The organism is Pseudoclavibacter sp. Z016 (assembly GCF_002931215.1).
GTDB lineage: Bacteria > Actinomycetota > Actinomycetes > Actinomycetales > Microbacteriaceae > Pseudoclavibacter.
The window spans coordinates 1-55140 of the sequence record NZ_PSTU01000006.1; the positions used below are offsets into that span (position 1 = coordinate 1).

At 68.6% G+C, this 55140-nt stretch carries 46 protein-coding genes and 1 tRNA gene; 30 read left to right on the forward strand and 17 right to left on the reverse strand.

The features are described from left to right. Window positions 1-208: 208 nt before the first annotated feature. Genes C5B99_RS03375 through C5B99_RS03395 form a run of 5 tightly spaced genes read right to left on the reverse strand, consistent with a single transcriptional unit; the run spans window position 209 to window position 5815 of the window. Window positions 209-1516 (reverse strand): DUF58 domain-containing protein, encoded by a 1308-nt coding sequence (locus C5B99_RS03375; protein WP_104240387.1) that lies wholly within the window; start codon window positions 1514-1516, stop codon window positions 209-211. 58 nt (window positions 1517-1574) lie between these two features. After that, a complete protein-coding gene (locus tag C5B99_RS03380; RefSeq protein ID WP_104240388.1) occupies window positions 1575-2528 on the reverse strand; it encodes a MoxR family ATPase in 954 nt (317 codons plus the stop codon). Then, window positions 2518-3816, reverse strand: coding sequence for a DUF4350 domain-containing protein (locus C5B99_RS03385; RefSeq protein ID WP_104240389.1), 1299 nt, complete (start codon window positions 3814-3816; stop codon window positions 2518-2520). The genes C5B99_RS03380 and C5B99_RS03385 overlap by 11 nt, the downstream gene beginning before the upstream one ends. Next, window positions 3813-4490 carry a DUF4129 domain-containing protein gene (locus C5B99_RS03390; protein ID WP_104240390.1) on the reverse strand — a complete coding sequence of 226 codons (678 nt, stop codon included), beginning with the start codon at window positions 4488-4490 and terminating at the stop codon, window positions 3813-3815. The genes C5B99_RS03385 and C5B99_RS03390 overlap by 4 nt, the downstream gene beginning before the upstream one ends. After that, the gene (locus C5B99_RS03395; RefSeq protein WP_146081181.1) at window positions 4490-5815 is read right to left on the reverse strand and encodes a hypothetical protein; all 1326 of its coding nucleotides are present in this window, start codon (window positions 5813-5815) and stop codon (window positions 4490-4492) included. The genes C5B99_RS03390 and C5B99_RS03395 overlap by 1 nt, the downstream gene beginning before the upstream one ends. Before the next feature lie 118 nt (window positions 5816-5933). On the opposite strand from C5B99_RS03395, the gene mtrA reads away from it, so the two are divergent. The 6 genes from mtrA (at window position 5934) to secA (ending at window position 15221) form a co-directional block, all read left to right on the forward strand. Next, entirely contained in the window at window positions 5934-6623 is a 690-nt protein-coding gene (gene mtrA / locus C5B99_RS03400; protein WP_104240392.1) for an MtrAB system response regulator MtrA, read from the forward strand. Window position 6624: 1 nt separating this feature from the next. Next, complete coding sequence (gene mtrB / locus C5B99_RS03405) at window positions 6625-8763, forward strand: MtrAB system histidine kinase MtrB (RefSeq protein WP_258063025.1); 2139 nt, start codon at window positions 6625-6627, stop codon at window positions 8761-8763. Next, window positions 8760-10478 carry an LpqB family beta-propeller domain-containing protein gene (locus C5B99_RS03410; protein ID WP_104240393.1) on the forward strand — a complete coding sequence of 573 codons (1719 nt, stop codon included), beginning with the start codon at window positions 8760-8762 and terminating at the stop codon, window positions 10476-10478. The genes mtrB and C5B99_RS03410 overlap by 4 nt, the downstream gene beginning before the upstream one ends. Before the next feature lie 77 nt (window positions 10479-10555). Further along, on the forward strand, window positions 10556-11344 hold the full coding sequence (locus tag C5B99_RS03415) for a ComF family protein (protein WP_104240394.1): 789 nt from the start codon (window positions 10556-10558) through the stop codon (window positions 11342-11344). A 111-nt stretch (window positions 11345-11455) separates the two neighbouring features. Beyond that, the gene (gene hpf / locus C5B99_RS03420; RefSeq protein ID WP_104240395.1) at window positions 11456-12124 is read left to right on the forward strand and encodes a ribosome hibernation-promoting factor, HPF/YfiA family; all 669 of its coding nucleotides are present in this window, start codon (window positions 11456-11458) and stop codon (window positions 12122-12124) included. Between the two features lie 142 nt (window positions 12125-12266). Beyond that, entirely contained in the window at window positions 12267-15221 is a 2955-nt protein-coding gene (gene secA / locus C5B99_RS03425; RefSeq protein WP_104240396.1) for a preprotein translocase subunit SecA, read from the forward strand. Between the two features lie 89 nt (window positions 15222-15310). Here secA and C5B99_RS03430 read toward each other — a convergent pair whose 3' ends face one another. After that, on the reverse strand, window positions 15311-15778 hold the full coding sequence (locus tag C5B99_RS03430) for an Rv3235 family protein (RefSeq protein ID WP_146081182.1): 468 nt from the start codon (window positions 15776-15778) through the stop codon (window positions 15311-15313). 138 nt (window positions 15779-15916) lie between these two features. Between C5B99_RS03430 and C5B99_RS03435 the strand changes: the two genes are divergently transcribed. Continuing rightward, on the forward strand, window positions 15917-16513 hold the full coding sequence (locus C5B99_RS03435) for a hypothetical protein (RefSeq protein WP_104342758.1): 597 nt from the start codon (window positions 15917-15919) through the stop codon (window positions 16511-16513). Window positions 16514-16604: 91 nt separating this feature from the next. Here C5B99_RS03435 and C5B99_RS19760 read toward each other — a convergent pair whose 3' ends face one another. Continuing rightward, entirely contained in the window at window positions 16605-16916 is a 312-nt protein-coding gene (locus C5B99_RS19760) for a helix-turn-helix domain-containing protein (RefSeq protein WP_104240399.1), read from the reverse strand. Between the two features lie 125 nt (window positions 16917-17041). Here C5B99_RS19760 and C5B99_RS03445 point away from each other — a divergent pair, with 125 nt between their 5' ends. From C5B99_RS03445 to C5B99_RS03455, 3 genes are read left to right on the forward strand one after another with little or no spacing between them, the layout of a single operon-like run. Beyond that, window positions 17042-17668: a hypothetical protein gene (locus tag C5B99_RS03445; RefSeq protein WP_104240400.1), complete on the forward strand. Its 627-nt coding sequence runs from the start codon at window positions 17042-17044 to the stop codon at window positions 17666-17668. A 1-nt stretch (window position 17669) separates the two neighbouring features. After that, the gene (locus C5B99_RS03450; RefSeq protein WP_104240401.1) at window positions 17670-19181 is read left to right on the forward strand and encodes a P-loop NTPase; all 1512 of its coding nucleotides are present in this window, start codon (window positions 17670-17672) and stop codon (window positions 19179-19181) included. Window positions 19182-19190: 9 nt separating this feature from the next. Further along, window positions 19191-20693, forward strand: a complete 1503-nt coding sequence (locus tag C5B99_RS03455) for a sensor histidine kinase (protein ID WP_104240402.1) — start codon at window positions 19191-19193, stop codon at window positions 20691-20693. A 48-nt stretch (window positions 20694-20741) separates the two neighbouring features. Here C5B99_RS03455 and C5B99_RS03460 read toward each other — a convergent pair whose 3' ends face one another. Then, on the reverse strand, window positions 20742-20990 hold the full coding sequence (locus C5B99_RS03460) for a WhiB family transcriptional regulator (RefSeq protein ID WP_068476994.1): 249 nt from the start codon (window positions 20988-20990) through the stop codon (window positions 20742-20744). 179 nt (window positions 20991-21169) lie between these two features. On the opposite strand from C5B99_RS03460, the gene C5B99_RS03465 reads away from it, so the two are divergent. Continuing rightward, window positions 21170-21586 (forward strand): hypothetical protein, encoded by a 417-nt coding sequence (locus C5B99_RS03465; RefSeq protein ID WP_104240403.1) that lies wholly within the window; start codon window positions 21170-21172, stop codon window positions 21584-21586. On the opposite strand, the gene bcp is transcribed toward C5B99_RS03465, so the two are convergent. After that, window positions 21583-22062, reverse strand: a complete 480-nt coding sequence (bcp, locus tag C5B99_RS03470) for a thioredoxin-dependent thiol peroxidase (RefSeq protein WP_104240404.1) — start codon at window positions 22060-22062, stop codon at window positions 21583-21585. The two genes, C5B99_RS03465 and bcp, sit on opposite strands and share 4 nt — an antisense overlap. Before the next feature lie 89 nt (window positions 22063-22151). On the opposite strand from bcp, the gene C5B99_RS03475 reads away from it, so the two are divergent. Continuing rightward, window positions 22152-22224 (forward strand) — tRNA-Lys (locus C5B99_RS03475). A gap of 162 nt (window positions 22225-22386) precedes the next feature. Beyond that, entirely contained in the window at window positions 22387-23742 is a 1356-nt protein-coding gene (locus tag C5B99_RS03480) for a D-arabinono-1,4-lactone oxidase (RefSeq protein WP_181064927.1), read from the forward strand. A gap of 36 nt (window positions 23743-23778) precedes the next feature. On the opposite strand, the gene C5B99_RS03485 is transcribed toward C5B99_RS03480, so the two are convergent. After that, on the reverse strand, window positions 23779-25041 hold the full coding sequence (locus C5B99_RS03485) for an MFS transporter (RefSeq protein ID WP_104240406.1): 1263 nt from the start codon (window positions 25039-25041) through the stop codon (window positions 23779-23781). Between the two features lie 135 nt (window positions 25042-25176). On the opposite strand from C5B99_RS03485, the gene C5B99_RS03490 reads away from it, so the two are divergent. Together C5B99_RS03490 and C5B99_RS03495 are read left to right on the forward strand one after the other, a co-directional pair. After that, window positions 25177-25968, forward strand: a complete 792-nt coding sequence (locus C5B99_RS03490) for a thioredoxin domain-containing protein (protein ID WP_104240407.1) — start codon at window positions 25177-25179, stop codon at window positions 25966-25968. Window positions 25969-25980: 12 nt separating this feature from the next. Continuing rightward, window positions 25981-26628: a vitamin K epoxide reductase family protein gene (locus C5B99_RS03495; protein ID WP_104240408.1), complete on the forward strand. Its 648-nt coding sequence runs from the start codon at window positions 25981-25983 to the stop codon at window positions 26626-26628. Window positions 26629-26729: 101 nt separating this feature from the next. On the opposite strand, the gene C5B99_RS03500 is transcribed toward C5B99_RS03495, so the two are convergent. Beyond that, window positions 26730-27239 (reverse strand): hypothetical protein, encoded by a 510-nt coding sequence (locus tag C5B99_RS03500; RefSeq protein ID WP_104330602.1) that lies wholly within the window; start codon window positions 27237-27239, stop codon window positions 26730-26732. Window positions 27240-27492: 253 nt separating this feature from the next. Next, window positions 27493-27684, reverse strand: coding sequence for a hypothetical protein (locus tag C5B99_RS03505; protein ID WP_104240410.1), 192 nt, complete (start codon window positions 27682-27684; stop codon window positions 27493-27495). Window positions 27685-27862: 178 nt separating this feature from the next. On the opposite strand from C5B99_RS03505, the gene C5B99_RS03510 reads away from it, so the two are divergent. Genes C5B99_RS03510 through C5B99_RS03520 form a run of 3 tightly spaced genes read left to right on the forward strand, consistent with a single transcriptional unit; the run spans window position 27863 to window position 33668 of the window. Continuing rightward, window positions 27863-28459: a TetR/AcrR family transcriptional regulator gene (locus C5B99_RS03510; protein WP_104240411.1), complete on the forward strand. Its 597-nt coding sequence runs from the start codon at window positions 27863-27865 to the stop codon at window positions 28457-28459. A gap of 29 nt (window positions 28460-28488) precedes the next feature. Further along, on the forward strand, window positions 28489-31449 hold the full coding sequence (locus C5B99_RS03515; protein WP_104240412.1) for an MMPL family transporter: 2961 nt from the start codon (window positions 28489-28491) through the stop codon (window positions 31447-31449). Further along, entirely contained in the window at window positions 31446-33668 is a 2223-nt protein-coding gene (locus C5B99_RS03520; RefSeq protein ID WP_181064928.1) for a YhgE/Pip domain-containing protein, read from the forward strand. Before C5B99_RS03515 ends, C5B99_RS03520 begins: the two co-directional genes overlap by 4 nt. A gap of 132 nt (window positions 33669-33800) precedes the next feature. Here the strand turns inward: C5B99_RS03520 and C5B99_RS03525 are convergent, their stop codons facing one another. From C5B99_RS03525 to C5B99_RS03535, 3 genes are read right to left on the reverse strand one after another with little or no spacing between them, the layout of a single operon-like run. Continuing rightward, window positions 33801-34616 carry a sugar phosphate isomerase/epimerase gene (locus C5B99_RS03525; protein ID WP_104240414.1) on the reverse strand — a complete coding sequence of 272 codons (816 nt, stop codon included), beginning with the start codon at window positions 34614-34616 and terminating at the stop codon, window positions 33801-33803. 54 nt (window positions 34617-34670) lie between these two features. Then, entirely contained in the window at window positions 34671-35393 is a 723-nt protein-coding gene (locus C5B99_RS03530; protein WP_104240415.1) for a response regulator, read from the reverse strand. Further along, entirely contained in the window at window positions 35383-37080 is a 1698-nt protein-coding gene (locus C5B99_RS03535; protein WP_181064929.1) for a sensor histidine kinase, read from the reverse strand. Before C5B99_RS03535 ends, C5B99_RS03530 begins: the two co-directional genes overlap by 11 nt. A gap of 161 nt (window positions 37081-37241) precedes the next feature. Between C5B99_RS03535 and C5B99_RS03540 the strand changes: the two genes are divergently transcribed. Further along, on the forward strand, window positions 37242-38621 hold the full coding sequence (locus C5B99_RS03540; protein WP_104240417.1) for a cation:dicarboxylate symporter family transporter: 1380 nt from the start codon (window positions 37242-37244) through the stop codon (window positions 38619-38621). Window positions 38622-38733: 112 nt separating this feature from the next. Here C5B99_RS03540 and C5B99_RS03545 read toward each other — a convergent pair whose 3' ends face one another. Both C5B99_RS03545 and C5B99_RS03550 read right to left on the reverse strand, forming a co-directional pair. Next, entirely contained in the window at window positions 38734-39699 is a 966-nt protein-coding gene (locus tag C5B99_RS03545) for a magnesium transporter CorA family protein (protein ID WP_181064930.1), read from the reverse strand. Between the two features lie 28 nt (window positions 39700-39727). After that, window positions 39728-40954 (reverse strand): DUF418 domain-containing protein, encoded by a 1227-nt coding sequence (locus tag C5B99_RS03550; protein ID WP_104240419.1) that lies wholly within the window; start codon window positions 40952-40954, stop codon window positions 39728-39730. 97 nt (window positions 40955-41051) lie between these two features. Here C5B99_RS03550 and C5B99_RS03555 point away from each other — a divergent pair, with 97 nt between their 5' ends. From C5B99_RS03555 to serA, 11 genes are all read left to right on the forward strand, one after another. Further along, window positions 41052-44129, forward strand: coding sequence for a Na+/H+ antiporter subunit A (locus C5B99_RS03555; RefSeq protein ID WP_104240420.1), 3078 nt, complete (start codon window positions 41052-41054; stop codon window positions 44127-44129). Beyond that, on the forward strand, window positions 44126-44812 hold the full coding sequence (locus C5B99_RS03560; protein ID WP_104240421.1) for a Na(+)/H(+) antiporter subunit C: 687 nt from the start codon (window positions 44126-44128) through the stop codon (window positions 44810-44812). Before C5B99_RS03555 ends, C5B99_RS03560 begins: the two co-directional genes overlap by 4 nt. After that, window positions 44809-46374, forward strand: a complete 1566-nt coding sequence (locus C5B99_RS03565) for a Na+/H+ antiporter subunit D (protein ID WP_104240422.1) — start codon at window positions 44809-44811, stop codon at window positions 46372-46374. The genes C5B99_RS03560 and C5B99_RS03565 overlap by 4 nt, the downstream gene beginning before the upstream one ends. After that, window positions 46371-47078, forward strand: coding sequence for a Na+/H+ antiporter subunit E (locus tag C5B99_RS03570; RefSeq protein ID WP_104240423.1), 708 nt, complete (start codon window positions 46371-46373; stop codon window positions 47076-47078). Before C5B99_RS03565 ends, C5B99_RS03570 begins: the two co-directional genes overlap by 4 nt. Further along, entirely contained in the window at window positions 47078-47362 is a 285-nt protein-coding gene (locus C5B99_RS03575; protein WP_104240424.1) for a monovalent cation/H+ antiporter complex subunit F, read from the forward strand. The genes C5B99_RS03570 and C5B99_RS03575 overlap by 1 nt, the downstream gene beginning before the upstream one ends. Continuing rightward, window positions 47349-47846 carry a monovalent cation/H(+) antiporter subunit G gene (mnhG, locus tag C5B99_RS03580; protein WP_104240425.1) on the forward strand — a complete coding sequence of 166 codons (498 nt, stop codon included), beginning with the start codon at window positions 47349-47351 and terminating at the stop codon, window positions 47844-47846. The genes C5B99_RS03575 and mnhG overlap by 14 nt, the downstream gene beginning before the upstream one ends. A gap of 50 nt (window positions 47847-47896) precedes the next feature. After that, the gene (ilvD, locus tag C5B99_RS03585; protein ID WP_104240426.1) at window positions 47897-49597 is read left to right on the forward strand and encodes a dihydroxy-acid dehydratase; all 1701 of its coding nucleotides are present in this window, start codon (window positions 47897-47899) and stop codon (window positions 49595-49597) included. Window positions 49598-49659: 62 nt separating this feature from the next. Beyond that, window positions 49660-51465 (forward strand): acetolactate synthase large subunit, encoded by a 1806-nt coding sequence (locus C5B99_RS03590; RefSeq protein ID WP_104240427.1) that lies wholly within the window; start codon window positions 49660-49662, stop codon window positions 51463-51465. Between the two features lie 3 nt (window positions 51466-51468). Beyond that, complete coding sequence (ilvN, locus tag C5B99_RS03595) at window positions 51469-51975, forward strand: acetolactate synthase small subunit (RefSeq protein WP_104240428.1); 507 nt, start codon at window positions 51469-51471, stop codon at window positions 51973-51975. Window positions 51976-52044: 69 nt separating this feature from the next. Beyond that, window positions 52045-53070: a ketol-acid reductoisomerase gene (gene ilvC / locus C5B99_RS03600; RefSeq protein WP_104240429.1), complete on the forward strand. Its 1026-nt coding sequence runs from the start codon at window positions 52045-52047 to the stop codon at window positions 53068-53070. A 184-nt stretch (window positions 53071-53254) separates the two neighbouring features. Then, entirely contained in the window at window positions 53255-54847 is a 1593-nt protein-coding gene (gene serA, locus C5B99_RS03605; RefSeq protein ID WP_104240430.1) for a phosphoglycerate dehydrogenase, read from the forward strand. Window positions 54848-55140 lie beyond the last annotated feature (293 nt).

Consider the following 55140-nt stretch of genomic DNA (forward strand, 5'->3'; position numbering starts at 1 on the left):
GTACTGCAGGGGGGACCCTGTGGGAGAGTAGGTCACCGCCGGACTTCTTCATAAGCCGGGGTTGGTTGTTGAGTGAGCAGAGATGCTCCTCGATGACCAGCCCCGGCTTTTTTGTTGCCCGAAAACAACAGCATTGCAGGCGGAGCGGCGGATGTGCGCCAAGGCCTGCTGAGATGAGCCCCCGCAGCCCTGGCGCACGCTGAGACGCCTAGAGGCGGCCCGTGGCCTTCAGCTCGATGTAGTGGTCGGCGATCGCTGGCGGCAGCGCCGATGGCGTCCCTGTCACCGTGTCTCCGCCGAGGCGGAGAACCGTCTGACGCACGCGCTCCTGGTCCAGGAGCGCGCGCTCCGCGGCCGACGCAGCATACGTCTGCTCACGCGTCTCACGACGCACGGCGACCTCGTGCACATCCGGGTTCAGCACCGACCCCAACACGACGACGTGCTTGCTCGCCAGCTGCGGCAGCGCAGCGATGACGGGCTCGAGGGTGCCACCGGTCTCCAGTGTCGAGAGAATGACCACAAGAGAACGGTGTGTCGTCACTCCACGCACCAGCCCTGGGATGGCCCGCCAATCCGTCGCGATGAGTTCGGGCTCGACATCCGCGAGCGACTCGACCATGCGGCTCAGCAGCTCAGCCCCCGAGACGCCTTGGATGCGCGCCCGCACTCGACGATCCCAGGCGACGACATCGACGCGGTCACCCGCACGCGTCGCCAGCGCCGCGAGCAGCAGCGCCGACTCGATGGCAGTATCGAGGCGCGTCTCGTCCGCGACGCGAGCCGCCGACGTTCGCCCGGTGTCGATCACGATCACCACGCGGCGGTCACGCTCGGGCCGCCAGGTCCGTACGACCAGGTCCTGACGACGAGCGGTGGCTCGCCAATCGATCGAGCGGACGTCGTCGCCCCGCACGTACTCGCGCAGCGAATCGAACTCCGTGCCCTGCCCACGAACCATGAGGCGCGTGGCGCCGTCCAGCTCGCGGAGGCGCGCCAGACGTGAGGGGAGATGCTTCCTCGAGTTGAAGGGAGGGAGCACCCGCAGGACTCCGCGGTCAGCGAGGCTCACCTGTCGGGCCGCCAGCCCCATCGGACCCCAGCTGCGGAGCGTGACGAGCTCGGCCCGACGGTCGCCGCGGCGCGACGGGAGCAGCGGGAACTCGGCCACGCGGCGCTCGCCGACTGGCACATCCAGCTTCGGTCGGTGCTGCGTGCCGCCGGCCGTCGGCTCCCAGCCGTCGCGCACCTGCAGCCGCAGCGTGCGTGAGCCGCGGTTCGTGATGGCGACGCGGCTGACGGCCGCCTCGCCGAGGCGGACCCGCGAAGGCAGACTCCGCTCGATCTCGACCTGACGCGGTGCCCCCGCCAGGAGGACATCCGCGATGGACGTGAGCAGCACGAAGAGCAGCCAGATCGCCAATGTCACATACGCCGATTCGGCGGTCTGCCCGAAGAGCACCACGGGTACCGCCCCGACGGCGGTCAGGAGGACGAGGCGTCCACTCACGACCATGTGCTCACGCTTCCCTTCCAGCTCTCGACTTCAACGGTGATTGCGCAGCCTGCACGGCTCAGATCGGAACCTGCACCTGCGCGAGCACGGAGCGGAGGATCGCATCGGCGCCGACCCCCTCCAGCTCGGCTTCGGGCCGGAGCTGGAGGCGGTGGCGGAGGACGGGAAGCGCCATCGCCTGCACGTGATCCGGAGTCACCGCCTGGTAGCCGCTCAGATATGCGAACGCCTTGCTGGCCGACATGAGGGCCGTCGCCCCGCGGGGAGAGACCCCCATCCGCACGGACGGAGACTGCCTGGTCGCGCGGGCGATGTCGACGATGTACGCCAGCACATCCGCTCGCACCTCGACGGCAGCCGCCTCAGCCTGCGCTCGGCGCAGCTCCTCGGCAGAGAGGGCGCTCCGTACCCCGGCAGCCCGCAGGTCACGCGGCGAGAAGCCGGCGGCATGCCGCCGGAGCACTTCGAACTCCGCGTCCCGGGATGGGAGCTCGAGGACGAGCTTCAGCAGGAAGCGGTCGAGCTGCGCCTCGGGCAACGTGTACGTGCCCTCGTACTCGATGGGGTTCATCGTCGCCGCCACGAGGAAGGGAGCCGGGAGGGCGCGGGTCACGCCGTCGGCGGACACCTGTCGCTCCTCCATCGCCTCGAGCAGGGCCGACTGCGTCTTCGGCGGCGTGCGGTTGATCTCGTCGGCGAGGAGGATGTTCGTGAAGACGGGGCCCTCGCGGAACTCGAATTCGCCGGCTGCGGAGTCGTAGACCAGCGACCCGGTGATGTCGCCCGGCATGAGGTCCGGGGTGAACTGGACCCGTTTCGTGTCGAGCGACAGGGTCTCGCTCAGCGTGCGCACGAGCAGCGTCTTGCCCACGCCGGGTACACCCTCGAGCAGTGCATGCCCTCCTGCCAGGAGGGCCACGAGGAGGCCGTCGACGGCGCGCTCCTGTCCGACGACGGCCTTGGCGACCTCGCCGCGGACTCGCTGCAGTGCTTCACGGACATCAGTGCTCATAGGTGCCTCCGTTGTTCTCGGCGGTGCTGCTTGGGTCGGTGGTCGTGGGGCGGGCCTGGCGAGGGCGGGCGCTGCTCGGATCGACGGCTGCTGCGACTTCCCGTTCAAGGGTCAGCAGCGCTTGGCTCAGATCGAGGAGCTCGGCCTCGCTGCCGGGAACGGCGTCGAGCAGCGTCCACGCGACTGCGGCTCGGTTCGCCCCGAGGGCCGCAGCGCTCGATGTGATGATGTCCTGGACGTGGCTCGCGCGGGCTAGCCCGAGCGACCTCGCGAGACGAGTCGTCGTGCCGATGCGGAGATTGTCGATGGCGCGAAGCCGGGCCCGCTGCTGCGCGTAGAGCCTGCCGCGGCCCTGCATCGTCTCGGAAGCCTCGACGACGACTGGCAGCCGCTCCTCGACGAGGGGCCCGAAGCGGCGTCCTCGCCACACCATCACTCCGAGCAGCGAAGCGAGCGCGATGAGGATGGTCGGCGTGAGCCACGGCGGGACGTAGGTGCCGAGCGACGGCTGCGCTCCGAAGACCGCCTCGGCGTCGGCGACGCCCGGCACGTACCAGACCAGCGACTCCGTCTCGCCGAGGACCGCGAGACCCATGGCCGCGTTCGCGGCGCTGAGCACTTCGCCGTTGCTGAGGTTGTCGGTCGCGCCCAGCGCGGCGAGCTCCGTTCCGGAGGCGAGCTCCGTCTCGACGTAGGCGAAGCGCCCGGACTCGGCGTAGCAGGCGCTCCCTCCAGAGGCCTCGTCACTCAGCTGGTACAGCCGCGCACCCCGCTGGGAGATGTCGGGGGCGAGATCTCCGAGCGGTGAAGCGCATTCCTCGCCGGCGGCGACCGTGTCTGCATCTTCACCGTCGGCACCGACGCCGCCCACGACGATCGCCCCGTCGAACGCCTCGAGGAGGTCCCGGCTCGGCGCGAGCAGCAACACCCGCTCCGCGTCCAGCTCCGCGATCTGCGCGGCGAGGTCATCGACAGCCAGGCCGTCACGGTCGTGGACGACCAGCGTCGTATCGCCCTCAGCATCCCGCAGCTGCGACCGAGCCTCCTCGAGGCTCGTCGCCGCGCTCGTGGACACGCCCTGGTCGCCGAGCACGGTGAAGACGGCCTTCGCTCCGTTGGGCTGTGCGGAGTCCACGCCGAGATACGGCGAGGTCGCGCTTGCTATCCCCCCGGCGAGGAGCGCGCTCGTCACGGCGATGACGACCGCGCCCGCGGCGATGAGCAGCCACGGACGCGCGCGTCTGAGCCGCTCCGAAACGGTCGGCGTCGCGGCCCGCGTGATGCTCACGAGGCCCGCCCGGAGAACGAGGCCAGCTTGACCGGTGCTGCCGAGTCGAGCGCGAGGTCGAGATCGCGCAGCTGGTGCCAGTCGGCCTCGGAGGCTCCGAGGCCGAGGTATCTGGCAGCGTCGAAGGACTTCGCGGCGACGTGCAGCGCTGGAGCGTGACCGGGGAACGAGACGCCCGTCGCCTCCGCGACCGCCGTCGCCGTCATCCCAGGACTGAGAGAGAGAACCGTGCGGTCGTGCACTGCCCGAGCGAGCGCCCGGAACTGCTCTACGACGGCCGTCTCGAAATCGCCTCGCGATGCCGCCGCCGCAGCGGAACCGCGCAGGTCGCGAGCAGAGCGCTCATCGCCGTCGAAGAGATCCGCGGGCATTCCGGTCCGTCGCCTCGCTCGTTGCGCGAGGATCGGCCGGCCGATGAGCAGCGCGAGGACGCCGAGGACGACAACTCCGCCCAGGATGAGCGCGATCGGCGAGAAGCCCCCTGGCACCCCCTCGATGGGCTGGAGCAGGTCATTCACCCAGTTCCAGAAATCGTCGATCCAGAGATCGAGCCAGGTGGGGGAGGCCTGCGTGTACTCGGCCTTCGCGAGCTCACCCTGCAGAAGATCGCGCGCCGGATCCTCGTCGATCTCGAGCGGCGGCTCCATCGAGCCGACCCACGGGCCGAGCCGCATCAGCGCACGTACCCCGGAGCCCCCGTCGCGGAGACCGGCCGCTGCACCTGCACGTCGAAGTCAGCATCGGCGATGTCGGCACCGGCCGCGGACTGCTCCGCATATCGCTGCAGGGTGACGCCGAGCGCCTCTTTGCGCATCCGCAGGTCGAAGTACAGGATCGTCGCGTTCCCGCTCGTCAGGACGAGGACGATCGCCCCGAGGAGCACCTGCAGCGCGGAGGTGATGAGCAGGATCAGCGCGAACGCGACGATCGTGCCAGCGTCAGGTTCGGACGACTCGCCACTTCCGAGGGGCAGGATGATGACCTGACCAAGGCTGACGGCCAGCTGCGCGACCGTCGAGACGGCGCCGGTGGCGACGTTCAGGATCACCTGGATGACGACGACGACCCCGAGCACTCGCCAGAAGTTGCCATGGGAGAGGTTCCAGCTGCGGCGGATGGCGGCGATGGGGCCGAGGCCCTCGAGGACGATGGCGCTCGGGGCGAACATGATCTTGATGCCGAGCCACACCATGAGCACGACCGTCGCCCCGCCGAGGAGCAGCGTGAAGATGACGCCGAGCCCGATCGAGCCGGCGATCGTCGCCTCATCTCCGCCTGACCCCGAGAGGACGGCGAACATGATGAGCGGGATGAGGAGCCAGCCGACGGCGATGAGCACCACCGCGCCGACTCCGACGAGCAGCGCGTACCCGATCAGTCGCCAGATGCCGCGCCACCCCGCGCGCCAGGCCTCCTTGAAGCCGAGCTTCTCGCCGATCGCGCCACGGGCGACGACGCGCACGAGGATGCCCTGCAGGAGCGCTGAGCCGACCCCCGCGACGGCGAGGCCGAGGATCGCGGCAAGCGATGTCAGCGTGATGGAGGAGACCAGCATCGGCGCGATGTCCTCTTGGCTTCCCCCAAAGGGGATGCGCGTGAACATGAGCATTCCGACGACGACGGGAAGCAGGCTCGCGAAGAGCGTCGTTGCTCCCATGACGATGACGGCGCTCCCGAGCGTTGTCTTCGGTGAGGTGCGGAACAGGCGGAACGTCGCGGCGAGAGCGTCGCCGAAGGCGAGCGGACGGAGGGGGAAGAGGCCGGGCGTCGGGGCCGGCATCCACTGACCGCCCGGCTGGCCCTGGCCCGGTTCCTGCGGAGGTCCGTACTGCCAGCTCGCCGGGCCGGGTGCGCCGTACTGATCGGGCTGCTGTCCCTGCCATTGCCCCTGGCCCTGCCAGTGACCGGCCTGCGGGAAGGCGCTCGGCGTCGGCGCTCCGGGCTGCGGCGGATACGCGTGGTTGGGCTCGGGTGCGTGCTCGTATGGGCCATGCGTCACGCGTCCATCGTGGCACACCCCGCGCCGCGCACTCTGGGTTGAGCCTCTGAGGGGACTATGCCCGCTACGCTGAGGGAAGCGCCCGGTCTCGGGCAGGTTCTGGAACAGGGAGGGTTCTGTGGGCGAACGCATCCTCGTGGTCGATGACGACCTCGCGCTGTCGGAGATGATCGGCATCGTTCTCAGGGCCGAAGGCTACGAACCCGAGTTCTGCGGCGACGGCGCGGCTGCCCTCGGCGAGTTCCGTCGGGTCAAGCCGGAACTCGTCCTGCTCGATGTCATGCTTCCCGGCCTGGACGGCATCCAGATCTGCCACCTGCTTCGCGCGGAATCCGGCACGCCCATCATCATGCTGACCGCGAAGTCGGACACGACCGACGTGGTCCGCGGGCTCGAAGCCGGTGCCGATGACTACATCGTCAAGCCCTTCAACCCCAAGGAGCTCGTCGCTCGCATCAAGACCCGGCTGCGCGCGAGCCAGCCGGAGGTGCAGAGCATCATCCGCGTCGGCGACCTCACGTTGAACGTCAACGCGCACGAGGTCCTGCGCGGCGAGGAGCAGATCAACCTGACTCCGCTCGAGTTCGATCTGCTGCTCACGCTCGCCGCGAAGCCGCAGAAGGTCTTCACACGCGAGGAGCTGCTCGAGCAGGTCTGGGGCTACCAGTACAAGGCCGACACGCGTCTCGTCAACGTGCATGTGCAGCGCCTGCGCGCGAAGGTGGAGCACGACCCGGACCACCCGAAGATCGTGGCGACGGTTCGCGGCGTGGGGTACCGCGCTGGGAACACGACCGCGTTCTCCTGACGTGAGCGCAGTAGCCCGGCGGACGACCTCCACCCCTTCTTCTCGGACGCCCGACGTCGACACGGAGGGCATCCGCGTCCCGTACCGGTGGCGCTCCGCGCACGGGGTCTGGCGGAACCTCGTCTTCCTCTGGCGGACGTCGCTTCCCTTCCGGACGATCGCGCTCTCGGTCGCGTTGACGACGGCGACGGTGCTGTCCGTCGGCTTCGTCATGTCCAACTCCATCGCGAGCGACCTGTTCAACTCGAGGCTCAGGCCCCTCGTCTCGGAGACCGAGCGTGCTGTGACCGCGGCTCAGACGGTCTTCGCCTCAGGCGAGGAGACCGACAGCGCGGCCCTCGAGACCCTGCAGACGCTTGCGGTTGACGCGGCGCAGGACTCGGCGGCCAACAGCTACGGCGTCATCTTCATGCAGGGGGCGTCGGACGGCGAGGAGCAATCCAACGAGCTGCGGGCGCTGGCGAAGGGGCCAGTCTCGGCCGATCTGGTCTCGCCGGAGCTGAAGGAAGCGGTGAGGTCGGGCGCGGAGACCGCGGCGACCGGAACGACCTCGGCGTCGCCGCAGACGTACTACCAGTCGATCGCGCTCGTCGACGAGTTCGGCAACGAGGTGCCCGGCATCGTCATCGGCTCGACCGTCACCGTGCAGAGCCTCGGCCAGTACGAGATGTACTTCGTGTACTCGATGGAGGAGACGCAGCAGACGCTCGACTTCGTGCAGCGCACCCTCGTGGTCGCCATGATCGTCCTGGTGCTCCTGGTCGCCGTCATCACGGGGTTCGTCATGCGGGCTGTGATCCAGCCGATTCGGGAGGCCGCGAAGACGAGCAGGCGCCTCGCGGCGGGGCACCTGGAGCAGCGCGTGCCGGAGTCGGGAGAGGACGACATCGCGACGCTCGCGAGGTCGTTCAACGAGATGGCGGACAGCCTGCAGGACCAGATCGAGCGCCTCGCGAACCTGTCCCAGGTGCAGCAGCGCTTCGTCTCAGATGTCTCGCACGAGCTGCGCACGCCGCTCACGACCATCCGTCTCGCCGGTGGGATGCTCTTCGACCGTCGCGACGACTTCGACACCGTCACGGCGCGGTCGGTCGAGCTCCTCCACGACCAGATCGAACGGTTCGAGATCCTGCTCGCCGACCTCCTGGAGATCTCCAGGTACGACGCCGGAGCGGTCGAGATCCTGCGGGAATCGAACAGCCTCGCGACCGTCGCCGACGACGTCATCGGCGCCATGACCCCGGTCGCGCTCGATCACGGCACGCGCCTCGTGCTCAAGGCGCCAGGTGGCTACGGGGAGTCCGAGTTCGATGCCCGCCGCATCAACCGCGTCGTCAGGAACCTCCTCGGCAACGCCATCGAGCACGGGGAGGCGAAGCCGATCGTCGTGTCGGTCGACTCCAACGAGTCTGCCGTCGCGCTGTCCGTGCGCGATTACGGCATCGGCATGACCGAGGCCGAGCGCACCAGGGTCTTCGACCGCTTCTGGCGCGCCGACCCGTCGCGCAAGCGCACGATGGGCGGGTCCGGTCTCGGTCTCGCGATCTCGCTCGAGGACGTTCGCCTGCACGAGGGGCGCCTGGAGGTCTGGTCGGAATCGGGCAAGGGGACGAACTTCCGGCTCACCCTGCCGAGATTCGTCGGCGGCAAGATCATGGGCTCACCGCTTCCGCTCGAGCCCGGAGATGCAGGTGCCGCCACCGTCACGATCGACGAGGAGGATGTGTCCTCCGAGGCGTTCACCGACGAAGACGTCGACACTCAGCCGATCGAGCTGCCTGACCTCGTCGGCATGCGCTCCTCCAACGCCGAACCGCTCGTCTCCTCGGCACCCACGAACTCGATGGATGTCATCGAGGCGACGTCCCTCGACGAGCCGGCGCAGACCCCAGCACCCTGGGACGATGCGGAAGCTGTTGTGGTGACCAGCTCGGCTCCCGAGTCCGTGCCTTCGCTTCCCAGCATCGACGACCACGATGGCGACGAACACGATCACGATCACGACGGCGATGCCGACATGCGCCGCGAGGACGACCAAGGCGACGAGGGCACGCGCGGCGAGGATGCGCGCGAGGACACAGAGGACGAGGACCCGCCCGTCGGGGAATCAGCAGAGCAGGGGCAGGAGGAGCGGACATGAGACGAGCTGCGAACCGACGGCGCGCGACGCGGGGAGCCGCGGCAGGAATCCTGGTCATCGCGATGCTCGTGCTCGTCGGATGCGCCCGCATCCCGACCTCCGGCCAGGTCCTCGCGGGCGAGTCCGAGCAGCAGGAGAGCGACCAGTCGTACAGCTTCTTCCCCGATCCGCCGCGAGACGGCATGAGCCGCGAGGAGGTGATCGAGGGGTTCCTCGATGCAGGAACGGGAACACAGAACGACTACGAGGTCGCTCGGCAGTACCTCGACGAATCGTTCCGGCAGGAGTGGGACCCGAACGCGCGCATCATCGTCACCGCCTCCGTCCCCGATGTGGTCGACGACGGGTCCGATCGGGTCGAAGCGAGCTACAAGTCCTCGGCCAGCGTCGATGCCGAGGGCATCTACAGCGAGCTCAAGAGCGGGACGACCGAGCGCCTCGACTTCACGCTCGCCCAGAACGCGGACGGTGAGTGGAGGATCACGGAGGCGCCTCCCGGCATCGTGCTGCTGAACCAGAACTTCCGCAGTCTCTTCAAGAGCTACACCCTCTACTTCTACGACGACACGCTTTCGCGGCTCGTCCCGGACGTCCGGTGGTTCGACGCGCAGCAGACCGCGATGACGCGCATCGCGCGTGCCCTGGTCAACGGGCCGGCGCCCTGGCTCGCCGAGGGCAACGTCGTCAGCGCCATCCCCTCCGACGTGACGCTGCTCGGCGCCGTGACCGTCGAGGGAGACGTCGCCGATGTCGACTTCTCGTCGGTTCTCTCCTCGGCCTCTCCCGAACGATATTCGCGGATGCTCTTGCAGCTCACCGAGAGCTTCGCCGACTTCGAGTCGATCACGAGCGTCACCATGTCCATCACAGGCGTCCCGATCGACCAGGATCTCCCTCCTGAGGACGCCGTCGTCGTCAACCGACAGGTGACCAGCACCCCCCTCGTCTACAAGGGCGGCGAGCTCGGATTCCTGAGCGGCGTCAACGTGACGGCGTCGCCGGAGACCGCGGCCCTGCAGGGGGCGATCGCCTCCCTCACCCCGCAGAAGGGCGCCTACTCGAGCGCCGGCGATGTCGCCTCGTTCGTGACGCCCGACGGCGTCTACACGACCCCGATCGCCGTCCCCGACCCGCTGCTCGTCGACGCCAGGCCGGGTCCCCTCGCGATGAGCCTCGACAGCTGGGGGTACACCTGGACGGGCAGCACGGATGGTTCCGGGCTCCGTGCCACGGATGTCGACGACCGTCAGCACAGCTGGCTGGAGCCCGCGGAAAACGTCGGCGCGACCGGCTATCGGTCCATCGCCGTGTCTCGAGACGGCGCCAGGCTCGCGGTGCTCGAGAACAGCTCCGTCGGAGTCAAGGTCGCCGTCATGGCGATCGAACGCGAGCCCAGCACCAACCGGCCGATCGCGCTCGGCAACCCGCTCATCCTCGAGCCGGGCGGCGCCTCGCCGATCGACCTCGCCTGGGTCGATGAGACCTCGCTCGCGGTGCTCGCGACGGGGAGCGAGGGCACTGCCGAGGTGCGCACGCAGACGGTCGGCGGCACGGTCAGCGTCAACGGCGCCGTGCTCGAAGGGCAGCAGATCACGGGGAGCAACACGCCCGCCGGTCTTCGAGTGCTCGACAAGGACCGCCATATCTACGTGCCGAAGGGCAACAGGTGGCAGCAGTCGGAGGCTGTCGTCGACTTCATCCTGACCCAGGTGTGATCGAGGGCCGGTCTCGGTTCTCCACAGCACCGGGATCGAGGCAGCGTCTCGCCCTCGCTTGTCGTCATGCTTGGACGATGCCCCTGCCCGCCGGCGTCACAGCGCTGCTCCACGACCGGGTGGAGCGACTGCGCGCAGCTTCACTCGACGCACTGGCGGTTCTCCTCCCCGTCGCCTGCGCCGCCTGCGGCCGGCTCGGTCGCGCGCTCTGCCGGGGCTGCGCTGAGCAGCTTGCCCGGCTCGCTGCGGTGCGGGCGTGCGGCGTGAGGATCATCGCCGCTGATGGAGGCCGGATCCCCGTCATCGCCGCCTGCGCCTACGAGGGCTCCGTGAAGGTGCTCCTCGCCTCGCTCAAGGAACGGGGGAGAGCGGATGCGGCGCGCCCGCTCGGGGTGCTCCTGCGGTCGGCGGTCTCGGGGTTCGCCGCCGCTGCCAGAAGCGGTCGGGAGGCGGCGCCGCACTCCGGGCCCGTCTCCGCGACCTGGGTGCCGGTGCTCATCCCGTCGTCGGCGAGCTCGATCCGTGCTCGTGGCTACGTGCACCTCGCTCTGCTCTGGGAGCAGGCGCTGCCAGGGACGAGGAGTGTGCGGGCGCTCCGACTCGTCCGGCGCGTGCAGGACCAAGCTGGGCTCACGGCCCCCGCTCGGGCCGAGAACCTGCGGCGCGCCTTCGCCGCCGACCCGGGACTGGCAGGCGCGCGGGTGGTGCTCGTCGACGATGTCGTCACGAGTGGCGCGACGATGCGTGAAGCGGTCCGTGCCTTGGAGAGCGTCGGCGCGGTCGTGGTCGGATGCGTCGTCGTCGCCGAGACAGTCGGCAGATCTGCGAGGGCAGCGCGCCCGGAAGTCGACACGCGCGGAGGGTAGGGCATGTCTGCGAAATCGCAGACAACACCGGGTGAATAGGGGTCTACGATTGCGGCACAGCATCACGAGGCAGTGACACCTCGGCCTCGTGCAGAACGACAGGAGAGTGACATGGAAATCACGATCACCGGTCGCAACACCGAGATCCCGGACCGCTTCCGCGAGTACGCCACCGAGAAGGCGCTTGCGAAGGTCTCGCTTCTCGATGGCAAGACGCAGGCAGCGGAAATCAAGCTGACCAAGCGAACCGACAGGGCTGGAAACCTGCTCGACAAGGGCAAAGTCGAGATCACGCTCTTCGGACCCGGCCCGGTCGTCCGCGCCGAGGCCGAGGCCGGTGACAAGTACGCGGCCTTCGATCTGGCCCTGGACAAGCTCGTCGAGCGACTTCGCCGCAACAAGGACCGCAAGAAGATCCACCGCGGCCAGCACACGCCACTCCGTCTCCAGGAGGCGGCCGCCGACAACTTCGCGCAGATCGACGTCACTCCCGCCAACACCGACACGATCCGCCTCGTCGAATCCGGCGCCACCGCGTCGGAGATCGAGGCGGAGGAGGAGAGCCTCGAGGAGCTCTACTCGCCCGTGGTGATCCGGGAGAAGACCTTCGCCCCCAAGCGCCTCAGCAACGACGAAGCCGTCGACCACATGGAGCTCCTCGGGCACGACTTCTTCCTCTTCATCGAGAGTGAGTCCCTCCGTCCGAGCGTCGTGTACCGACGCCGCGGCTGGGACTACGGAGTCATCGCGCTCGACGAGAACTCGGTTCCCGTCTCCTAGTTCCGTTCTCGCCCACCTCGCCCCGGTCGATGCATCCAGCATCGGACGGGGCGAGGTGCGTAGAATCAACCGATGTGCACAGCACGGGCTGTGCTTCGCCGCGCGTTCTCGCGCCACTTGCGTCAACCAGTAGGAGCAGACCTTGGCCTCAGTTCTCGAGAAGATCCTCCGCATGGGCGAAGGGCGCACCCTTCGCAAGCTGGAGAGCGTAGCCAAGCAGGTCGGTCGCCTCGAGGACGCCTTCAAGGAGTACAGCGACGACGAGCTCCGTGACATCACGGTCTCGTTCCGTGAGCGTCACGAGGCTGGGGAGTCGCTCGACGCTCTCCTCCCAGAGGCCTTCGGTGCCGTCCGCGAGGCCGCGGGACGTGTGCTCGGCCTCCGGCACTACGACGTGCAGCTCATGGGTGGGGCGGCGCTCCACCTCGGCAACATCGCCGAGATGAAGACCGGTGAGGGCAAGACCCTCGTCGCGACCCTGCCCGCGTACCTCAACGCCATCGCCGGCAAGGGCGTGCACGTGGTCACGGTCAACGACTTCCTCGCGACCTACCAGTCCGACCTCATGGGCCGCGTCTTCCGCGCCCTCGGCATGACGACCGGATGCATCGTCGCGGGGCAGTCCCCGGCCGAGCGCCGTGAGCAGTACGCCGCCGATGTCACCTACGGCACGAACAACGAGTTCGGCTTCGACTACCTCCGCGACAACATGGCCTGGCGATCAGAGGACATGGTGCAGCGCGACCACTTCTTCGCGATCGTCGACGAGGTCGACTCCATCCTGATCGACGAGGCCCGAACGCCTCTCATCATCTCCGGGCCAGCGCAGGGTGACGCGAACAGGTGGTACTCGGAGTTCGCCTCGATCGTGCGCAAGCTCAAGGAAGGCCGCGACTACGAGGTCGACGAGAAGAAGCGGACCATCGGCGTGCTCGAGCCGGGTATCGACCGAGTGGAAGACGCCCTCGGCATCGACAACCTCTACGAGTCGGCCAACACCCCGCTCATCTCGTTCCTGAACAACGCCATCAAGGCGAAGGCGCTCTTCAAGCGCGACAAGGAATACGTCGTGCAGAACGGCGAAGTCAACATCGTCGACGAGCACACCGGCCGCATCCTCAAGGGCCGACGCTACAACGAGGGTCTCCACCAGGCCATCGAGGCGAAGGAAGGGGTGCAGATCAAGGCCGAGAACCAGACGATGGCGACGGTCACGCTGCAGAACTACTTCCTCATGTACGACAAGCTCGCAGGCATGACCGGTACGGCCGAGACCGAGGCCGCGGAGTTCATGAGCACCTACAAGCTCGGCGTCGTGCCCATCCGCACGAACCGCCCCATGCAGCGCAAGGACAACCCCGACCTCGTCTACAAGAACGAGAAGGTCAAGTTCGATCAGGTCGTCGAGGACATCGTCGAGCGCCACGAGACCGGCCAGCCGGTCCTGGTCGGCACCACGAGCGTCGAGAAGAGCGAGTACCTCTCGAAGCTCCTCGCGAAGCGCGGCATCAAGCACGAAGTGCTCAACGCGAAGAACCACGCACGCGAGGCGGCGATCGTCGCCCAGGCTGGGCGCCGAGGCGCCGTCACGGTCGCGACGAACATGGCCGGCCGCGGTACCGACATCATGCTCGGCGGGAACGCCGAGTTCCTCGCCGTCGCCGAGATGACGGCGCTCGGTCTCGACCCGCAGGAGAACGCGGACGAGTACGACGAGAAGTGGCTCGAGGTCTTCGGCTCCATGAAGGAGCAGGTGAAGAGCGAGGCTGACGAGGTGGCTGAGGCAGGGGGGCTCTACGTCCTCGGCACCGAGCGTCACGAGTCCCGCCGCATCGACAACCAGCTCCGCGGCCGCTCCGGCCGTCAGGGCGACCCCGGCGAGAGCCGCTTCTACCTGTCGATGACCGACGACCTCATGCGTCTCTTCAACACGGGAGCGACGCGCGCGATCATGGCAGGCGACGGAACACCCGACGACCTCGCCCTCGAGTCCCGCATCGTGTCGAGGGCCATCCGGTCGGCGCAGTCCCAGGTCGAGTCCCGCAACGCCGAGATCCGCAAGAACGTGCTCAAGTACGACAACGTGCTCAACGAGCAGCGCACCGCGATCTACAGCGATCGCCGCCGCATCCTCGAGGGCGACGACATCGCCGACAAGGTGCAGAACTTCCTCACCGACGCCATCGACGACATCATCCAGGAGCACACGGGAGACGGCACGGGCGACGACTGGGAGTTCGACGCCCTGTGGACCGACCTCAAGCAGCTCTACCCGGTCGGCATCACCGAGGACGAGCTCTTCGAGGAGGCTGGCGGGCGCAGCAAGCTCACGAGGAAGATGCTCGAGGAGGAGGTGCTCTCCGATGCACGTCTCGCGTACGAGCGTCGTGAGGAGTCGATCGGCGAGGAAGCGACCCGCGAGCTCGAGCGACGCGTCGTGCTGAGTGTCATCGACCGCAAGTGGCGCGACCACCTGTACGAGATGGACAACCTGAAGGACGGCATCGGTCTGCGTGCGATGGCCCAGCGCGACCCGCTCGTGGAGTACACGCGTGAGGGCTTCGCGATGTTCCAGCAGATGCTCGGCAGCATCCGTGAGGAGTCCGTCGGGTTCCTCTACAACCTCGAGGTCACCGTCAAGAAGGACGAGACCCCGTCTGCGAGTGAGACCCCGGACGTGCAGATCGTCGCGAAGGGGCTGGACGAGAAGGCCCAGACCGCGTTGAGCTACTCTGCCGCGACCGACCAGGGTGAGGTCGAGGTGCGCAACGAGCGTGGCCAGCTCAACCAGCGGGCGACGGCGGACGCGAAGCGTCGCGAGCGCGACCTCGGCACTTCGTCGGCGCTCGACCAGGCTCGTGAGGAAGCTGGCGAGGAGCCCGCGGCACCGGTCGCGAAGGCCCCGCAGGGCACGCGACCCCGCCAGCCTGTCTCTCGCTCGGGGAACCCCGCCAAGCGTCAGGCTGCGGAGCAGGGCGAGCAGGCGGAGGCGGAGTCCTCAGGGCCGGCTGCAGGCAGCTCGTTCGGCAAGGGCGCGACGTCCAAGCCGGGTGGACAGCCAGCGGGCAACCGGGCTCAGCGCCGCAGGAAGAAGTAACGACGGCTGCTCGGAGTCGAGCACCCTGACCAGCGGGCGTCCCTCAGTGTGGGGCGCCCGCTGCGTCGTCCGAGGCGCCGCAACCGCGATCAGAGCACGTGGATCGCGGACGCCCGCCAGCGACGGTCGAGCCCTTCCAGCCGCACGGTGACCGCGCGAACGCGCGCCCCGAAATCGAGGATGACAACCGCGTCGACGATGTTCTCGCTTGTGGTCTGCACTCGCAGGCTGAGCTCCACGAAGTGCGGGCGTCGCGTCGGTCGCCGTCGTGCCTGCCGCGCTCTGTTCGCGTGCTGCGTGCGGATGAGGAGATGGCGGAAGACGTCGTCGGTGACCCACCGTGAGAGCTGCTCGATGTCTCGGACGCCCGCGATCACCTCGACGACGCTCCTCGCGAGGTTCGAGATGAGCGGGCTCGGTTCCGGCAGGTCGCTCGCGGCCGTGCGCTCGCGGACGAACAGCGGATCGGCATCGATGAGCACCCCCGCCCCGGACGTGGCGGATGGATGAGCTGCATCGACGGCGCGTAGCGCCCCGATGCTGCGCGCTGGCAACATGCGGCCCCCGAATGTTCTGCGGCGATTCCCCCCGAACCGCCTGGCGTCATGAAACCACGCGTCCGGCTCGGCTCGCGAGGTTCGAACTGCCCTGTGGATAACCCTCGCCGCTGCTGCGCCTGCCCCTACGCTGGCCGCGTGCGCTGGGACGACATGTTCGACGACCTCGCAGGTCAGCTTCAGGGCGGGATCGACGACGAGGCCGCCAGGCGCGCCATCGACGACGAACGGCTGCGGGTCGGTCGGCTCTCGCTGCGTGAACGGCTCGTCGCGCTCGCGGAGAGCGGTGACGAGCCCGTGTCGCTGCAGATGTCCGACGGCTCGATCGTGGCGGTGCGCCCACGGGCCTTCGGCAGCGACTGGCTCTCGGCCGAGCTCGTCGCGGAATCGGGGCGAGTTCGCGTCTGCATCGTGCCGACTGCCGGCATCGCGTCGTTGGTGCTCACGGAGGCGCAGCTGCTCGCGAGCCTCCGCGAGTCAACGGGGAACAGGCCGGGCGATCTCTCCGGCAGGCTGGGGCTGGCGTTCGCACTCCGAGACCTTGGTCGGCGCCGAGCGCAGTGCGAGTTCGTCGTGACCACTGGGTCGATCGTCGGCACCATCGACCGCGTCGCCCGAGACCACGTCGACGTCGCGGTGCACGAGCGAGGGGTCGCGCGTCGCTCGAGGGATGTCGTCGCCTACCGGATCATCCCGCTCGACGATCTGCGTCTCGTGATCCTCGCCGGCGACTGAGCCGCGGACCGGCCGAGGATCGCGGCCTCGCACGCCCGCGCGGCACTCTCCCGCGTCGCTGGCTCGGTGTGAGCGCTTGAAGAGGTGCGAGCTAGAGGAGTGGTCGAAGTCGCGGGGGTGCCTCGTCTTGATGCTCGTCAGCGGTCAGGAAGTCGCCGGAGTCGGCGAACTCGGCCTGCCGGAGCGCGGCGACACGGCGCTGGTAGTCGTACTGGTCGTCGATGTACTGCTCGAGCATGCTCCGCTCGACCCGCCACTCGCCGACTCCGCCGATGCGGATCGCGGGCAGCTCCGCGCTCTGCACGAGTCCCATTGCGACATCCATCGTGACGTTGAGGATCTCGCAGACCTCGGCGAGGGTCAGGAAGCGGCCGATTGACTGGGGGTCAACGGATGCGTTCATGCCGTCGATTATCGCCCGACCTCGCTTGCTCGCCCCGCGTTGTGGATAACTTCTGCGCCGTTTCCCACCTTGCGCCACGATGTCCGAGTCGCCGCGCCTGGCGACCGACGGTGGGGGAGAGACGCATGACCGTGACCAAGGCTCGGAAACCGAGACGCTGGGTCGACCCGCGGGTCGTCATCGGCGTGCTTCTCGTCGCCGTCTCGGTGCTGGGGGTCGTGGGGGTGCTCGTCGTCGGCAACCGCACATCGGTCGCCTACGCGGCGGCATCGACGATCGCGCCAGGCGCGGTGCTGACGGTCGATGACCTCGTCCCGGTCGAGGTGGGTCTCGGAGCGAGCGCCGGGGCGTACCTCGATGTCGGGACCGCCCCGCAGGGCGAGTTCGTCGTGACGCAGGCAGTGCAGTCGGGCGAGCTCGTCCCGAGATCCCTGATCGGAGCCGCAGACACCAGCCGCACCTCGATCGTCGTGGAGATCGCGGGCGGCCTCCCGACCGAGCTGGGTGCGGGCGGCGCGGTGGAACTCTGGTCGAGCCAGGAGAGCAGCCCAGGAACCTACGGTGCGCCAGTCCTGATCTCGGCAAGCGCCATCGTCGCGAAGATCCTCCCCCGGGAAGGAGCGCTCTCGCGCAGCCAGGCCGATCGCGTCGAACTGCTCCTCCCGAAGAGCGAGATACCGACGCTGCTCGCTGTCGTCAGCAACGACGCCCGCGTCGCGCTTGTGCCTGTGTACCTCGAGGCGGAGCACTGAGGTGGCGCGCATCCTCATGGCCATCGACTTCGAGATCGAGGCCCGCCTCCTTGAGGGCATCATCGCGGCCGGGCACGACATCGTCGACCGGGTCTCCGGAGGACTCGCCGCCGCAACAGCAATCGAGCGTCTCCGCCCCGAGATCGTCCTCCTGCAGGGCGCGCCGGAGACCCTGACGGCACGGAGCCTCGCCGCCTGCGTCCGGTTCGGGGCGCGCTTCATCGTCGTGGTGGCAAGCGACCTCGAGCGCCGCAACGCGGAGGCGCTCTCCGCGCGGGAGGTCGTGGAGGCGGCGGCGAGCTGGAGCGAGATCGAGATGCTGCTCGAGTCCGCGCCAGACGGCGTCGGCGATGTCTCGACGGGGCCGATCCCACAGCAGTCGCCCTCGTTCGCGAGGCCTCCTGCGGCTCTGCCTCGCCCGACGGACGCGCGGCATGCAGCCCGCGACACGGAGCGCGTTCCGGTGGCCGAGGGCAGCCGCTCAGCGGCCAGGCGTGCTGGGCGAGCCCGTGCACACGCGGCGACTCGGGCGACGAGAGAGCCGGGCGCCGCAGAGGCACCACGTCCAGCACGAAGAGGAGAGCGGGGAGGAAGGGGCGCCCTGCTCGCAGTCTGGGGCTCGCACGGGGCGCCGGGGGCATCGACGGTCGCGGCCGCGGTCGCCGCCAGCGCGGCCGCGGCAGGCCGGAGGGTGCTCCTCATCGATGCCGACAGCTACGGGGGATCGCTCGCCGCCATGCTCGGCATCACCGACGAGGCCCCTGGCTTCGCAGCCGCGTGCCGTCTCGCGGGTGCGGCGCGGCTGACGCTCGCCGAGCTCGAGCGGATCGCGGCCCCCTCTGCAATCGGTCGAGACGAGCTGCTGGTGCTCACGGGCATCGCCAACCCTGCCAGGTGGCCGGAGCTCAGTCGGGAGCGTGTCTTCACGGTGCTCGAGAGATGCCGGGAGATCGCCGATCTCGTCGTCGTGGACGTGGGGTTCAGCCTCGAGAGGGACGACGAGATCGCGAGCGATGCGTTCTCCCCTCGTCGATCGGCGGCGACGCTCACCTCACTCGGCGCTGCGGACCGGATCCTGGCCGTCGCAGACGGGCAGGCGGTCGGCCTGCAGCGGTTCCTGCGAGCGAGGGTGAACCTCATCGAGATCACCGGCGAGACCCCTGTGGACGTGATCGTCAACCGAGTGCGGGGGGAGGCGGTCGGCCTTGGCGCAGCGGGACAGATCAAGCACGTGCTCTCGCGCTTCGCCGGTCTGCAGGCGAGCGCCCTCATCCCGCTCGACCAGTCGGCGTGCGACCGTGCGCTCCTCGCAGGCGAGCCCGTGACCTACGCGAGTCCCCGCTCCGGATTCGCACGCGCGATCTCCAGCTACGTCGCAGACTCATTGCTGGCGGAGGCGGAAGTCAACACCCCGGCTGTCGACGGCGTGCGCCTCGGCAAGCGGACAGCAGGAAGTGCCCCATTTCGTCGATTCTGGCGCGGTCGTGGCGAACTGCAAGGTCAGAACTCCTAAGCTGACCGAGTGTCCAGTCTCTCCTCGCAACTCCAGCGCCGCGGAACCCTCAGTGAAGCTGAGCAGTCGTGGATACTCCAGCTGAGCGCCGACTGGCAGCTCCTCACCGACCTCTCGTGCGCCGACGTGGTTCTCTGGGTCCACACCAAGGACGACGACTTCGTAGCGGTCGCGCAGGGCCGCCCATCGAGCGCCCCGACGCTGTTCTACCGAGACCTCATCGGGCAGCCCGTTCGCGAGCAGTGGGCGGTCGCCGTCCGCCGTGCCTACGAAGAGGGCACAACCGTGCGATCGACAGAACCCGACTGGTTCGACGAGATCCCGACACAGCTTCTCGTGACGCCCGTCTTCTGCCGTCTCCCCGGCGAGGGTGTGAGCCAGCACCCCATCGCCGTCATCACACGGCACACCAATCTCGGCAGCACGCGTTCCATCACTCGTCAGGAAGAGACCTTCCGTGACTGCGCGGACGAGATCTTCGCCATGATCGAGGAAGGCGCCTTCCCAGACCCGGAAGCCCCGCAGATCTCCCGCCGGGGCGCGCCACGCGCCTCCGACGGCCTCATCCGGCTCGACCGGGATGGGGTCGTCACGTTCGCGAGCGCAAACGCGCTGAGCGCGATGAACAAGCTCGGCTTCGGCGGCGAGCTCGAAGGCGAGGTGCTCTCGGAAGTCGCTTCCGCCCTGGTCCACGACAAGAGCCGCGTCACGGTCGATGAGGCGCTTCCGCTTGTCGTCACCGGTCGAGCACCCTGGATGACCGACGTCGAGGCACGAGACATCACTGTCACCCTGCGTGCACTCCCGCTGCGAGCGCACGGAGAGCGCACGGGCGCGATCGTCCTCTGCCGTGACACGACCGACGTCAGGCACCAGCAGCAGGAGCTCATCACCAAGGACGCCACGATCCGCGAGATCCATCACCGGGTCAAGAACAACCTCCAGACCGTCGCGGCCCTCTTGCGCATCCAGGCCCGTCGCTCCCGCAGCGACGAAGCCAGGGAGTCCCTCACCCAGGCGATGCGGCGTGTGTCCTCCATCGCGGTCGTGCACGACACGCTCTCCGGCGGCTTCTCGCAGACCGTCGACTTCGACGAGGTCTTCCTCCGCGTGATGAAGCTCATCACCGAAGTGTCCTCGACCTCCAACACGGTCGTCAGGCCCGTCGTCAGCGGGCGCTTCGGCACGCTGCCGAGCGAGTACGCGACCCCCCTCGCCCTGGCGCTCACCGAGCTCGTCACGAACTCCGTCGAGCACGGCCTCGCCGGCCAGGAAGGCGAGGTGACGGTCACCGCTGAGCAGACGCCGGGAGGCCTCTCCGTCACGGTCGCCGACACCGGCTCCGGATTCGTCGCCGGACGAATCGGGGCGGGTCTCGGAACGCAGATCGTGCGCACGCTCGTCGAGGGCGAACTCGGTGGCTCGATCGAATGGCATTCGGAGCCAGGTGAGGGCACGCAGGTGAAGCTGCGCATCCCGAGCCGCTGGAAACGCGAAACGGGCGGCGCGTGAGCGCCGCCCGTCGGGCGATCCGCGGCCAGGCCGCGGAATGTTCGGTTGCTAGGAAGCTCGTCGAGCCCTCGCTGCGCGTCGCTTGAGTGCGCGCCGCTCGTCCTCCGAGAGGCCTCCCCAGACGCCGGAATCCTGACCGGTGTCGAGTGCGTACTGGAGGCATACCTCGGTGACCTTGCACGAAGCGCAGACGGCCTTCGCAGCATCGATCTGGTCTACAGCTGGGCCGGTGTTCCCGACGGGGAAGAAAAGCTCGGGATCTGCGTCCAAGCAGGCGGCAGTGTCGCGCCAATCCATCAGTGGTGCTCCTTATCGAGTGCGCCTCGCGCACAAAAACGCTCCGCTGGGAGCGAAGTTCTGGAACCCGGGATGCGGTGACTGGCCTATAGACTTGGCCTCGATTTTGCATTCCTCCGGGTATCTCTACCTAGAGAAAGATTTTGCCACAGCGTGATTTTCCAGGCAAGGGGTAATTCGTGAGCACCGGCACGACCAAGCGCCCGAAGACCGTCCTGCTGCTCGCCGGAGTCCTCGGGCTCGAGGCCGCGATCCTCGCCGCCGCGACGGTGTTCCTCGTCATCGAGACGGTTGCGCAGGAGGCGGAGTTCCTCGCCTCATCCCTTGCGCTCGCTGGCCTGTCGCTGCTCGGGGCCGTTCTGCTGGCGCTCGTCGCCGTCTCGACGCTCCGCCTGCGCTCCTGGGTCCGTGGTGCCGCCATCACCTGGCAGATCATGCAGCTGGCAGTCGCCTGGGTGTTCCTCCAGGGCGATATCGCGGTCTGGGTCGGCTGGGCGCTGACCGCGGTCAGCCTCGTCGGCGTCGTCGCGGCCGTGCATCCGGCGACCGGCCGTGCACTGCACCGCGACGACGACGAGCTGGCCGAGTCCCGCTAGACCTCGAGCAGCTTGAGGATGCGGGCGACGTGGCCCGCAGCTCGAACGTTGTAGAGCGCGTGCACGATGCGCCCCTCTTCGTCGATCACGAAGGTGGAGCGGATGGAGCCGACCGCGACGCGGCCGTACTTGTTGCGCTCGCCGTACGCGCCGTAGGCGGTCTGCACCGCGTGATCGGCGTCGCTCAGGAGCGTGAAGTCGAGGTGCTCCGCTTCGCGGAACTCGGCCAGCTTCTCCGGGTCGTCCGAGGAGATGCCGAGGATCGTGTAGCCGGCTGCGCGCAGGGGAGCGTCGCTCTCGCGGAAGTCGCAGGCCTCAGCCGTGCATCCGGGCGTGAAGGCCTCGGGGTACGTGTAGAGGATGACCCGCTTGCCGCGGAAGTCGGCGAGGGAGACGGCGCTGCCGTCCTGGTCGGTCAGGGTGAAGTCCGGGGCGCTGGTGCCCGGCTCGAGGCGGGCCGGAGTTGTTGTCGTCATGCCCTCAATCGTGGCATGTTGCGGCCGATTGGACTTCGAGTTCAAAACAGTGCTATGCTCTCTCGGTCGCCACGGAAACGGAACGACATGCACCTCTAGCTCAATTGGCAGAGCAATTGACTCTTAATCAATGGGTTCTCGGTTCAAGTCCGAGGGGGTGTACGAGATAGGCCCGGTAGCTCTCGCCAGCTACCGGGCCTTCTTGCATCTGTGCGCAGTCCCCGGCGTCGGTACGCAGGCTCTTGCATCTCCCCGCAGGGTGCCTCGCCGGCCCGCCCATCGCCGGTCTGCCGTTCTTGGAGGCTGGGTGCTGGCAGAATGGGCATGCACTGGCTTGGCGCGGAACGCGCCGACGACGAGGAGGCGGATTCCGTGACGAATGCACCCGGTGAACTGTGGGCGAACTGGCCGCGAACCGCACGGGCGAACCCCTCGAGCATCGTTGCTCCACGGGTCGCTGAAGACGTGCAGCAGATCGTCGCGGACGCCTACGCGAGTGGCAGGCACGTTCGTCCGGTCGGCGCGAGCCACACCTCGAACGCCCTGGCTGCAGCACCTGATGTCCTGCTCGACGCGCGCGGGCTGCGCGGCCTGAACTGGATCGACCTCGACAGCCGCGAGGCCGCGTTCGGCGCGGGCACCACGATCGCCGAGGCCGGGGCCCTCCTCGAGTCCTACGGCTGGCAGCTCGAGAACATCCCGAACAACCCGGCCGTGACGCTCGGCGGTGCCGTCGCCACGGGGAGCCATGGCACGGGCGCGCGCTTCGCGAGCCTCTCGTCCCAGCTGGTCTCGGCCACGCTCGTGTCGGGCACGGGCGAGCTGGTCACGGTCAGCGCCCACCAGGATCTCGAGCTCTGGCCATCGGTCAAGCTCAGCCTCGGCGCGCTGGGCGTCTTCACGGAGCTCGTGTTCCGCATCGTGCCCGGCTACCGCATCCGCACCTCCGCCGAGGAGATGCGCATGAGCGCGCTCGTCGACGAGTTCGAGGTCCTCGCCTCCGGGGCCGACCACTTCTCCGCGAGCTGGCGGCCGCACACCGACGAGGTGTTCGTGACGCAGGGGTTCCGCGAGTCCGGTGAGATCGCCGACGAGCCGACGCCGTCACGGCGTTCGGCGTCGTTCGGTGCGCTTGGCGAGGTGCTCGCGATCGGGCTCTCGAAGTCGCTGCCGCTGCTGACTCCCGCCGTGAACAGGCTCGCGAACCGCGTGCATCCGGTGGGCGAATCGACCCTCGGCCCCATGCGGGCGCTCGCGGAGCCCGCCCCGGTGCGGTTCGCGTCGCTCGAGTACTCGTTCCCCATCGCCGAGACGCCTGAGGTGCTTCGCGCCCTCGACGAGACGATCGAGCGCGCTCACCTGAACCTGCCGTACGCCGTGCGCATCTCGACGACTGCCGCCGACGACGCGTGCCTGTCGAACGCGTACCGCAGGGCCGTCGGCAACATCGCCGTCCGGGTTCCGTCGACGCTCGACGCTCGGCCCATCTTCAGCGCCGCAGAAGACCTGTTCCTCCGCCTCGGGGGTCTGCCCCACTGGGGGAGCTTCCACACGGTGCGGGCCGAGGAGTTCAAGCACGTCATCACGCGCTTCGGCGACTTCCATACGGCACGGGAGCGACTCGACCCCGCAGGCGTGTTCGACAACGCGCACCTCACGCGGGTCCTCGGGGCGCACTAGCGGCCCTGCGGCCCTGCGGGGCGTGCTCAGGGCCGCTCAGAGCGGTTGGTCGGCTCGCGGGTCGTCCGGTTGGCGCCATGGCCTGTCGCGCCATCTGAACGCTCCGGCCCGATGCAGGATCCAGGCGGCGAGCAGGGCTCCGACGGCTCCGGATGCGCCGCCCACGAGCAGGGCGGCTCGCGGCCCGAACAGCTCGACGATCCACCCCACGACGGGCGCGCCGATCGGGGTTCCGCCGAGGAAGATCGCCATGTACAGCGAGAGCACCCGTCCGCGCATGGACGGCTCGACGCTGCCCTGCACGAGCGCGTTCGCGGTCGTGATGGCGCTCAGCGAGGTGAAGCCGATCGGGATGAGCGCCAGCGCGAACAGCCAGAAGGTCGGCGCGAGGGCCGCCGCGAGGCAGCTGAGCGCGAAGAACCCGCTCGAGGAGAGCAGTACGCGGAACCTGGCGCGTTCCCGCTTCGCGGCGAGCAGCGCACCGCCGAGCGAGCCGATGGCCAGGATCGAGGAGAGCAGCCCGAAGCTGTCGGCGCCGCCCTGGAACTCCATGGTCGTCATCGTCGCGGTGTAGATCGGGAAGTTGAGTCCGAAGGTGCCGAGGAGGAACACCAGCACGAGCACGGCGACGATATCGGGGCGGTTCGCGACGTAGCGGATGCCCTCCCGGATCTGGCCACGACCTCGCTTCGACGGGGGAGACGGCAGCAGCTCCGAGGTGCGCATGGCCAGGAGCGCGGCGATCGTGGCGACGTACGTGAGCGCGTTGACGAGGATCACGGGGCCGGCGCCGATGAACACGGTGAGGACCCCGGCGACCGCCGGGCCGATCATCCTGGCACCGTTGAACGACGCTGAGTTGAGCGCCACGGCGTTCGACAGCAGCTTGAGCCCGACGACCTCCGAGACGAAGGCCTGGCGTGCTGGGGCGTCGAGGGACGCGGCACAGCCGAGCAGCAGGGCGAAGACGTACACGTGCCAGAGCTCGGCGACGCCCGCAGTGACGATGGCGCCGAGCGCGAGCGCGAGCACGGCCATGACCGACTGCGTCCAGATGAGGACCTTCCGCTTCGACACGCGGTCGGCGATCACCCCCGCGTAGGGGGCGAGCAGCAGCTGGGGGCCGAACTGCAGGGCCATGACGACGCCCAGCGCGGTGGCGTCGTTGTCGGTGAGCTCGGTCAGCACGATCCACGCCTGGGCGGTGCGCTGCATCCACGTTCCGACGTTGGATGTCAGCGACCCGGCGAACCAGATGCGGTAGTTCCGTTCACGGAGCGAGCGGAACATCGAACTCACGGCAGCGGCTCCCTGGGGGTGGTCTTGGTCGCGGGGGTGCACAATGTAATGGTTGTGGCCGCAAGTATTTATGTGAAGGTCACAAAATGATCTCACGTACAATGACGCCGGTCGTCGAACCCGAGGAGAGCCGCAATGGCAGACAAGAACCGCGAACACATCCAGAAGCTTCGCGAGGAGGCCAACGCCATCCGCAAGCAGGAAGAAGCGCGCGCCAAGCGCACGCGCGTCCTGACGCAGGTCGGCATCATCGTCGGCGCCGTGGTCGTGCTTGGCGCGATCGTGCTGCTCGCCGTGTTCGGCTCGACCTGGTTCGGCAAGAAGATCGAGATCTCGGCTGAAGGAAACGTCGCCGTCGCGCGCCTCGACGGCTCGACCGTCGAGCAGCCCATCCAGGTCGTCGACAACTCGGCGATCGTCGTCGGCGCAGCGGATGCTCCGGTCAAGATCGACTACTACTACGACTACTCGTGCCCCCACTGCGTGGACTACCACGAGCAGACCGGGGCCGTGTACAACGACCTCGTCGCAGCCGGTGAGATGCAGGTCACCTACCACGCGATCAACATCGTCGCGCCGTACGGTGCCGAGGCCGCAGCCGCCATCGCCTCGACTGTGGCGTACGAGCCCTCCGCCTTCTTCGCGGTGCACGACGGACTCTTCGGCATCCCCGCACAGACGCAGACCAGCTGGGGCCCCGCGGACTACTCCTCGGCGCTCAGCCAGCTGGGCGTCACGAACCCGGAAGCGCTCGCCGCTGCGACGAACGGCGAGTTCTCGGGCTGGGCTGCCTCGAACACGACCGCCTCGCGCGAGGCTGGCGTCTCCGGCACCCCGAGCATCTTCGTGGACGGCGAGCTGCAGCAGACTCCTCCGGACGTCGAGGCGCTCATGGCGCTTGCCGGCACCGCGAACACCGGCGAGTAGCGGGCACGCGAGATGGCGAGCTCTTCCGAACCGGCAGAGACCATTGAGGACGAGCAGGGCGGCGCAGCCAAGCTGCCCTGGCTCGTCCGAACGCCCCAGAACGTGGCGTGGGCGCTCGTCGTCTTCGGCGGCGTCGGTCTGCTTGCGAGCTTCTTCCTGACCGTCGAGTACATCCACAAGCTGCAGGAGCCCACGCAAGCGCTCATCTGCGACCTGAACGTCTTCGTCACGTGCGGGCCTGCCATGCAGTCGTCCGCCGGCGCGATCCTCGGCTTCCCGAACATCATCATCGGGCTCGTCACCTTCGCGGTGACGGTCGCGATCGGCGCGGGGATCCTCGCCGGCGCGAGCTACCGCCGCTGGTTCTGGGTCGCGTTCCAGGTCGGGCTCGTGGGTGCCGCAGCGCTCGTCAGCTACCTGCAGTGGTACAGCGCCTTCGAGCTCGCCCGCCTGTGCCTGTGGTGCATGATCATCTGGGCCGCGACGATCCCCCTCGTCTCGACCGGCACGATCTTCAACATGGCGCACGGGCACCTCGGTGCCGGCGCCAAGCGCGTAGGGGAGAAGCTCGCCCCGTTCCTGCTGACGATCATCATCGTCTGGTACCTCGTGGTCGCCGCCGTGATCTTCACGGGGCTCCTGCCCTACCTCGCCTTCTAGGCGCGCAGCGCGCACGCAAGAACCCCGGTCCGAACTTCGGACCGGGGTTCTTCGTTGTGCAGCTCAGCTGGAGAGTCGGTGACGACTCAGCCGATGAAGACTCAGGCGATCTTCCGCTCTGCGGACATTGCTGCCCGAGCGGCGATGTCGGCGGGGCGAGGAGTGACCGTCTCGACGAGGTCCTCGAGCGACTCCTCTGGCTTCAGAAACGTCTCGATGGCGCGCTGACGTTCCTGCTCGCTCACGGGCGTCAGTCGGGCCGGAGCCGCGTCGCCGGCTTCGAGTGCGGCAACCGTTCCGAGCGTGTTCTGGATGCGCCGAACGAGGTCGGCGACCATGATCTCGGAGAACATGGCGTCGTCGCCTGGCTCGCGGTCTGGGCGCCACTCGAGCCGGTAGCGGCCCTCTGCCCCGAACATGTCGTCGAGGAGGAGCGTGAGCTCTTCGCGTGCCTCGTCGCTCATGATGGCGCTCGGCTCGAGCAGGCGCGGCGGCTCCAGCTCGCTGCCGGGACGCTCGAGCCCCGAGAAGTTCGGGTGGCCTCCGAGCGGCATGGCCGGGCGGGCTGACGGTGCCGAGACTGCAGGGATCGGCGCAGGAATCGCGCTCATCGGCTGCTGGGGGAAAACGGGGGGAGTGGGGGCTCCCTGCTGGGGGGTGGGCTGTGTCGAGTCTGTCGTCGACGTGGCGTCACCCTCGGGGTGTCGCCGCTTGCGGAACCAACCGAACACGGAGTCCCCTTTCTGCACCGGGAATATGGGCTCTTCTTCCGGGTACAGGTCATCTGCGCCCGAAATGAGACGGCACTAGTCTCGCGGCGTTCGTGCGGCGAGTCGAGAGACACGCCGCACGCTGCCGGGATTGTTAGTCGAGCTCGAGCTTTCGCTGGTTGGCGTCGTCCATGACGGCGCTGATGGCGAGGGCCGTCGAGATGCCCCAGGCGAGCCAGACGAGCACCGCGCGCCAGCGCTTGGTCTCCATCGAGGTCTGTCGGAAGACGCCGACGATACCGAAGATCGAGGACAGGATCGCTCCGTTGGTGAGGAATTTGCGCATGGCTTCCGCTCCCTGCTTGTGCCGGGGGTCGCGTCGTTGTGATCGCGCCGACGTTCTGGTGGACGTGGTCAGGTTAGCGGTGCCGTCTGTCTGCATCTTGGAGAGTGCCGTGAAGCGCCACCCCACGTTTCCTGACCGATCGGTTGAAGTCTGACCGTTCGGTCAATAGACTCCACGGGTGACCGAGATCCCCCCAGCCGAGAAGGCCCAGGCCGAAGCGCCCCACGCAGGGCAGCGCAAGCACCCGACCGACCTCCTCAAGCAAGCCGCACTCGTCGAGTTCGCCGCGCACGGCTACGAAGGGGCCTCACTGCAGGAGATCGCGAGCAAGGCCGGGTACACGAAGGCCAACCTCCTCTACCACTTCGGTTCGAAGCAGGGGCTCTTCGAGCAGGCAGTGCTCGAGGCCCTCGGCGCGTTCGAGGAGCTCGTCGACTCGCTGCAGCACCTCGACATCGGCACGGAGGAGGAGCGCCTCGTCGGCCCCTTCGTCGACTTCCTGCTGCAGCACCGCCTCGCCGTGCACATGTTCGTGAACCACCGCAGCACCGGGGCCGGCGAGTTCATCGCCACCCGAGTCGACCCCATCATCGAGCGGCTCGTCGTCGCCCTCTCGGACGACGACCCGGACCGCGCCCTGCGCATCGCCATCGGCCTCGCGGGAGTCGCCTACTGCCTCGCCAACGAGAACATCCCAGGCGAGGCCAACAAGCCGGAGCCGACACGCGACGAGCTCGTCGCCGCCCTCACCTTCATCTCGGCCACGCGCCGGTAGTCGACCGACGACAGTCAGGCAAAGAACCCATGGCCCTCCTCCTCTTCCGAATCGCCCGCGGCTCCTACCGCCACCCGTGGCGCGTCCTGTCCGCCTGGATCCTGCTGCTCGCCGTGCTGCTCGGCGTCGGCGTCGCTGCCGGAGGGGCGCTGAAGGAGTCGTTCGCGATCCCAGGCACCCAGTCGCAGGCGGCGCTCGACCGGCTCGGCGAGGTGTTCCCCGAGGCCGCAGGCGCGAGCGCGAGCATCGTCGTCGTCACGCCGACGGGTGACTCCGTCGAGGATGAGCCGTACCGCGGCGCCATCGACGATGCGGCGGACCGGCTCGGCGAGCTCGACGGAGTCAGCCAGGCGCTGTCGCCCTTCTCCGAGTTCGCGACCGACGCGATCTCCGACGATGCCGAAGCCGGCATCATCCGCGTGCAGTTCGACGGCACCAGCGAGGACATCAGCGAGGCGACGATCGACGAGGTCACCGAGATCGGCACCTCGCTCGAGGGGTCCGGCCTGCAGGTCGGCTTCGACGGTCAGATCTTCCAGAACCTCGAGTACGGCCTCACCCCGACCGAGGTCATCGGCGTGGTGTTCGCGGCCATCGTGCTGTTCGTCGCCTTCGGGTCGGTGCTCGCCGCAGGTCTCCCGCTCGCCTCCGCGATCGTCGGGGTCGGTGTGACGATGGGCGGGATCCTCTTCGCCGCGAAGTTCGTGGTCGTCTCCAGCGCCACCCCGCTGCTCGCGGTCATGATCGGCCTCGCCGTCGGCATCGACTACGCGCTCTTCGTCGTCTCCCGCCACCGCACGCAGCTCGCCACCGGCATGGACCCGGAGGAGTCCACGGCCACGGCCGTCGGCACCGCGGGCAACGCCGTCGTCTTCGCTGGCGTGACCGTCATGATCGCCCTGCTCGGCCTGGTGATCGTCGGCATCCCGTTCCTGAGCGTCATGGGCGTCGCCGCCGCCGCCGCGGTGTTCGCGGCGATGGCCGCCGTCATCACCCTCGTGCCAGCCCTCCTCGGCTTCGCCGGCGAGCGGATGCGGCCCAAGGCCGGGTCGCGCGCCTTCCGCCGCGAGACCGGCGCGAACGCGAAGCCCACCATGGGCAGAAGGTGGGTGCGACTCGTCATGCGGGCGCCGCTCGCCTTCGCGCTCGCGGTCGTCGCCATCCTCGGCACGCTCGCCATCCCCGCCCTCGACCTCAAGCTCGCACTGCCCTCCGGCGCCTCCGAGCCGGAGGACAGCGTCGCGCACATCGGCTACGACCTCGTCTCCGAGCACTTCGGACCGGGGGCCAACGGGCCGCTCATCGTGATGGTCGACATCACGCAGGGCGACAACGACACACTGCTCGACGACCTGCAGCTCATCGCCGACCGCGTCGCCCAGGTCGACGGCATCGACACCGTCGGCGACCCGCTGCCGAACCTGACCGTCGACTCCGCGATCATCCAGGTCGTCCCCTCGACCGGACCGGACGACGACGAGACGCTGAGGGTCGTCGGCGAGATCCGCGACCTCGGCGACGAGCTCGAAGCCGAGACCGGCATGAAGACCTCGGTGACCGGTGCGACCGCCATCGCGCTCGACATCTCCGATCGACTCAACCAGGCGCTCCTGCCGTTCGCCGCCGTCGTCGTCGGGCTCAGCTTCTTCCTGCTCATGATGGTGTTCCGGTCGATCCTCGTTCCCCTCAAGGCGGCGCTGAGCTTCCTGCTGAGCGTCTTCGCCGCCTTCGGAGTGGTCGTCGCGATCTTCCAGTGGGGGTGGTTCGCCGACGCGCTGCACGTCGTGCCCGGCCCCATCATCAGCTTCATGCCCATCCTGCTCATGGCCATCATCTTCGGGCTGGCCATGGACTACGAGGTCTTCCTCGTCTCCGGGATGCGCGAGGCGTACGTTCGCGGCGGGAACGCCAAGGAGGCGGTCGAGACCGGCTTCGCGAACGGCGCGCGCGTCGTCACGGCTGCCGCGCTCATCATGTTCTTCGTGTTCGCCGCCTTCGTGCCAGAGGGAGCCGGCGTCATCAAAGCCATCGCCCTCGGCCTCGCGGCCGGGATCTTCTTCGACGCGTTCCTCGTGCGCATGACACTCGTTCCCGCCATCATGGCGATGCTCGGCAAGCGGGCGTGGGCCCTGCCCACCTGGCTCGAGCGCATCCTCCCCGACCTCGACGTGGAGGGCGAGCACCTTCGCCACTACCGGCAGAACGCGGAATGGATGCGGGACCAGCCAGACGGCATCGCCATGGACGCGCTCATCGCCGGTTCCGACTCGGCGGCGACACGCCCCGTCACGGGCGGCATCGAGCGCGGCGGCGTGCTGCTCGTCGAAGGACAGCTCGCCGAACGGCGGCTGCTCGCCGCGACGCTCGCCGGACGCATCGCCCCCGTGAGCGGGCACGCCCACGCCCACGGGCACCTCACTCCCGGAGACGAGAGCGCGCTCATGCAGCGCGTCGCCGTCGTCGACGCGTCGACGCTCGACGCCAGATCCGCGGAGCTCACCGTCGGGGCGCTCCTCGAGGAGCGCCTCCGCCTCGGGCGCGGCGCCGCCGGGGGAGCCGTGCCGTCGGCACTCATCGACCAGGGAGTGGCCGAGATCTCGGCCGCCACAGCCCGCCTGCGCGACGGCTCGCCGCGTGTCAGCGCCGAGACGAGCCTCGGCGAGCTGCGGCCAGCATCCAGAGGCGTCGCGCTCGCCCGCATCGCGCTCGCCGAGGGCCCGGAAGTGCTTGTCCTCGACCTCGGGCCCGGAGCAGAACCGGACGTCACGACGCGCCTGGCGGCCGCCGTGCTCGCCGCCGCCAGCTCCCTCGCCGCACCGGAGACGACGATCGTGCTCGGGCTCCCCAGCGGACTCGACGCCGCCGCCATCCTCGGAGAGGTCCGCCGCCCCGCCGGGCGCATCCGCCTCGATGCGCAGCCGAGCGCACCCACCGGCACCCCAGCATCCACCCAAGCAGCAACCAGCACGCACAAGGGAGCACTCGCATGAGCGCCGCCGTCCTCCACGCCGTCACGGCCGACCGCGGGGCCCTGCGCCAGAGGCGCCTGCGCAACCTGCTCGTCGCCATCCTCGTGCCGCTCGTCGTCGCGGGTGCCTACTTCGCCGGCCTCGCCGGCGCGGAGGCACGCACTTCGGCGATCCCCGCGATGATCGTCAACAACGACCAGCTGCAGACCCAGACGGCGCCAGACGGCACGGAGACGACCGTCATCGCCGGACGCCTCGTCGTCAGCGCCCTCACCGATCCCGACACCGCGACGGGCTTCGACTGGCAGCTCGCCAACGCGGACACGGCCAAGGCAGCGCTGGAAGACGGTTCCGCGTATGTCGTCGTCACCATCCCGGAGGACTTCTCCGCGCGCATCACGGGCATCGCCGATGATGGCGCGCAGCCGGCCACGATCGACGTGACCACCGACGAGTCGCACGACTACCTCTCCCCGGCAATCGCCAACGGACTCGCAGACGCCCTCACCGCCCAGTTCGGCACGCAGGTGACCGAGATGGTCGCCGTGCAGCTCTTCGACGGCATCGGTCAGACGGCGACCTCGCTGCGCGACGCGGCAGACGGCGCCTCGCAGCTCGCCGACGGCGGCACGCAGCTCGGCTCCGGGCTCTCCCAGTTCGCCGACGGGCAGGACGAGCTCGCGACCGGGCTCGTGCAGAGCGCCGACGGTGCAGGCGAGCTCTCCACCGGTGTGACCACCTACGTGTCCGGAGTCGGCGAGCTCTCGAGCGGCATCAGCCAGTACACGGCGGGCGTCGACCAGCTCTCGGCGGGCGTCACGCAGTACACGAGCGGCGCCGACCAGCTCGCGGCCGGTGTCGGCAAGCTTGCCGTGCAGACGCCAGGGCTCCGCGAAGGCGGCCAGCAGCTGCAGGACGCCGGCACTCAGCTCGAGGGATACTCGAGCGCCGTCACACAAGGCACTGCGACCTACCAGGAGCAGATCAGGCCAGCGCTCGTCGCCCTGAACGACTCCACAGACGGTCTCGTCGCCTGGTGCGCCGCGCTCGCCGACCCGACCCTCAAGACCGAGTGCGAGACGCAGCTGAAGGGCCTCGTCGGCACGACCGGTGGCGTCGACGGCCTCGTCGAGACCCTCGACAGCGCGACAGGCGAGCTCACCGCCGTGACCGAGGGCGCATCCGATCTGCCCACGCTCGGCGCCGGCCTCGTCCAGCTCGCCGACGGCATCGACCAGCTCAACGCCGGGGCCACGCAGCTCTCCGCCAGCTCAAGCAGCCTCACGACGGGAGCCTCCGACCTTGCGACGGCAGGCGACGAACTCGAGAGCGGCGCGTCCCAGCTCGTGACCGGCGGCGCCCAGCTCGAGACGGGTGCCAGCGCGCTCGCGACCGGGCTCGGGCAGCTCCGCGACGGGCAGCAACTGCTCGTCGACGGCGTCGCGCCCATCCAGGACGGCGTCGGAGAGCTCACCTCCGGTGCAAGCCAGCTCTCGACGGGCCTGAGCGACGGCGCCGCACAGGCCGAGAACGCCGTCGGCGACCCCGACGCGCTCGCCGAAGTGGTTGCCAACCCCGTGCAGGCGAACCAGACCATGCAGCACGAAGTGAGCTTCGGCGAGATCCTCACCACCCTCATCCTGCCGCTCGCCCTCTGGCTCACGGCCCTCGCGACCACGCTCATGCGGCGCCTCGTGCCGACCGAGGCCTACGCCTCCATGGCCTCGAACATGCGCATCCTGCTCGACGCGACCAGGCGCATGCTCCTGCCGCTCGGCGCGGTGCTCTTCGCCGTCATGGTCATCGCCCACGGCTTCGTGGGGGTTCCCGTCACGGCCGCGTTCGCGACGCTCGGGCTGGGAGCGCTCTGCGCGCTCGCCCTCATCGGGGTGCACCTGCTCTTCACGACGCTCTGGGGCAGGCGTGCCGCGGCCGTGGCATCCATGGGCCTGCTGAGCATCCAGGTGCTCGCCATGCGCGGTCTCGTGCCGCTCGAGCTGAAGTCGCCCTTCGTCGAGATGCTGTCGGGGCTGCTCCCCGGCACGCACCTCGCCGCTGGGCTGCAGCTCGCCTACTCGGGCGGCACCGCATCCGGAGTCGTCATGGCCGCTGTCGGCATGCTCGTCATCGCCGCCGTCGCCTTCGGGGCCGCCAGCCTGGTCATCGGCCGCAGGCGGCGCTCGAAGCCGTCGCTCGTGGCTGGACTCACGGCGAGCCGACGCGAGCCCGTCACCGTGTAGCCCCGGCTCGGCCGGCCCGGCCTCGCCTCACCACTGCAGGTCTCTGGATGGCTTTCTCGCCTCGGGATGGCCCGCAAGCCATCCGAAGTCGTGCAAGCCATCCCGAGAACCGAGTGCGGGAGGCGACCGGGCCTAGACGGTGTCGGAGACGGGGCGGCCGAGCTGCAGGTGCTCGTGCGCGAACGCGACCGTCTCGCGCAGCATGCGCAGGCGGTCCGGCTCGTTCTTCGCCTTGCGCGTGTTCACCTCGGCGACCACGTGGCCAGACCAGCCGATCGACGCGAGGTACTGGAGAGTCTCGGCCACGGGCTGCCCGCCCTCGCCGGGCGCGAGGTGCTCGTCGAAGAGCTTGTCGTTCGCCTCGGGCGCCTGTCCGTCGCAGAGGTGGATGTGCCGCAGCCGGTCGCCGGCCGCCTTCGCCATCTGCAGGGAGTCGCGGCCGGAGAGCGCGGCGTGCGAGAAGTCGAGCGTGATGGCGTCGCAGTCCATGTCGACTGGGTCGATGCCCGGCTTGTAGGCCTGCAGCGCCCGGCCGGACACCTTCCACGGGAACATGTTCTCGACGGCGATCTCGGTGCCGGTGTCCTCGTTGATCTCGCGGACGATGCCGAGGAAGTTCTCCGCGTATCCCGACTGCCACCGGAACGGCGGGTGCACGACAACCGTGGAGGCGCCGATGTCGCGGGCGAGCTCGGCGGAGCGCTGGAGCTTCGTGCGCTGGTCGCGGCCCCACACGAACTGCGTGAAGAGCAGAACGGGTGCGTGCACGGCCAGCACCGGGAGCTGGTACTTGTCGATGAGCCGCTTCAGCGCATCCACGCTTCGTGACGTCTGGTCCGTCGAGATCATGATCTCCATACCGTCGAAGCCCGCGTCGCGAGCTATCTGGAACGAGGTCTCGACAGACTTCGGGAACGTGCAGGAGGTGCTCATGCCGACGGTGATCATTTTCCGGAGATTACTCCTCCCGTCTGTCCGAAAGGTGACGGAGCCCGGCCCGGCTCAGGAGAGCCGGTACTCGAGTTCCGGTCGACCGGGTGTGCCGTACCTCGGCGTGCGCTCGGCGGCTGCCGTGTCGACGAGGTGCTCCAGGTAGCGGCGGGCAGTGACTCGGGAGAGGGCGAGCTGCTCGGAGAGCTCCTTGGCGGAGATGCCACTGCCGGCGTCGAGGCCGCGGAGGGCGGCGATGACGCCCGTGAGGGTCTCGCTGGTCAGTCCTTTGGGAAGGCTCGACTGCGGTGCGGCGTGCCGGAGGGCCGCGAGGGTCTGGTCGACCTCGTCCTGGCTCGAGACGACGTGGTCGAAGAGGCCTGCACGGTATTCGCGGAGCGCCTCGAGCTTCTCCGCGAAGGTCTGGAAGGTGAAGGGCTTCAGCAGGTAGTGGGCGATGCCGAGCGACACCGCCTGCTTGACGGTCGCGGCCTCGCGGACGGCGGTGACCGCGATGATGTCGACGTCGTGCCCCTCGGCCCGAAGCTTGCGGGCCACGTCGATGCCGGTCGCATCCGGCATGTTGATGTCGAGGAGGACGACGTCGATGCGAGCAGCATGACCGTTGCCCGACGCCCGGACGGCGAGGATCGCGGCGGACGCCGTGCCGACGACGCCGACCGTCGTGAAGCCGGCGAGCCGGTCGACATAGGAGGCGTGCGCTCGTGCGGTCATGGGCTCGTCGTCGACGACGAGCACATGCAGGTCTCGCGGCGAGCGTTCGTCAGCGGTCATCCGACGCTCCTGCACTGCGCGAGGTGGCGCCTCGGGTGCCCGCGGGCACGTGGATTCGCGGCACGCCGTGCCCGGTCTCGGTCACCGTGCCCTCTGCTCGGGCCTCCGGCTGCTCGCGCAGCGGCAGGCAGACCGTGAACGCGGACCCCTCGACGTCGATGCTTCCCCCGGACCTGCGCACGGCCTGGCGGACGAGCGCGAGCCCGACGCCTCGGCCCTTGCCGGGTTTGCCGGAGACGCCGAATTCGAAGATGCGGCTGAGGAAGTCCGGGTCAGGTCCCTCTCCGCTGTCGCTCACCTCGATGAGCACCTCCCCGTCGAGTTCCTCGACGAGCACCCGCACGGCGGGGGAGGGCGTCGTCCGGGCCGCCTCGAGCGCGTTGTCGACGAGGTTGCCGACGATCGTGATGAGGTCGCGAGCCGAGGCGCTCGCGGGGACCCGCTCCGGCAGGTGCAGCTCGAAGCGCACGTCCATCTCGTCGGCCTGCGCCGACTTGCCGAGGAGCAGGGCGACGAGCACCGGGTCCTCGACGGCGCGCACGAGGCGGTCGGCCAGCTCCTGGCTGACTCCGAGGGTCGAGCTGGCGAGGCGCATCGCCTCCTCCGGCTGCCCGAGCTCGATGAGGGCGATGATGGTGTGGAGTCGATTCGCGAACTCGTGCGCCTGCGAGCGGAGCGCCGCGGCGAGGGTCTGGGAGGTCTCGAGCTCGCCGCTCAGCTCCTCGATGCGGGAATGGTCGCGCAGCGTGACGACGGTGCCCGCGAACCGGGGAGCGTCGTGGCCGGGGCCGCGCGTCACGACCGCCTCGCCGTTCACGACGAGCACGTGGCGCTCCGTCACCACGATCTCGTCGACGACGGCCTCGCCGCGCAGCATCACCTCGCGGAGGATCTCGGGTGCCTCCAGGTCGCGCACCGGGATCGGCGCGGCGTGCTCGTCGAAGGGCGGCAGGCCGAGGTACTCGGCGGCCTTCACGTTCGTGAGCGCGATCCTGCCCTTCGTGTCGATGAGAACCAGGCCCTCGTCGATGGAGCGCAGCACCCCCTCGTAGTAGGCGAACATCCGCGCGAGGTCCTCCGGGCCGCGATTGTCGGTCACGCGGCGAAGATAGCGGCTGAGCGCCCAGGCGCCAGCCCCGCCGATGAGCAGCGCGCCGAGCGCGGACCAGAGGATGAGCGCGATACGGGACCCGGTCGCGACGTGCGCGTTCGACACGGTGACGCCCGCGGAGACGAGGGCGACGACCTCGCCGTCGTCCCAGATGGGGGCGACGGCGCGCACCGAGGGGCCGAGGGTGCCCGTGTAGGTCTCCGTGAAGGTGGAGCCGGCGAGTGCAGCGTCGATGTTGCCCTGGAACGGGCGGCCGATCTCCTCGGGGTTGCGGTGCGTGATGCGCACCCCGTCCGTGTCCATGATCGTGATGAAGTCGACGCCGGTGGAGTCGGAGATGGAGATCGCGTAGGGCTGCAGGGTGCTGCTCGGGGCGGCGGTCTCGAGCTGCTCCACGACGAACGGGTCGTGGGCGATGGTCTCGGCGACGGCGAGGCTGCGCAGCGCGGCGTCGTCTTCGGCTTCGCGTCTGGCATCCGCCCACACGATCGCCACGCCGATGCCGGTGAGCACGAGGATGGCGACGAACTGCAGCACGAAGAGGCGCGTCGCGACGCTCCAGCTTGCGAATCGCATGGCGCTCCTCCTCACGGTCGTCGCTTCTCCCGGCGCTGCACTGCACCGCCGGCGGTGAGAACAGTATGAACGCAAGTCGCGGCGGTCATGTGGGGGAGCGGATGCTCGATCCATCGTTCCCGACGCAGCTCGCGTCGGATCTCAAAGGAGAGAAGACAGCAATGGCGCTCACATCTCAGGACCAGAAGGCTCCGCGCAAGCGCGGCATCGACAAGACGCACTGGCTCTACATCGCCGTCATCATCGCGGTGCTCGCGGGCATCACGGTCGGTCTCGTCCTCCCGGAGTTCGGGAAGGCGCTCAAGCCCGTCGGGGAGGCGTTCGTCGCCCTCATCAAGATGATGATCGCCCCGATCATCTTCTGCACGATCGTGCTCGGCGTCGGCTCCATCGCGAAGGCCGCGACGGTCGGCAAGGTGGGTGGGCTCGCGCTCCTCTACTTCATCACGATGTCGACCTTCGCGCTCGGCATCGGCATGGTCGTCGGCAACTTCATCCACCCGGGTGAGGGCCTCAACATCGCCAGCGCGTCGTACGAGGCGGATGCGGCGAAGAGCGAGGGAACGGCCGACTTCCTCCTCGGCATCATCCCGACGTCGCTGTTCTCATCGCTGACCGACGGCAGCATCCTGCAGGTGCTGTTCGTGGCACTGCTGCTCGGCTTCGGCCTGCAGAAGATGGGCACGAAGGCGGCGCCCATCATCGACGCGATCGCGCAGATCCAGGCGCTCGTCTTCCGCGTGCTCGGCATGATCATGTGGGTTGCCCCGGTCGGCGCGTTCGGCGCCATCGCCGCGGTCGTGGGGGCGACGGGCATCGACGCGGTCATCGCGCTCGGCACGCTCATGATCGCCTTCTACATCACGTGCGCGCTGTTCATCGTCGTGGTGCTCGGCTCGCTGCTGTGGCTCGTGGCCCGCGTCAACATCTTCAAGCTCATGAAGTTCCTCGGCCGCGAGTACCTCCTCATCGTGTCGACGTCGTCGAGCGAGGTCGCGCTGCCCCGCCTCATCGCGAAGATGGAGCACGTCGGCGTCTCGAAGTCGGTCGCCGGCATCACGATCCCGACCGGTTACTCCTTCAACCTGGACGGAACGGCCATCTACCTGACGATGGCGTCGCTGTTCATCGCCAGCGCGATGGGCACGCCGCTCTCGATCGGCGAGCAGGTGTCGCTGCTGGTCTTCATGATGATCGCCTCGAAGGGCGCCGCCGGTGTGACCGGTGCTGGCCTCGCGACGCTCGCAGGCGGCCTGCAGGCTCACCGCCCCGACCTCGTGGATGGCGTCGGCGTGATCGTCGGCATCGACCGCTTCATGTCGGAGGCCCGTGCCCTCACGAACTTCACGGGCAACGCCGTCGCGACGGTGCTCGTCGGAACGTGGACGAAGGAGATCGACAAGCAGCGCGTCGACCTCGTGCTCAGCGGAGGCGCCCCCTTCGACGAGGCGACCATGAACGAGGACGTGCACGGCTCGACCGACCACTCCCGTGACGCGAAGAGCGCGCAGGTCATCGACCAGGAGCGCGCGACCGCGTAGGCCGCTCGGCGCGGTCGGCTGGGGCGGCCCGCGCACGCAGACCTGTGGGGTGTGCATCCGTTTCGCGAGAACCGGATGCACACCCCACAGGTCTGTCTGCTCGCAGTCGCGCTTACAGCCAGTCGCGCCTCTTGAACACGATGTAGAGCACGACGGAGGAGCCGATGACGAGGGTGATGGACGCGATGAGGCCCTCGACCTGGTCGTGGCCGGGGAAGTCGACGTTCATGCCGAAGAAGCCCGTGATGGCTGTCGGGACGGCGATGATCGCCGCCCAGCCCGTGACCTTCTTCATGATCTCGTTCATCTTGTTGCCCTGCAGGGCGATGCTGGTCTCGATGGCCGTCGAGATGTGGTCGGCGAGCGTCTCCGACCAGTCGGCGGCAAGGCCGGCATGGTCTCCGACGTCGGCGAAGTAGGGGTGCAGCTCCGGCGCCACCTCCTCCTCTCCCTGGTGGATGAGGAGGGTGATGACCTCCTTGAGGGGGAGCGTCGCGTGGCGCAGCTTGGAGACGCTGCGGCGCAGGGTGAATGCGCGCCGCTGCACCTCGCTGGTGTCGGGCCGTTCGCTGAAGAGGCCGTCGCTGAGCGCCTCGATGACCTCGTCGAGCCGCTCGACCGAGTCGGTGTGGCTGTCGACGACGATGTCGAGCAGCGCCCACACGAGCCACGGGACCCCGTAGGTGGAGAGCTCCTCGTTGTCGTCGAGCCGCGTCGCGACCGCGTCGATGGGGAAGCGATCCTCGTGCACGGTGATGAGGATGCCGGGCAGGATGAAGGCCGTCAGCCGCGAGATCTCGACGGTGCCCTCCTCGTCGCACTCCGACGCCGAGAGCGTCAGCAGGAGGTGCGAGTCGAATCTGGCGAGCCGAGGCCGCTCGAGGTGGGACCGTGCGTCCTCGACCGCGAGCTGGTGCAGATCGAGGAGCGTCGCCAGCTCGTCGAGGGCACCCTCCTCGTCGAGCGTCAGGTCGACCCAGGCGGTGCAGTTCGCGGATGCTCGGTGCTCGGCGAGGGCCGTCAGCGAATGCTCACCCTCGACTCGCTTTCCTTCGCGGTAGAGCCTCTTCGTCTGCATGCGGCTCATCGTACGACCGCAGCTGGCGTCAGCTGTGCGGGGACTGTGCGGCGCTCGCGGGAGGCTTGCCGTAGCTGAGTCTGCGGATGGCCCACTCGGCCGGTCCCGGCTTGCCTGCCCGCTCGAGCAGGACGGCGCCGAGGAGCGTCACGAGCCACGCGCCGGCCCCGATGAGGAACGCGCCACCGGTGCCGACCGTGCCGCCCAGACCGAGCGACCAGGCGGGCATGAGGAGCAGGAAGATGACGGACTGTGCCAGGTAGCCGGACATGGAGCGGCGCCCGAGGGCGGTCAGTGCCCCGACGATGGGGCCGGGCGCGGTCCCGGCCCGCTGGCTGCGGGCGACGATGAGGGCGAAGAGCGCCGCGTAGCCAGCCCCGGCCAGGATGCCGGTGGCGGAGTGCAGCGACCCGGCCAGGAACCACACCGGGCCAGGCTCGAAGCCGAACGCGAGCCCCAGGGCGAACGGGATCCCGCCGATGACGGCCGCCGCGATGCCGGCCGTCGCGATGAGGCGCACGGTGCGAGCGTGCTCCCACGGGCGTTCGAGGAGCTTGTGCCTCGCCATGATGAGGCCGAGCATCATGGGTGGGAGGACTCCGAGCACCGTGAGCGGCGCGAACGCCAGGAACGGCAGGAACTCGCCCACCCGCGCGGCCTGCGCATCCAGGAACGTCTCGCTCAGGACCGACGGCATCTGGACGACAGCCCCCGTCTCCATCTCGCTGAGCCCGGACGCCGCAGCCCCGTCGCCGCTGCCGAACGCGATGGCGAGCGGGGCGGTGATGCCGAAGACGAGCCAGAGTACCCAGCTCGGTGAGCGCATCAGCAGGATGAGGACGAAGCCTGCGAGGGCGTACGTGTGCATGATGTCGCCCATGAAGAGGAGGAGCCCGTGGAGTGCACCGAACACGAACAGCCACGTGTTGCGCTTCGCGAGGAGCCCGCGCACCACCGGCCACGGCGTGCCCCTGCGCTCCTCGCGGGTGACGAGCTGATGTAAGCCGTACGCGAACAGCAGCGAGAAGAGGGGGAAGCTGCGGTTGTCGATGAAGAGCGCACCGAGGACATCGGCGATGCGGTCGCCGACGCCGGGGTCCAGCGGGCGGAACAGGATGCCCTGTTCCCTGCCGTACAGGTACACGGTGAGGTTCGCGATCGCGATGAAGAGGAGGGCGAAACCTCGAGCCGCATCCGGCGCGAGAGCACGCGCCTGAGTCGCCGTGGGCTGGAGTCCTGGCGGTGAGAGCTGCATGCACACACGCTACCGAGAACGGCATTCGGCACACACGCAGTCAACTGCCAGGTAAAATAAATCTGTCCACACCGCTGCATGAGCTCCAGGAGGCCGAATGATCGCGTTCCTGGCTATCTTCCTCGGCGCGAGCATCCTCATTCCGGTGCTCCACAGGTGGCTTCGGAACGTGACGTTCCTCGTCGCCGCCGCCATCCCCGCCGTAGCCTTCGTCTGGACCGCGCTGCTCGGTCCGCGCATCCTGAGCGGCGAGGTGCTCGTCGAGAGCATCCCCTGGATCCCGCAGATCGACATCGCCATCGCCATGCGGATGGACGTGCTCGCCTGGGTCATGACGCTCATCGTCACGGGCATCGGCTCGCTGGTGCTCGTCTACTGCGGCCGGTACTTCAAGCCGGACGAGCCCGACATCGGCCGCTTCGCCGCGGTGCTGCTCGCCTTCGCCGGCGTCATGTTCGGCCTCGTGCTCGCCGACGACATCTACCTCCTCTTCATCTTCTGGGAAGCGACGAGCGTGCTCTCCTTCCTGCTCATCGGGCACTACTCGTCGAAGCGCGCGAGCCGCGGTGCCGCCATGCAGGCGCTGCTCGTCACGACGCTCGGCGGCCTCGCCATGCTCGTCGGCCTCGTCATGCTGCACGCCTCGACCGGCACATCGCTGCTGTCCGGGATCATCGCGAACCCGCCCGAGTTCGACGGCTTCACCATCACGGCCATCATGCTCGTGCTCGCGGGCGCCGTCACGAAGTCTGCCCTCGCGCCGTTCCACTTCTGGCTCCCCGCCGCGATGGCCGCGCCCACCCCGGTGAGCGCGTACCTGCACGCCGCGGCCATGGTGAAGGCCGGCATCTACCTCATCGCGCGCCTCGCACCCGGCTACGCGGAGATGCCCGGCTGGCGCGAGGTGCTCGTCACGATCGGCATCGCGACGATGCTCATCGGCGGGTGGCGCTCGCTGCGCCAGCACGACCTCAAGCTGATCCTCGCCTACGGCACCGTCAGCCAGCTCGGCTTCATGACCATCGTCGTCGCTTTCGGCACGCGGGACGCGGCGCTCGCGGGCCTCGCCATGGTCATCGCCCACGCGTGCTTCAAGGCCGCGCTGTTCCTCATCGTCGGCATGATCGACCACCGCACGGGAACCCGCGACATCCGCAAGCTCTCCGGCCTCGCGAAGGCCGCACCCGTGCTGTTCTGGATGACAGCGCTGGCGATCGCGGCCATGGCCGGCGTGCCCCCGATGTTCACGTTCGTGGCCAAGGAGGCCATCCTCACGGCCCTCCTCGAGGCGGGCGAGGCAGGCAACATGTGGGGCTGGGTCGCGCTTGTCGGCGTCATCATCGGCACCGTGTTCACGGTCGCCTACTCGGCCCGCTTCCTCTACGGCGCCTTCACGTCGAAGCCCGAGGTCGAGCGCGTGCGCTACGTGCCAGAGCACCTCGACTTCATGTTCTCCCCGCTCATCCTCGTCGCCGCCTCGCTGGGTCTCGGCTTCGCCTCCGGCCTCGTGGACCCCGTGCTCGCGATGTACGCGGACACGCTGCCGGAGATGCCGGGCGCCAAGCCGTACTACCTGGCCCTGTGGCACGGATTCGAGCCAGCGCTGTTCATCACGATCGGCACCTTCATCCTGGGTGGCCTGCTCTTCCTCTGGCGGGCGCCCGTCGCCCGCGCCCAGGCGAAGGTGCCGCCGCTCATCGAGTCGTCGCGCGGCTACTGGACCACGATGCGCGTCGTCGACGTCATCGCCGCCCGCACCACCGCGACCACCCAGCGCGGTTCGCTGCCCTTCTACCTCGCGTCGATCTTCATCATGTTCGTCGTCGCCTCCGTCTTCACGCTCGTCACGATGGACACCCCGGTGCCCGCGTTCGAGACCGAGATCCGCTGGCAGGAGATCGCGATCATCCTGATCATGATCCTCGCCGCGTTCTTCGTGACGAGCTCGGAGAAGCGCTTCCAGGGCGTCATCCTCGTGGGCGTCACCGGCTACGGCATGGCGGGGCTGTTCGCGCTCTCCGGCGCCCCGGACCTCGCGATCACGCAGGCGCTCATCGAGACCATCACGCTCGTCGTGTTCGTCCTCGTGCTGCGCCGGCTCCCGGCACGCCACGGCAAGGCGCTCAAGAACCCGCCGTCGTGGCTGCGCTGGCTCATCGGCGGCTCCGTCGGGATCGTCATGGCCATCGTCGCCTGGATCGCGCTCGCCTCCCGCCAGGCTTCCCCCGACTCGCTGTTCTTCCCCGAGTTCGCCTTCAAGGGCGGGCACGGCTCGAACATCGTCAACGTCACGCTCGTCGACATCCGCGGCTGGGACACGATGGGGGAGCTCTCCGTGCTCATCGCCGCCGCCACGGGCGTCGCGAGCCTCGTCTACCTCAACAACCGCGGCCGCTCGCGCGTGGACGCCGCCCGCGGCCCGCGCTTCCTGCGCGCCTCCCGCCCCGTCACCGAGCCCATCGACCTCGCGGCAGTGAGCGCCGCCGGCCAGAAGCTCGGCAAGGCAGACAAGCTGCAGGGGGAGCGCCGCAAGGTCTGGCTCATCGCCGGGAAGTCGCTGGCCCCGAACAACCGCTCGATCATCCTCGAGGTCGTCGTGCGGCTCGTGTTCCACGCGCTCCTCATCGCGTCCCTCTTCCTCCTCTTCACCGGCCACAACACCCCAGGTGGCGGCTTCGCGGGCGGTGCCGTCGCGAGCCTCGCGCTCGCCGCGCGCTACCTGGCCGGCGGCAGGGCCGAACTCGATGAGGCAGTGAAGGTGGATGCGGGTCGGCTGCTCGGCATCGGGTTCCTGCTCGCGACGCTCACGGCGCTCGTGCCGATCTTCTTCGGCCAGGCACCCTTCACCTCCTCGTGGATCGACCAGGACATCCCCGGCATCGGCCAGTTCGTCTTCGTCACGTCGACCGTCTTCGACATCGGCGTCTACCTCATCGTCATCGCGCTGGTCATCGACATCCTGCGCTCCCTCGGCTCGGAGATCGACCTGCAGATCGAACAGGATGCGTCCCCCGACTCCGACTCGGCTGCCGAGCACGACGGCCTCCAGGGCGAGACCCCGGACGGTGGCGAGACGGGCTACAACACGGGGGCGCTCGCCCGCGTCAACGAAGAGGTCGAAGCCGTTCAGTCAGATATCGAACCCGTCGAATCCGAGGAGGTGACCCGCTCATGACCCTGTCCCTCGTGCTCCTCGTCGGCATGGCCGCGCTCTACACGTGCGGCGTCTACCTGCTCCTCGAGCGCAGCCTCACGCGCATGCTCCTCGGGATCCTGCTCGTCGGCAACGCCACGAACATCCTGCTCTTCTTCATGTCGGGCAGCTTCGGCCTCGCCCCCATCTACGACCCTGATGTCGCGCCGGAGGACTACTCCGACCCGATCCCACAGGCCTTCATCCTCACGGCCATCGTCATCACCTTCGGCGTGACGGCCTTCATGCTCGCCCTCATCTACCGCTCGTGGCGCCTGGCGCAGGCCGACACCGTGAGCGACGACGAAGAGGACATCGCGATGCGCACGGCCGACCTGTCTCAGGACGACGAGGAGTTCGACGAGGACGACTCGGGCGACACGGAGTTCGGGGAGTACGCGGAAGCGGCGGTCTCGACCGCCCGCATCAACATGGGCGAGGGGCCGAAACCCGGCTCGGGCAAGGACAGCTTCGCCGAGGCATCGCTCAAGGCCACCGAGCCGAGCAACCGGCACGAGGAACTCGAGGAGTTCCGGGCCGGTGAGCAGGATGCGGAAGCCGAACAGGGCTCGCAGCCCGACGGTGCTCGCGAGGTCGGACTCGACTCCGGCGCCGACGACCACGCCGAACCGCACGACGACGCAGGGAAGGGGGACCGCTCATGACCTGGCTCGTTCCCCTCATCGTGCTCGTGCCGCTCATCGGAGCGGCCCTCACGCTGACCGCGGCTCGCGCGGCACGCCTCCAGATCTTCCTGGCCCAGGCGACGCTCGTGCTCGCACTCGTCGTGAGCATCGGCCTGCTCGTGGCCGTCAACACCTCGGGTGAGGCGCTGGTCGTGCAGGGCGGCGGCTGGCTCGCCCCCTTCGGCATCTCGCTGGTCGTCGACCAGCTGTCGGCGATGCTCGTGCTCGTCACGAGCATCGTGCTGCTCGCCGTCATGGCGTTCTCCATCGGACAGGGCGCAGCGGACGGCGACGACGAGACACCCGTCTCCATCTTCTACCCCACCTACCTCGTGCTGGCGGCAGGCGTCTACAACGCGTTCATCGCCGGCGACCTCTTCAACATGTTCGTGGGCTTCGAGATCCTCCTCGTGTCGAGCTTCGTGCTCATCACGCTCGGCGGCACGACGGAGCGCATCAAGGCGGGCGTGACGTACATCGTCGTCAGCCTCGTGTCCTCGTTCATCTTCCTCGGCTCGATCGCCCTCATCTACGGCGCAGTCGGCACCGTGAACTTCGCGGAGATCGCCGTGCGGATGGCCGAGCTGCCGCAGGACGTGCAGCTCATGCTGCACATGCCGCTCCTCATCGCGTTCGCCATCAAGGCGGCGCTCTTCCCACTGTCCTTCTGGCTGCCGGACTCGTACCCGTCGGCGCCAGCACCGGTTACGGCCGTGTTCGCGGGCCTGCTCACCAAGGTGGGCGTGTACGCCATCCTGCGCACCGAGACGCTGCTGTTCTGGGACAACGACATCTCCGTGCTGCTCATGGTCATAGCGCTGCTGACGATGGTCGTCGGCATCCTCGGCGCCGTGGCGCAGGCGGGCATCCGACGAATGCTGTCGTTCACGCTCGTCAGCCACATCGGCTACATGATCTTCGGCGTCGCGCTCGGCACGGAGCTCGGTGACGCCGCGACGGTGTTCTACATCGTCCACCACATCATCGTGCAGACGGCGCTGTTCCTCGTCACGGGGCTCATCGAGCGCATCGCGGGCTCGTCCTCGCTCACGCACCTGGGCGGGATGCTCAAGCGCGCGCCGTTCGTGGCGGTGCTGTTCTTCATCCCGATGCTCAACCTCGGCGGCATCCCGCCGTTCTCCGGCTTCATCGGCAAGGTCGGCCTCTTCACCGCTGGCGCGGCGGAGGGCAGCGTGCTCAGCTACGTGCTCATCGGCGCGGGTGCCGTGACGAGCCTCCTGACGCTCTACGCCCTCATCCGCGTCTGGAACCTCGGCTTCTGGCGCACGCAGGAGCAGGTCGTCGACTTCTCGTCGCCCATGACGGAGCGCATCTCCGACACCCCCGAGTCCGCCGTCGTGACCGAGACGAAGTCCTCGTCGCGCCTCATGACGATCGCGACGACCACCATGGTCGCCGTGAGCGTCGCCATCACGGTCTTCGCCGGCCCCATCTACGAATGGTCCGAGACGGCCGCGTTCGACCTGGTACCCGCCGAGTACATCAGCTCGGTCTCCAACGGGGAGGTGCTCAAGCCATGAAGGTGAAAGACGTCAGCGCCCGCAAGCCGAGGCGCCACGCCATCCTCGTCCAGCTGCCGCTGCTGCTCGCGCTCGTCGCGTTCTGGCTGGTGCTGTGGGGGCACGTCGACGTCATCAGCGTCGTCACCGGGATCATCTTCTCGGTCATCATCGTCGAGGTCTTCTACCTGCCGGCGGTCGACCTCTCGGGGCGCTTCAACCTGTGGTGGAGTCTCGTCTTCTTCGTGAAGTTCCTCTACCGCCTGGTGAGCGCATCCCTCATCGTCGCGTGGCTCGCGTTCCGGCCCGCGAAGCCGCCACTCGGCTCCGTGGTCTCGGTGCAGCTGCGCACGCGCAGCGACTTCGTGCTCACGCTCACCGCCGAGGTGAACATGCTCATCCCCGGCTCCATGGTGGTCGAGGTCGACCGGATGCACTCCGTGCTGTACCTGCACGTGCTCGATGCCTCCACCGACGAGGCCGTCGAGTCCGTCAAGGCGCTCGCGCTCGACGTCGAGGAGGGCCTCGCGCTCGCCCTGGGCACACGCGACGACCTCTGGCGAGTCAACCGAGACCGGGTGCGCCGCGGCCTCGGCCCCATCGGCCAGTCGCCAGCGCAGAAGAAGCACGAGGGCATCCGCGACAAGCAGTTCGCGCACGACATGCCCGTCTTCGTCGAGGGCGCGGCGGGCAGCCGCTCAACGGCTCCGGAGGGGAACAAGTGATGGTCGTCGACGTGCTCGTCTGGATCTTCGGCACGATGTTCGCGGTCGCCGCGCTGCTCGCGGTGATCCGCATCATCCGCGGCCCCTCCATCATCGACCGCATGGTCGCGTCCGACGCGCTCCTCACGATCCTCATCTGCGTGCTCGTCGCCGACATGATCATCCGCGGACACACGGACACCCTCCCGCTGGTCCTCGCGCTCGCGATGACCGCATTCATCGCCTCGGTCGCAGTGGCCAGGCACGTCACCAGGCAGGAGGCGAACGCCAGTGAGCGCTTCTGACACGCTTCTCGCATCCGGGGGGCTCCTCACCGAGGGGCCGCTCGAGATCCTCGACGTCATCTCCCTCATCTGCCTCGGCCTCGGCGCGCTGCTGTCGCTCGCCGCGGGCGTCGGCCTCATGCGCTTCTCCGACGTGCTCATGCGCATGCACGCGCAGACGAAGCCGCAGATTGCCGGGCTCATGTTCCTGCTCATCGGCCTCGCCGTCCAGCAGACGCACCTGCCGACAATCCTGTTCCTCATCCCGATCATGTTCTTCCAGATGCTGACGACTCCGGCGGGTGCGACGATGCTCGCTCGAGCCGGCTACCGCAGCAGGCAGTTCGACAACGTGCCCCTGTTCGCCGACGAGCTCGCATCCGCCGTCGAGAGCGCGCAGCGCCGCACGGACGACGAACTGACTCGGGCGCACGCCGTCCGGACCGGCCAGCCGGAACGAGAGCCGGCACCCGAGCACGAGGGCCTCGGGCACGGCGAGAAGTAGCCTGTCGCGACGGCACTGCCCGGCCGTCGCCGCGGCGTAGAATGGCGGGCATGCCTGAGCCAGAAATCGACATCAAGCCACGCAGTCGGGTCGTCACCGACGGCATCGAAGCCACCACGTCGCGCGGCATGCTCCGCGCCGTGGGCATGGGCGACGAGGACTGGGACAAGCCGCAGATCGGCATCGCGTCCTCGTGGAACGAGATCACCCCCTGCAACCTCTCCCTCAACCGCCTCGCGCAGGGCGCGAAGGAGGGCGTGCACTCGGGCGGCGGCTACCCGCTGCAGTTCGGCACCGTCTCCGTCTCCGACGGCATCTCGATGGGCCACGAGGGCATGCACTTCTCGCTCGTCTCGCGCGAGGTCATCGCCGACTCCGTCGAGACCGTCGTCATGGCCGAGCGCCTCGACGGCACGGTCCTGCTCGCGGGATGCGACAAGTCGATCCCCGGGATGCTCATGGCTTCCGCACGCCTCGACCTCTCGAGCGTCTTCCTCTACGCGGGGTCCATCGCGCCGGGCTGGGTGAAGCTCTCGGACGGCACCGAGAAGGACATCACGATCATCGACTCCTTCGAGGCGGTCGGCGCCACGAAGGCCGGCAAGATGTCCGAGTCCGACCTGAAGCGCATCGAGTGCGCCTTCGCGCCAGGCGAGGGCGCCTGCGGTGGCATGTACACGGCCAACACGATGGCCTCCGTCGCCGAGGCCCTCGGCCTCAGCCTGCCGGGCTCGGCGGCCCCCGCATCGGCCGACCGCCGCCGCGACGCGTTCGCCCACCGTTCCGGCGAGGCAGTGGTCAACCTGCTCCGCCAGGGCATCACGACGGGCGACATCCTCACGAAGGAGGCCTTCGAGAACGCGATCGCGATCGCGATGGCACTCGGCGGATCGACCAACGTCGTGCTCCACCTCCTCGCGATCGCCCGCGAGGCGCAGGTCGACGTCACCCTGCACGACTTCAACCGCATCGGCGACAAGGTTCCCCACATCGCCGACATGAAGCCCTTCGGCAAGTACGTCATGAACGACGTCGACCGCCACGGCGGCATCCCCGTCGTCATGAAGGCGCTCCTCGACGAGGGCCTCATGCACGGCGACGCGCTCACGGTGACCGGCAAGACGCTCGCCGAGAACCTCCGCGACCTCAACCCCGACCCCGTCGACGGCGACGTCGTGCACACGGTCAGCAACCCCATCCACGCGACCGGCGGCATCACGGTGCTGCACGGCTCCCTCGCTCCCGAGGGCGCGGTCGTCAAGACGGCCGGCTTCGACGCCGACGTGTTCGAGGGCCCAGCGCGTGTCTTCGAGCGCGAACGCGGCGCGATGGATGCCCTCACGAACGGCGAGATCGAAGCGGGCGACGTCATCGTCATCCGCTACGAGGGCCCGAAGGGCGGACCTGGCATGCGCGAGATGCTCGCCATCACGGCGGCCATCAAGGGCGCAGGTCTCGGCAAGGATGTACTACTCTTGACGGACGGACGATTCTCAGGCGGCACAACCGGCCTGTGCATCGGCCACATTGCACCGGAAGCGGTCGACCAAGGTCCTATCGCTTTCGTCCGCAGTGGAGATCTGATTCGGGTCGACATCGCGGCTCGCTCGATCGACCTACTCGTCGACGAAGCTGAGCTCGCCTCCCGCCGAGAAGGCTGGGAACCGCTCCCTCCGAAGTTCACGCGCGGCGTGCTTGCGAAATACTCGAAGCTCGTTCGCAGCGCGTCCGAGGGCGCGACCACGGGCTAGCCCTCAGGGCTATCCCTCATCGACCGCGCTCGACTCATCGAGTACGAAGAAGAACGGATCTCATGACGCAGGAAACTGCCGCCCGCATCGCCGCGGCGTCACCACCCTCCGCTGGGCACGAGCCCGAGATGCTGACCGGAGCCCAGGCTGTCGTCCGCACCCTCGAGAACCTCGGGGTCACGGACGTCTTCGGACTGCCGGGTGGCGCCATCATCGAGGTGTACGACCCACTCCTCGACAGCACCAAGCTCCGCCACATCCTGGTTCGCCACGAGCAGGGCGCCGGCCATGCCGCCGAGGGCTACGCCTCGGCGAGTGGCCGCACCGGCGTCTGCATCGCGACGAGCGGCCCAGGCGCAACGAACCTCGTCACCGCGATCGCCGACGCCTACATGGACTCGGTGCCGCTGCTGGCCATCACCGGCCAGGTGTTCTCGCACCTCATGGGAACGGACGCCTTCCAGGAAGCCGACATCATCGGCATCACCATGCCGGTGACGAAGCACAGCATCCTCGTCCGCACGCCGGAGGAGATCCCGGCGGCCATCGCCGCGGCGTACCACATCGCGTCGACCGGTCGTCCCGGGCCCGTGCTCGTCGACATCACGAAGGACGCGCAGCAGAAGAAGGCGCCGTACGTCTGGCCGGTGAAGCTCGACCTGCCCGGCTACCGCCCGGTCCTGAAGGCGCACGGCAAGCAGATCCTCGCCGCGGCGCAGCTCATCGCGCAGGCCAAGAAGCCCGTCTTCTACCTCGGTGGCGGCATCGTCCGCTCCGGTGCGTCCGCCGAAGTGCAGCGCCTCGTCGAGAAGACCGGCGCGCCGGCTGTCACGACGCTCATGGCACGCGGCGCGTTCCCCGACTCGCACCCGCAGATGCTCGGCATGCCCGGCATGCACGGCACGGTACCCGCGGTGCTCTCGCTGCAGGAAGCCGACCTGCTCATCACGATCGGCGCCCGGTTCGATGACCGAGTGACCGGCAAGTCGGCGCTCTTCGCGCCGAACGCCAAGGTCATCCACGTCGACATCGACCCCGCCGAGATCTCCAAGATCCGCACGGCCGACGTGCCGATCGTGGGTGACGCGCGCGAGGTCGCCATCGATCTCCTCGCCGCCGTCACCGACCACGCTCCCGCGGAGGCCTCGCGACTCGAGGAGTGGTGGACCTACCTCAACGGCCTCAAGGCGGAGTTCCCGCTCGGCTTCACCGAGCCGAGCGACGGCCTCCTCTCGCCGCAGCGCATCATCCAGCGCATCAGCGAGCTCACCGGGCCCGAAGCCATCTACGCGGCGGGCGTCGGCCAGCACCAGATGTGGGCGGCGCAGTTCGTCAAGTACGAGCGCCCCAACGCGTGGCTCAACTCCGGCGGCGCCGGCACCATGGGCTACGCCATCCCGGCGGCGATGGGCGCCAAGGTCGCCGAACCGCACCGCACGGTGTGGGCGATCGACGGCGACGGATGCTTCCAGATGACCAACCAGGAACTCGCGACCTGCGCGATCAACGACATCCCCATCAAGGTCGCGATCATCAACAACTCTTCGCTCGGCATGGTGCGACAGTGGCAGACGCTCTTCTACGACGGACGCCACTCGAACACCGACCTCAACACGGGGCACGAGACGGTCCGCATCCCTGACTTCGTGAAGCTCGCCGACGCCTACGGGGCGCTCGGCATCCGCGTCACGAAGGAGGAGGAGATCGACGCCGCGATCAAGCTCGCCCTCGAGACCAACGACCGCAGCGTCGTCATCGACTTCGTCGTGAGCGCCGACGCCATGGTGTGGCCGATGGTGCCGCAGGGCGTCTCGAACAGCTTCGTCCAGTACGCCAAGGAACACAGCCCGACCTTCGAGGGGGAGTAGAACATGTCGAAGCACGTACTTTCCCTCCTCGTCGAGGACAAGCCGGGCCTCCTGACGCGCGTCGCCGGGCTGTTCGCCCGCCGAGGCTTCAACATCGAGTCGCTCGCCGTCGGCACGAGCGAGGTCGAAGGGCTCTCGCGCATCACGGTCGTCGTGGACGTCGAGGAATTCCCGCTCGAGCAGGTGACCAAGCAGCTCAACAAGCTCATCAACGTCATCAAGATCGTCGAGCTCGAATACGACGCCTCCGTGCAGCGCGAGCACCTCCTCGTGAAGGTCAAGGTCGATGCGACGACGCGCTCGCAGGTCATCGAAGCCGTCAACCTGTTCCGGGCCCGCGTCGTCGACGTGGCGACGGATGCGCTTGTCATCGAGACCACGGGCGACACGGGCAAGGTGCAGGCATTCCTGCGCGTGCTCGAGCCGTACGGCATCCGCGAGATCGTCCAGTCGGGCCTCGTGGCCGTCGGGCGCGGCGCCAAATCCATGACCGAGCGGGTCGCGCGCTGACCCTCGCGTCGCGCGCATCCGCTCAGCACCACCCAAACGCCAGAACGCCAACAATCAAGGAGCACACAAGTGGCTGAAATCCTGTATGACACCGACGCAGACCTGAGCATCATCCAGAGCAAGAAGGTAGCCGTCGTCGGCTACGGCTCGCAGGGCCACGCCCACGCGCAGAACCTTCGCGACTCCGGCGTCGAGGTCAAGATCGGCCTGAAGGACGGCTCCAAGTCGGCCCCCAAGGCTCAGGAAGATGGCTTCGAGGTCCTCAACGTTGCGGATGCAGCCGAGTGGGCCGACGTCATCATGATCCTCGCCCCCGACCAGCACCAGCGCTCCATCTACACGGACAGCGTCAAGGACAAGCTCACCGAGGGCAAGACGCTCGCGTTCGCCCACGGCTTCAACATCCGCTTCGGCTACATCGACGCCCCCGAGGGCGTCGACGTGATCCTCGTCGCCCCGAAGGCCCCCGGCCACACGGTGCGCCGCGAGTTCGTCGCAGGCCGCGGCATCCCGGACATCATCGCCGTCGAGAACGACGCGTCGGGCACCGCCTGGGCGACCGCGCTCTCCTACGCAGCCGCCATCGGCGGAACCCGTGCCGGCGTCATCAAGACGACCTTCACGGAGGAGACCGAGACCGACCTCTTCGGCGAGCAGGCTGTGCTCTGCGGCGGCACGTCGCAGCTCATCCAGTACGGCTTCGAGACGCTCACCGAGGCTGGCTACCAGCCCGAGATCGCCTACTTCGAGGTGCTCCACGAGCTGAAGCTCATCGTCGACCTCATCTGGGAGGGCGGCATCGCCAAGCAGCGCTGGTCGGTCTCCGACACGGCGGAGTTCGGCGACTACGTCTCCGGCCCGCGCGTCATCGACCCGAGCGTCAAGGAGAACATGCAGGCCGTTCTCGCCGACATCCAGTCCGGCGCCTTCGCGAAGCGCTTCATCGACGACCAGGACAACGGCGGCGTCGAGTTCGCCGAGTTCCGCAAGAAGGGCGAGTCGCACCCCATCGAGAAGACCGGCCAGGAGCTGCGCAAGCTCTTCGCCTGGAAGCAGACCGACAGCGACTACGTCGACGGACAGGTCGCGCGCTAAGCGTCACCAGCCGTCCGCAGTCCTGAACTGCACGGGGCCGGCCCAGAGCATCCGCTCGGGGCCGGCCCTTCTGCGCATGCCAGGGGCCGCGTGTTACGGCGGCGCGGGCCGCTGGCGCGCCCCGCGATAGGATCGGTTCGGCCTGCGCCCGCAGACTCCCTGTCTCCACTGGAGGATTCTTCACGTGTCAAAGCCCGTCGTTCTGCTTGCCGAGCAGCTTTCCCCCGCAACCGTGGATGCGCTCGGTCCCGACTTCGAAGTCCGCCAGGTCGACGGCACCGACCGTGCCGCGCTCCTCGAGGCACTCGCCGAGGCCAACGCCATCCTGGTGCGCAGCGCGACCCAGGTCGACGCCGAGGCGATCGCCGCAGCCCCGAACCTGAAGATCATCGCGCGCGCCGGCGTCGGCCTCGACAACGTCGACACGCCAGCCGCCACGAAGGCCGGCGTCATGGTCGTCAACGCGCCCACCTCGAACATCACGTCGGCCGCCGAGCTCGCGGTCGGCCACATCATCTCGCTCGCTCGCCACATCCCGAATGCCAACGCGTCGATGAAGGCCGGCGACTGGAAGCGCTCGAAGTACACGGGTGTCGAGCTGTTCGAGAAGACCGTCGGCATCGTCGGCCTCGGCCGCATCGGCACGCTCGTCGTCGACCGCCTCAAGGGCTTCGGCGTGACGCTCGTCGCCTACGACCCCTACGTGACGCCCGCCCGCGCCTCCCAGCTGGGCGTGCAGCTCCTCAGCCTCGAAGAGCTCATGGCGCAGTCCGACTTCATCACCATCCACATCCCGCGCACCCCCGAGACGACGGGGCTCATCGGCGACGCGGAGTTCGCGCTCGCCAAGCCCGAGCTGCGCATCGTGAACTGCTCACGCGGCGGCATCATCGACGAGAACGCGCTCCGCGACGCCCTCGAATCAGGCAAGATCGCCGGCGCCGCCCTCGACGTGTTCGTCACCGAGCCGCCGTCGAACCGCGACCTCCTCGACCAGCCGAACCTGCAGCTCACGCCGCACCTGGGCGCATCCACCGACGAGGCCCAGGAGAAGGCCGGCGTCTCGGTTGCCCGCTCCGTGCGCCTAGCGCTCGCCGGCGAGCTCGTGCCCGACGCGGTGAACGTCGCCGGCGGCGTCATCGACGAGTACGTGCGCCCCGGCATCCCGCTCATGGAGAAGCTCGGCCAGTTCCTGCAGGGCCTCATCGGCGCCTCCCCGGTGGCGTTCGACATCGAGGTGCACGGCGAGCTCGCACGCTACGAGATCAAGGCGCTGCGTCTCGCCGCGCTCAAGGGCTTCTTCACGAACATGGTTACCGAGCAGGTCTCCTACGTGAACGCGCCGCTCCTCGCGGAGGAGCGCGGCCTCGAGGTTCGCATGAACGCGGATGAGGACAGCGACGAGTACCGCAACGTGCTTACCCTCCGCGCGACGCTCAGCGACGGCAAGACGGTCTCCGTCTCCGGCACGCTCACCGGCCCGAAGCAGATCGAGAAGCTCGTCGGCATCAACGGATACAGCATCGAAGTGCCGCTCGCGAACCACCACCTCGTGATGGTCTACAGCGACCGCCCCGGCGTCGTCGCCGTCTACGGTGCCGCGCTCGGCGACGCCGGTGTGAACATCGCCGGCATGCAGATCGCGCGCGATGAAGAGGGCGGCCAGGCCCTCTCCGTGCTCACGATCGACGAGCCCGCGAGCGACGAGCTGCTCGCGAAGCTGCGCGACGCGATCGGCGCCTCCGAGCTGCACGAGATCGACATCATCGAGAGCTAGCACTTCCAGCGGCGGCCTGCCGCCCCGGCGAACGCTGCCTGCGTCTTCACCCTGCGAGAGCTCGCCGGGGGTGAAGACGCAGGCAGCGTTTTTTGGTCAGTGGCTGTCATGGCCAGCTTGCGGGATGGATGCCGCCCGGTGGGACCCGGTGGACGTGCTGCGGTGCATCCGTCACGCAAGCTGGCCGACGCCCGGGCGGGTGGAGAGCCGTCCCGTCCCGTCCCGTCCTGTCCTGTCCCGTCCCGTCCCGTCCTGTCCCGTCCTGTCCTGTCCTGTCCCGTCCCGTCCTGTCC

Excerpts from the sequence above, each read along its gene's own strand:
- C5B99_RS03375 (WP_104240387.1), bottom strand. The coding sequence starts at position 1,516 with ATGGTCGTGAGTGGACGCCTCGTCCTCCTGACCGCCGTCGGGGCGGTA.
- C5B99_RS03380 (WP_104240388.1), bottom strand. The coding sequence starts at position 2,528 with ATGAGCACTGATGTCCGTGAAGCACTGCAGCGAGTCCGCGGCGAGGTC.
- C5B99_RS03390 (WP_104240390.1), bottom strand. The coding sequence starts at position 4,490 with ATGCGGCTCGGCCCGTGGGTCGGCTCGATGGAGCCGCCGCTCGAGATC.
- C5B99_RS03410 (WP_104240393.1), top strand. The coding sequence starts at position 8,760 with ATGAGACGAGCTGCGAACCGACGGCGCGCGACGCGGGGAGCCGCGGCA.
- C5B99_RS03415 (WP_104240394.1), top strand. The coding sequence starts at position 10,556 with ATGCCCCTGCCCGCCGGCGTCACAGCGCTGCTCCACGACCGGGTGGAG.
- hpf (WP_104240395.1), top strand. The coding sequence starts at position 11,456 with ATGGAAATCACGATCACCGGTCGCAACACCGAGATCCCGGACCGCTTC.
- C5B99_RS03430 (WP_146081182.1), bottom strand. The coding sequence starts at position 15,778 with ATGTTGCCAGCGCGCAGCATCGGGGCGCTACGCGCCGTCGATGCAGCT.
- C5B99_RS19760 (WP_104240399.1), bottom strand. The coding sequence starts at position 16,916 with ATGAACGCATCCGTTGACCCCCAGTCAATCGGCCGCTTCCTGACCCTC.
- C5B99_RS03445 (WP_104240400.1), top strand. The coding sequence starts at position 17,042 with ATGACCGTGACCAAGGCTCGGAAACCGAGACGCTGGGTCGACCCGCGG.
- C5B99_RS03460 (WP_068476994.1), bottom strand. The coding sequence starts at position 20,990 with ATGGATTGGCGCGACACTGCCGCCTGCTTGGACGCAGATCCCGAGCTT.
- bcp (WP_104240404.1), bottom strand. The coding sequence starts at position 22,062 with ATGACGACAACAACTCCGGCCCGCCTCGAGCCGGGCACCAGCGCCCCG.
- C5B99_RS03480 (WP_181064927.1), top strand. The coding sequence starts at position 22,387 with ATGCACTGGCTTGGCGCGGAACGCGCCGACGACGAGGAGGCGGATTCC.
- C5B99_RS03490 (WP_104240407.1), top strand. The coding sequence starts at position 25,177 with ATGGCAGACAAGAACCGCGAACACATCCAGAAGCTTCGCGAGGAGGCC.
- C5B99_RS03495 (WP_104240408.1), top strand. The coding sequence starts at position 25,981 with ATGGCGAGCTCTTCCGAACCGGCAGAGACCATTGAGGACGAGCAGGGC.
- C5B99_RS03500 (WP_104330602.1), bottom strand. The coding sequence starts at position 27,239 with ATGAGCGCGATTCCTGCGCCGATCCCTGCAGTCTCGGCACCGTCAGCC.
- C5B99_RS03505 (WP_104240410.1), bottom strand. The coding sequence starts at position 27,684 with ATGCGCAAATTCCTCACCAACGGAGCGATCCTGTCCTCGATCTTCGGT.
- C5B99_RS03515 (WP_104240412.1), top strand. The coding sequence starts at position 28,489 with ATGGCCCTCCTCCTCTTCCGAATCGCCCGCGGCTCCTACCGCCACCCG.
- C5B99_RS03520 (WP_181064928.1), top strand. The coding sequence starts at position 31,446 with ATGAGCGCCGCCGTCCTCCACGCCGTCACGGCCGACCGCGGGGCCCTG.
- C5B99_RS03525 (WP_104240414.1), bottom strand. The coding sequence starts at position 34,616 with ATGATCACCGTCGGCATGAGCACCTCCTGCACGTTCCCGAAGTCTGTC.
- C5B99_RS03530 (WP_104240415.1), bottom strand. The coding sequence starts at position 35,393 with ATGACCGCTGACGAACGCTCGCCGCGAGACCTGCATGTGCTCGTCGTC.
- C5B99_RS03535 (WP_181064929.1), bottom strand. The coding sequence starts at position 37,080 with ATGCGATTCGCAAGCTGGAGCGTCGCGACGCGCCTCTTCGTGCTGCAG.
- C5B99_RS03540 (WP_104240417.1), top strand. The coding sequence starts at position 37,242 with ATGGCGCTCACATCTCAGGACCAGAAGGCTCCGCGCAAGCGCGGCATC.
- C5B99_RS03545 (WP_181064930.1), bottom strand. The coding sequence starts at position 39,699 with ATGCAGACGAAGAGGCTCTACCGCGAAGGAAAGCGAGTCGAGGGTGAG.
- C5B99_RS03550 (WP_104240419.1), bottom strand. The coding sequence starts at position 40,954 with ATGCAGCTCTCACCGCCAGGACTCCAGCCCACGGCGACTCAGGCGCGT.
- C5B99_RS03555 (WP_104240420.1), top strand. The coding sequence starts at position 41,052 with ATGATCGCGTTCCTGGCTATCTTCCTCGGCGCGAGCATCCTCATTCCG.
- C5B99_RS03560 (WP_104240421.1), top strand. The coding sequence starts at position 44,126 with ATGACCCTGTCCCTCGTGCTCCTCGTCGGCATGGCCGCGCTCTACACG.
- C5B99_RS03565 (WP_104240422.1), top strand. The coding sequence starts at position 44,809 with ATGACCTGGCTCGTTCCCCTCATCGTGCTCGTGCCGCTCATCGGAGCG.
- C5B99_RS03570 (WP_104240423.1), top strand. The coding sequence starts at position 46,371 with ATGAAGGTGAAAGACGTCAGCGCCCGCAAGCCGAGGCGCCACGCCATC.
- C5B99_RS03575 (WP_104240424.1), top strand. The coding sequence starts at position 47,078 with ATGGTCGTCGACGTGCTCGTCTGGATCTTCGGCACGATGTTCGCGGTC.
- ilvD (WP_104240426.1), top strand. The coding sequence starts at position 47,897 with ATGCCTGAGCCAGAAATCGACATCAAGCCACGCAGTCGGGTCGTCACC.
- C5B99_RS03590 (WP_104240427.1), top strand. The coding sequence starts at position 49,660 with ATGACGCAGGAAACTGCCGCCCGCATCGCCGCGGCGTCACCACCCTCC.
- ilvN (WP_104240428.1), top strand. The coding sequence starts at position 51,469 with ATGTCGAAGCACGTACTTTCCCTCCTCGTCGAGGACAAGCCGGGCCTC.